This is a genomic window from Exiguobacterium sp. s191, from assembly GCF_018618955.1.
GTDB classification, from domain to species: domain Bacteria; phylum Bacillota; class Bacilli; order Exiguobacteriales; family Exiguobacteriaceae; genus Exiguobacterium_A; species Exiguobacterium_A abrahamii.
Map to the genome: position 1 here is coordinate 1,824,389 of NZ_JACSNC010000001.1, position 57,671 is coordinate 1,882,059.

The window sequence follows — 57,671 nt, forward strand, 5'->3', positions numbered from 1 at the left end:
TAACAGGACGTCTTCCTGATCTGTCACTTCTGGCATCATCGACAATGCAAGCCGTGCTTCAGCATCGTTCAGTTTACCAAGGAGAAGTGCCGTGAAGATCCGTGAGACATCATCTTCTGTCTTCAACGCTTGGATGAGTGCCGAGCGAAACTGCAGGTTGTGGCGGATGTCATACGTATCCGTCTCTTCCTTTAACGCTTGTGCTTCGTCCGACTTCAAGAAAGCGGCTGCTTCTTCAACGTGTCCTGTCTTATAGGCAGAGATTGATAACCAGTGACCAAAGAGTGGGTCTCCCCGGTAACCGCGACGCTCGAGCAACTTCAACTCTTCATAGGCGATATCGTATCGTCCGATGATTGCTAAAGTCGATGCGACCTTATAACGTGTCTCAAGGTGCACGGAACGGACGTGTTCGAGCTGACGGGAGAGACGATGCGCCTCTTCGTCCTGACCCATCTCGTGTAACAAGACGAGCGTGTTACAAAGGGCATGCAAATTCCCCGGATTCCCTTCAAGGACCCGTTCAAGGGAAGCGAATGCCTGATCGTTCTCTCCTAAATAGAACTCGACGATCGCGAGGTTGTTGTAGGCAGGCCAGAACGTCGGGTACTGGGCAATCAGTCCAGTCAGCGTCTCCTGTGCCGCGAACAGCATTCCTTTATCGATCTGGCGTTGTGCCTGACCGTGCAGACGAATCAATTCGTCCTCTTCGTCGTCTTCCATCTCTTGTTCGAGATCAATCAGTTCCACGAGTGCGGCCGATGCCTCCGCGTGTTTGCCGTTTGGTGCTTGCTCTAAATATTCCATCGCATGTTGTCGCGCTTCTTCATAAAGTGAGACGTGTGCGTAGTTATTCGCTAAATAAAAGAGTGCTTCCGTATTTGATGCGTCGAGTGCGCGTACTTGTTTCAAGACATCATTCGCATGATTAATTTCTCCTGTCTCGAATAAGACACGGGCATAACGGAGCAAATAACGGATGTCCGCTGGCTGAAGCGTCGTCGCCTCATCTAAATGATAGACGGCTTCGTCCAGTCGCCCTTCCCGGTGCGCCTTCCGTCCGCGGAAATAAAAAAGTTCCGCTTGGCGCGCTGTTATCGCAAAGGGGTCTGCTTTGTATTTGGTTAATTCCATCATGATTCAAGCCCCCATAAATAGTAAACTGGTTTCGTAGTTGCAGACACAAGAATACCCTATCTCTAGGAGGCATGCAACAGAAAAAAACGCCGGAGTTCATCCCCAGCGTTTCGCATAAATCGATTCCAGTTCTTTGTAATTCTCTAAGCATTTTCGTACAAAAGCATCCGTCTCTGGATTCAGTCCTTCAAGACGTGCCACGTCCTTGTCATATGCCTGCCGTAAGCTCGTCGCATAATCGGGAATCTCTCCGTCATACGCATAAACGACTGCGGGCGAAACCGTGATCTTTTCGTGCTTATGCAAGGCGGTCCGGATATGGAAGAGTGGAACATCGACTTGGTTCGGTTGGTGAAGATCCCCTTGAACGGGATGCTTCTCAACAGCCAACACCTCAACGACGAGACCTTGTGGACGTTCGGCAAATAATCTTCCGAAATACTTTCCTGTCTTATACGTAAAGCGGATGTGCGTCATCTTTTTTCCTTCTTCCTTCTCACAGTTTTGTCACATTTCGTGCCGGCGAAGCGGCTGACTCGAGACGCGTTCGTTCGGTGCAATGTCTCGGTGAACGACTGATCCGGCACCAACGACGGCACCATCTCCGATCGTTACGCCCGGTAGGATCGTCACGTTCGCACCGATCAAAACATTGCTTCCGATGACGACGTCACCTAAACGATACTCCGTCGTCAAATATTCATGACAGAGAATCGTCGTATTGAAGCCGATGATCGTATTGTCACCAATCGTGATACGCTCCGGGAACATCGTGTCTGGCATCACCATCAAGGCAAGCGCCGTCTTCTCCCCGATCTTCATCCGGAGACATGTCCGGTAGAGCGCGTTCTTGAAACGAAGCGACGGAGCGAACCGCCCGATCGTGATGATCGTAAAGCACCACATCACTTTAAAGAACGACACCGTCCGGTACATGTGCCAGAGTGGATTCGTCGTTCCGACCTGAAACCGATCAGTTCGCCGTGCCATTTTGTTCCTCCAGCCAAGCAGCAAGATGATCCATCGAATCAATGATGACATCCGGCTCGAGTGCCTCTAAGTACGCACGTCCTTTGATCGCCCAACCGACCGCGACTGTCTTCAGTCCCGCGTTCTTACCACCGAGAATGTCCGTATCGTTGTCACCGACCATGATCGTTTGGTCTGCTGTTGATCCAAGCAACTGCATCGCTTTTTCGAACGGCTCGACGGCTGGTTTTTCTTCCGTTACGTCGTCGGCTGCGATGACCGCGTCAAAGAGTGACGTCAATCCGAACAACTCGATACCGCGGAGGGCGACACGACGACTCTTCGACGTCACGACCGCCATCTTGTAGCCTGCTTCATGCAGACGACGTAATCCGTCAAGCACACCTGGATACTCGAGCACAAGCGCGTCATGCATCGCGATGTTGTAGCTACGGTAAAAAGCGACCATCTCTTTCCACTGTTCCGCATTCATCGCTGAAAATGATTTTTCTAGCGTCGGACCGATGAACGGAAGCAGTTCCGCTTCCGTGAACGTCCGATCCGGATAATAGTAACTGAGCGTATGCTCGAAGCTTTTTAAGATCAACGGATTCGTGTCGATCAACGTTCCATCTAAATCAAACAGTAGCGTGCGAATCATCGATTACTTCGCCTCCTTTTTCGAACCGTCCAAGTAACGAACGGCGTTGCGGCGAACGACCATCATGATCACACCGAAGATGATCAAACAGATTGAGACGATTTGCGCCGTCCGGAGTCCATCTCCCATCAACAGACTGTCCGTCCGGAGACCTTCGATATAGTAGCGTCCGATTGAATACCACACGAGATAACCGAGGAAGATATACCCACGACGTGGATTGAACTTCATCCGCCAGACGATTAACAGAATGACACCGATGATGTTCCAGATGCTTTCATAGAGGAACGTCGGTAAATAGTATGTTCCATCAATGTACATCTGATTGACGATCCAGTTCGGTAAGTGCAGCGTATCTTGTAAGTACGACCATGTCGTCTCGCCACCGTGTGCTTCTTGGTTGAAGAAGTTACCCCAGCGTCCGACAGCTTGTCCGAACAAGAGCGATGGTGCCAAGATATCAGCGATTTGCCAGAACGAGATCTTTTTCTTACGCGTATAGATGATGACCGTCAAAATCGCCCCGATGATTGCACCGTGGATCGCAATTCCACCTTGGCGGATGTTGATGATTTGGTCAAGATGTTGACTATAGTAGTTCCACTCGAACGCGACGTAGTAAATCCGGGCACAGATGATACTGATCGGAATCGACCAGATGACGACATCGACCGCGTACTCTTCGTTGAAGCCGATCCGCTTCGACTCGAAGATCGCAATCAGGAGACCGACGACCGCACCGAGTGCGATGACGATGCCGTACCAGTAAATCGGTACAGGACCGAGTTCAATCGCCACGCGGTCAAACGTTGGTTGTACAGAGGCTAAAGTTCCCATCAAAGACCACCATTCCCATCTTCAATTGCTTGCGCGAGACGTCCCGCGAATTCTTCTGCTGTGTTGATGCCCATGTTCTTCAGACGATAGTTCATCGCTGCGACTTCGATGATGACAGCAAGGTTTCGTCCGGGACGAACCGGAATCGTCAGGAACGGAATTTCCGTATCGATGATTTGGAGTGTCTCTTGGTCCAGACCGACGCGGTCATAGACTTTCGATTGATCCCAAATCTCGAGGTTACACACGAGGCTGATCTTCTTATGCGAGCGAACCGCACCTGCACCGAACAACGTCATCACATCGATGATCCCGATTCCACGAATCTCAAGCAGATGTTGAATCAACTTCGGTGCTGTCCCAACGAGAATCCCGTCACCAGTTTGACGAATCTCAACTGAGTCATCTGCCACTAGGCGGTGACCTCGCTTAACGAGTTCGAGTGCCGTTTCCGATTTACCAACACCACTTGCCCCTTTGATGAAGACACCGACACCATAGATATCGACGAGGACACCATGCATCGCCGTCGTTGGTGCGAGTTCCGCTTCCAGGAAGTTCGTGATCTGTGACTCGACCGATGTCGTATGCCCTTTTGTCGTCAACAGTGGCACGTTCGTCTCGTCTGCGGCTTGGATGATCGCTTCCGGTACTTCGAATCCACGTGTGATCAAGATACCAGGTGTTTCATCCGTACAGAGGATGTTCGCTCGTTCGCGTTGTTCCTCGTACGTTAAATTATTGAAGAACGTCAATTCTGTTTTTCCGAGAATCTGGAGACGTTCTGCCGGGTAATAGGCATAATAACCGGCAAGCACAAGGCCAGGTCGGCACAAATCAGCCGTCAGAATCGGACGATGTAAGCCCTCTTCTCCCGTGACGATGTGGAGATTGAATTGTTTTACGATTTCAGCTGTTCGCACTTTTGGTTGCACGCTTCGTCAGCCCCTTTCACTTGAAGTATTGTACCATATTTTTATTCGATTCATGGAATTGGATTAGAAGCATGATTTCTTGGGAATGGAATAAAGAGTTAATATTTTGAAGGAGGTTTTGCCGTGATGTCAGGCGGTGGTATCGGATTGATTTTAGTCATTATCTTATTTGCGGTTCTAGCGATTGCTGGTTTCGTCTATCTCATCATCTCACTGATTGATATGTGGAAAGCATATTCGCGTAATCAAGATCAAACTGCTCTCTTATTCTTTATCATCTCAATCATCGGAATCTTCATTAGTGGTTCATTCATCTCCTACGTCCTCGCGATCATCTTCTATTGGAATCGCGCACGCGGAAAGAGTTGGCTCGGAATCGGTCTGATTCTCGTTTCGATCGTTCTTGCAATCATTGGTGTCATTGCCTTACTCTCGTTCGGTTACGATATGAATAATATCGAGAACATGAACTTCGACGAGCCGATGATGGATCAGGATTACAATTATTGATGTAAGCTACACCCATCTTCTTATGAGGATGGGTGTTTTTGTCTATGCAGCTGACGAAGCCCCGCTCGCGTGACTCCCACAGGAAAAAGCGCGGACATCCGCGCTGTCAGAGACAAACGAGACCCGGCTACTCGTTCCTAGAACGACGTAGCCGCGGCTTGTGTCTCGCCTGAGGAAAGCACGCAAAGCGGATGCGATGTCATAAGAAAAGCGCAACCTCTTTTTCAAGAAGTTGCGCTCGTATGCTTATAACGCTCGTGGACTGAGGTGAACACCGTGTGTGACCGAAATCGTACCTGTCTTCGTATCGGCTTCAACCTCGATTTTTGGTGAGCGACCGCGACCTGATACGAAATGTAATTTCCGGTTGACGATCTCTTTTTGATCCCGGATTAATTCCATGTCATCGAGGTTGCAGTTGAGACCACCGAAGTTCGTCTCAAGCTCCCCGTAAACTTCTGCGCCATGCGGCAACATCAAAGCGATGCTTCCGGCAAGCGACGACGCTTTGACCTTCGCGTTTTGCACGGTCTTCAGCTCGCAACGGACGTTTCCGTTCGCTGTTTTCAGTTCTGAACGTTCGAAGACACCTGTCGTGATGATTTGTCCATTGGCTGTCTTCGCCTTCAAGACTTTCAACTCCGACTCTTCGATTTCGATCGAACCGTTCGCTGTCGATACTTTGACATCCTCACTGAACAGATCACGGACGTTGACTCGACCGTTTGCTGTCATCAGTTGAGCGGATGTCGTATCAAGTGACGTCAACGAAATTTCCCCGTTCAGCGTCTGTAAGACGAATGATTCGTAATGACGGCGTGGTACTTTCAGATGGACTGTCGCACGGACACTCTTATCCTTCAAACGGATCGAGAGTGTGTTTGCCGAGACCGCGTGTTGAACAGCGGCTTGAAGTTGCTCAAGCGCCTGTTCTTCCGTCACCTGTTGGCGGCGAAGCGGACGTCCTGTCACCGTCAATTCGCATTCTTCGAGATCACTCGGTTCAACGACCAAGTTCGCATTGAACAGATCGACGTGAACCGTCTCACCGCTGAACGGGAATTGTTTGACGTAGGTGACGTTCGGACCGGACGCCTGATTAAGCGAAAGATCACTGTCCTTGATCCGGCTGACGAGATTATCGAACGCTGACATGACTTTCGTCGTCAGTGAATCGACGGAATACTGGTCGACCCGATCATATTGTTCTGGTTCATCGACGTACTTATGTTCACTTGCAGAAGTAGCACGTTCGTCGATTGATTCGAGTCGCTCGAGTTTATCGAGTGCCTCATCAATCGTTAACTTTCCTTCTTTGACTTGCTCCAATATCAATTGACGCATATCTTGCTTCATGAACCGTTCCCTCCTATTCTTGAACCTCAAACGTGTGTTACATGATACTTTCGTTTAAGTTCCCTTAGTTCCTTCCTACGAATCCTCATCCACAAAAGTTTCACGATTCAATTCGTGCCGCATCACGTTCAAGGACAGGTGCGAGGTATCGTCCTGTGTAGGATGCTTCAACTTCAGCGATCTGTTCCGGTGTCCCGGCAGCAACGATCGTTCCGCCACCGTCGCCCCCTTCTGGTCCAAGATCAATCAAGTAGTCTGCCGTCTTGATGACATCTAAGTTGTGTTCGATGACGAGCACCGTATCACCATTGTCGACAAGACGTTGTAAGACTTTCAACAGACGCGCGATATCGTGGACGTGGAGTCCTGTCGTCGGCTCATCGAGAATATAGATCGTCTTCCCAGTCGAGCGTTTATGCAACTCGGACGCCAGTTTAACACGTTGCGCTTCCCCGCCGGACAGTTCCGTCGCGGGTTGACCGAGACGCATGTACGTCAGACCGACGTCAGCAATCGTCTGCAGTTTCCGCGTGATTTTCGGAATGTTCTCGAAGAAGGCGAGTGCATCTTCAACCGTCATCTCAAGCACGTCGGCAATCGTTTTGCCTTTATATTTTACTTCGAGTGTTTCGCGGTTATAACGTTTACCGTGACAGACTTCACACGGAACATAGACGTCCGGTAAGAAGTGCATCTCAATCTTGATGATCCCGTCGCCACGACACGCTTCACAACGTCCACCCTTGATGTTGAAACTGAAACGTCCTTTTTTGTAACCACGGAGTTTCGCTTCGTTCGTCGAAGCAAAGACGTCCCGAATATCATCGAAGACACCGGTATACGTTGCTGGGTTCGAACGCGGTGTCCGACCGATTGGTGACTGATCGATATCGATGACCTTATCGATTTGATCCAGACCGGTGATCCCTTTATGAGCACCCGGTTTTTCTTTCGCCCGGTTCATCTCGTGCGCAATCGTCTTATAAAGAATTTCATTGATCAACGTCGATTTCCCGGAGCCCGAGACACCAGTGACAGCGACGAACAGACCAAGCGGAATGTCGACATCGACGTTCTTCAAGTTGTTTTCCGATGCTTTGTGGATATGGAGCATCCGACCGTCCGGCTCTTTGCGTGTCGACGGCACAGGAATGAACTTCTTCCCGGACAAGTATTGACCAGTCAACGAGTTCGCATCCTGCATCAACTCTTCCGGTTTCCCGGCTGCCGTAACGAATCCACCGTGATCGCCGGCACCAGGTCCGATATCGATCAAGTAGTCGGCTGCCATCATTGTGTCTTCATCGTGTTCGACGACGATCAACGTGTTGCCGAGATCACGCATCGCCTTCAGCGTATTGATCAGACGATCATTATCACGTTGGTGTAAACCGATCGATGGTTCATCCAGAACGTAGAGAACGCCCGTCAGACGCGAACCGATTTGTGTCGCAAGACGAATCCGTTGCGCTTCCCCACCGGACAATGTCCCCGCTGCGCGTGAGATCGTCAGGTAATCGAGACCGACGTTCTCAAGGAACGACGCCCGTTCGTGAATCTCACGAACAATCATCCGCGAAATCGTCTGATCCTTCTCACTTAATTTCTCCGGCAGTTCGTCGAAGAACATAACCGCTTGTTTGACGGACATCTTCGTCACTTCACCGATATGGTGATCGGATACTTTGACGGCGAGCGATTCCCGTTTCAAGCGGTGTCCTTTACACGTCGGACACGCCTTCTTCGCCATGTAGCCTTCCATCTGTTCCCGGATATAATCAGACGACGTCTCCTTGAAACGACGTTGTAAGTTATTGAGGACCCCTTCGAAGTAGATGTTCGTATTTCGGACCATCCCAAAGTCGTTCTCATACCGGAAGTGGATCTCTTCCTTCGTGTTTCCGTTCAAGATCGTTTCGCGATGTTCTTCTGACAATTGTTCGAACGGTGTATCCATATCGATCTTGAAGTGGTCACAGACCGCTTTGAGTAATTGTGGATAATACTGCGAGCTCGTTGGTTCCCACGCCACGATTGCCCCTTCGTTCAATGACTTATCGGGATGCGGCACGACGAGATCAACATCGACCTCAAGCTTCGTTCCGAGACCATCACATGACGTACAAGCACCAAACGGTGAGTTGAACGAGAACATCCGTGGTTCGAGTTCGCCGATCGAAAAGCCACAGATCGGACAAGCATGATGTTCACTGAACAACAATTCGTTGCCATCCATCGTATCGACGATGACCCGACCGTCCGCGAGGCGAAGTGCAGTCTCGAGTGAATCCGCAAGACGGGCTTCGACATCTGGTCGCACGACGACACGGTCGACGACGACTTCGATCGAGTGTTTCTTGTTTTTCTCAAGCGTGATCTCTTCGGCGAGATCCATCGTCTCTCCGTTGACACGGACGCGGACGAAGCCTTCCTTCTTCAAATCGTCGAGCACCTTGACGTGCGTTCCTTTTCGTCCGGAAACGATTGGCGCGAGGATTTGCAGACGAGTCCGCTCCGGCAACTCCATCACTTGGTCGACCATCTGACTGATCGTCTGGCTCGAAATCTCGATGCCGTGATTCGGACAAATCGGTTTACCAATTCGTGCGTACAATAGACGCAAATAATCATAGATCTCTGTGACCGTTCCGACCGTCGAACGTGGGTTTTTACTCGTCGTCTTCTGGTCGATTGAAATTGCTGGACTCAGTCCTTCGATCGTGTCGACATCCGGTTTATCCATCTGTCCGAGGAACTGACGGGCATAGGCTGATAAACTTTCGACATAACGTCGTTGTCCTTCCGCGTAAATCGTGTCGAAGGCAAGCGACGATTTCCCTGACCCGGACAAGCCCGTCAAGACGACGAGCTGATCGCGGGGAATTTCGACATCGATGTTTTGTAGATTATTGACGCGAGCGCCTTTGATGATAATCTGATTCTTCTTTTCTCCCAACTTAGGCACCTGCTTTCAATTCTAATATGAGGTCGCGGAGCTCAGCAGCTCGTTCGAACTGCATGTCTTTCGCCGCTTGACGCATCTCTTGGTCGAGCTGCTCAAGCAACGTTTCGCGCTCCGGTTTTTTGAGTTTGTTGAACTTCTCGAGTTTTTCGACGGTGTCGTCGCTCTCGATCGTCGTACTGATGACACCACGGACATCCTTTTTGATTGTCTGCGGCGTGATGCCATGTTCTTCGTTGAACGCCATCTGGATCGCGCGACGGCGTTCCGTCTCATCGATCGCCCGTTGCATCGAATCGGTGACTTTATCGGCAAACAAGATGACGTGTCCTTCCGAGTTCCGCGCCGCCCGACCAATCGTTTGAATCAGCGAACGATCCGACCGGAGGAACCCTTCCTTATCGGCATCGAGAATCGTCACGAGTGAGACTTCTGGAATATCGAGTCCTTCTCGTAACAAGTTGATCCCGACGAGGACATCGTATTTCCCGAGTCGTAAGTCACGGATGATTTCAATCCGTTCCAGCGTCTTGATCTCCGAGTGCATATAGTTGACCTTGACACCATTCTCTTTCAAGTAATCGGTCAAGTCTTCTGCCATCTTCTTCGTCAGTGTCGTCACGAGAACACGTTCGTTCTTCGCAACCCGGTCACGGATGTTATCCATCAAGTAATCGATTTGTCCCGTGATCGGATGAATCTCGATCGTCGGATCAACGAGACCGGTCGGACGGATGATTTGCTCGACCATCTCTTTCGAATGTTCGAGTTCATACGGTCCTGGTGTCGCCGAGATATAGATCGCCTGACTGACTTTTTCCTCAAACTCCTCAAACCGTAACGGACGGTTGTCTTTTGCCGACGGAAGACGGAAACCGTGATCGACGAGGACTTGTTTCCGCGCCTGGTCTCCGTTATACATCCCGCGAATTTGCGGCAGTGTGACGTGCGACTCATCGGCAACGAGTAAGAAGTCCTTCGGGAAGTAATCAAGCAACGTATACGGTGTTGCCCCTTCCGGCATCAAGTTCAAGTGACGCGAGTAGTTCTCGATTCCGGAACAATAGCCCATCTCACGCATCATCTCGAGATCGTAGTTCGTCCGTTGTTCGAGCCGTTGCGCTTCAAGCAACTGATTGTCTTCGCGTAGCTTCGCAAGCTGGACCTCTAGTTCCTTCTCGATGTTCGCGATCGCCTTCTGCAGACGGGTATCCCCCGTCACGAAGTGGGACGCCGGGAAGATCGAGATGTGCTCACGGTCCGCGACGATCTCACCTGTCAGCGGATCCATGTCACGGATCCGTTCAATCTCGTCACCGAAGAACTCGACCCGGACACACTGTTCGTCGCGTGACGCCGGGAAGATTTCGACGACGTCTCCGCGGACGCGGAACCGTCCGCGCTGGAAGTCGATGTCGTTACGCTCATACTGGATGTCGATCAGACGACGGAGCATCTCGTTACGCCCCATCTCATTGCCGACACGCAGGGACAAGACGTGGTTGTTGTACTCTTCCGGGTTACCGAGACCATAGATACACGAAACAGACGCGACGATCAAGACGTCCTCCCGCTCGAACAGGGCGGACGTCGCCGAGTGACGTAGTTTATCAATCTCATCGTTGATCGAAGAGTCCTTCTCAATGAACGTATCCGTCGATGGGACATACGCTTCCGGTTGATAATAATCATAAAAACTAACGAAGTATTCGACCGCATTGTTCGGAAAGAATTCCTTGAACTCCGAGTAGAGTTGTCCCGCTAGTGTTTTGTTGTGGGCAAGGACGAGCGTCGGTTTCTTGATTTCCTTGATGACGTTCGAGACCGTGAACGTCTTCCCGGTACCGGTCGCCCCAAGCAACGTCTGATGTCGTTCGCCTTGTTTTAGCCCAGTCACCAATTTTTCGATTGCCGTCGGCTGATCACCGCCTGGCTCAAATGGTGAAACGAGTTCAAAATCCATCGTTTGCTTCCCCCTCATCACGTAAAAAATCTATTTTTATTGTACCACTTTACGAACAAACATTCGATTATGAAGTGCTCCTTTTAGGAAGTTACCCTTTTTTTCGAAAATGCAAAAGTTTCTTTTTGCTTCGAGTATTGATCCTCGATTTTTCTGCCGACAAAAAAATCCCCGTCACGGCTGTTCCGTGACAGGGATGTACTCGTTAATGCAAGGACCGCACTTTAGTGCGACCATGGACCGGCTCGTTGACGAACAGAATACCAAGTTCATGATGATCTTGTTCGTAGAAGGCACGTTGCGCAAACCGGATGTCGCCGTTATGGTTCATGACTTCAAGACGTAGATACGGTTTGTGTTTTTGGATGGCTTCGTAGAACGATGTTTCCGAATCGACCTTCTCACCATTGACTTTATAAATCGCTTCGCCCGGAATCAAGCCCATCTCGGCAGCTGGTTTATCAGGTAGCGTTCCGAGAATGACGGCACCACGCGTTCCATTGAGGAACAATGGGGTCTGTGCCCGGTTCAAGCGTTTGACCCGCTGATGCAATAGGATATGCAGAACGAGCAACAAGACGATCCCGTACAGCCATTCAGCTTGTCCGGTGACGTATGCAAGAACCGTCAATAGAATCGCGACGAGACTCGTAATCAAACGTCCTTGAACGAGTGGACGCATCAATTCTTTCGGCAACTTACCCGTAAAGAGGAAGCTGAAGCCGATCGGTAACCAAAGCACGATCGGAACGAGCTCTGGGAAGCTGTAACGTGGCCACCAGGCTTCAAGCACGTCACCCGGAACAAAGACGAGCAAGGGCAATAGCCAAAGTTTATTCGCTGACAGCCCACCGATGAAGCGACCACGCTTCGAGACGACGAGTGACGGTGACAGGCGTCGCTGCCCGCGCCACCAGACGAGGAGACATTCCGCGACGAGCGTTAACGTCGCAAGCAATAAAATCATTTTCGGCTCAACCGCTCGAACCGGATCAAGACGTGAATCCATTAGGAACCAGCCGGCAAGTCCAAGCAAGACAATCGGCCAAAGCGGTACGTTTAAGCGAACGATCCCGACCAACAGCAGGACGCTTGAGAGCCCGAGTAACAACAGAGCGTATTGCGGCGTCAGCGTCAATCCGAGCCAACCACTGACGACGGATAAAACGAGACCGACTAGAAGACCAGGTAAAAGTGTTTCGAGGACATCGCTTCGTTTTCCATGTGTCCGGGAGCGGAACAGTCCGCGTTCCCGTTTGACACGCCTGATGCCGATGACCCAACTGACAAGGAGTGCTAACCACAAGGTCGGACTGGCGATGAGACTAATCGCGGTCCAACCAATTTCATCGAGTAATTCCACGCGCATTCAGACCTCTTTCCATTCCTTATTATTGAGCAGCGACCTCGAGTGCTTTTTTCCGCTGGACGTCATTTTTGTCGTCCTCGAGTTTCTTCAGGAGACGCGTCTCCATCTCACCCGCTGTCTGCTGATCGATTTTTCCAGTGACGTCGAGTTTCGCATCCTTTTGCAAAGCTTCGACGGCTTGTTTCATCGTGTCACCAAAATACCCATCCTGTCCTTTTGGCTCGTAACCGATTGCTTCGAGGACTAAGTGAGCGTTTTCGACCGATTTACCGTAATCGCCGACTTCAAGCGACTTTTTGTCAGTCAGGATCTTCGTGACGTTGAAGTACGCTGGTTGCTTGACTTCAATCGTTGGCTTGACCCCTTTTTTATGGATCCAGTTGCCGTCCGGCGTCAGCCATTTGTTCGTCGTCAACTTCAAATCACTACCGTCCTTTAAATCATATGCACTTTGGACGATTCCTTTACCAAACGATTTCGTACCAACGACCTCAGCCCCAGCCCCTTCCTTCAGACCAGCTGCCAGAATCTCAGATGCAGACGCGGATCCGCCATCTTCGAGCACGACGATGTTATAAGGTTTCTTCTCGTCTGCCTTTCCGAATTCCTGCTGCCGCTCCCCTTTATTGTTCTCGACTTGATAAATCGGAACGTCCTTCGGAATGAACGGCGCAATCATGCTTGAGACAGCCGTCAAAAGACCACCCGGATTCCCGCGGACATCGATGACAAGTCCATCGATGTTCTGACTCTCGAGTTTCGCGAGCCCTTTCTCGAACTCTTTAGCCGTCGGTTCTGAGAACTGCGTCACTTGCAAGATACCAATTTTCTTCCCGTTGACGTCTTCCGTCGACGTATAGACCGTTTCGATTGGAATCGTATCCCGTTTAATCGTGATGTCCATCGCATCTTGACCGCTGCGTTGAATCGTCAGGACGACGTTCGTCCCTTTTTCACCACGGATTTTCTTGACCGCTTGATCCGTTTTTTGTCCTTTTGTCGACTTACCGTCGATTTCTAAGATGACGTCACCCGGTTTGATCCCGGCTTTTTCAGCCGGTGACCCTTTGATTGGTGAGACGATGACGATCGACTCACCTTTTTGTTCAAGCGTCGCACCAATCCCTTCAAACGAAGACGATAGATTCGTATTGAACGATGCCGTCTCCGACTCGTCCATATAGACCGAGTACGGATCGTCAAGCACTTCCGCCATACCGGATAGCGCACCGTCCAGCAGTTCCTTATCTGTTACGTCCTCTAGATAGTTCTGTTCGATCATTTGACGGACCTGATCAACTTTTTTCCAATCACCCGTCGCATTCGCAGACGACGATGACGTCGAGACAGAATCCGTTCCGCCAGCCGCTAACATTCCGACGGCGCCTGCCCCTAAACCAAGCCCGAAGGTACTGACCGCGATGACTGCTGTTGTAGATTTTTTCACGCTTGATTCCCCACTTCCGTTAAAAAACGCAGTATTTTTTTCAGTATAGCAAAAAAAGATAGGTTACCCTATCTTTTCGGTATTCTATGGGATGTCAAAAGATGTACGGTGCCGGGTCGACTGCATTCGGTTGTCCGACCGCCCACTCTCCCTTATGCAATTCGAAATGTAGATGCGGTCCTGTCGACCAGCCGGTTGAGCCAAGCGTCCCGACCGTCTGACCGGGCATGACCGTTTGCCCCGCCGACACACTGATTGAGTCAAGATGCGCATAGACGGTCGTATAGACCTGTCTGTCGATCAAATGCGTCACCATGACGACATTTCCGTAACCGGTCGCACTACCGGCACGGAGGACGATCCCTCCAGCTGCCGCATGGATCGGCGTCCCTTTCGCGTTGACGAGATCGATGCCCGTATGCAACTCCGGTTTCCCTGTCAATGGATTATTACGCGGACCAAATGGTGACGACACATAACCTTTGACTGGTAAGTGGAACGGGCGACTGACGTCGACATCAACACTCGTATCCGGTGTTGCACTTGGCGTCTCAGTCTCAGGAACCGACGTCTCTGTTTTTGGTGTCTCTGCTTTCGGTACTTCTCCTTGTTTCTGTTGCTGCGCCGCTGCCTCTCGTGCAGCTTCAGCAGCTTCTGCGGCTTCCGCTTGACGCTTGGCTTCTGCTGCCCGTGCCGCTTCTTCGGCTTTACGTTTCGCTTCTTCTTTTGCTTTCCGTTCTGCTTCTTGCAGAGCAATCAATTCGTTTTGAATCAGACGACGCTGATCCGCGAGGATTTCCGCCTCTTCGGCTTTCGAGAACTGCTCTTGTTGCAGTTCCTTGACCTTTGTGTTCAACTGGACGACGAGCTTTCGTTTCAAATCAGACTCCGCGATGATCCGCGTCTGAAGCACGAGTAACTTCCGTTGTTCCTGTTTCATGCTCTCCAGTAATAACGCTTGTTCCGAGCGTTGTTCGTTCAGCTGCTTGACGTTCGCCTTATAGGCTTGCAAGACATTATCATCTTGCTTGATGATCTCACTGACCGTACTGAAACGCGAAATCAAATCACCAAAATCCTTTGCGTCGAGCAGGACTTCGATGTATTTGACGTCTCCTTTTTGCTGGACGGCACGCAATCGGCTTCCGAGCAACTCTTCTTGCTGATGCAGTTCCTTCAACGTCTCGGAAATCGCTTCTTCCGTCAGACGCAATTGTTCCTTAGATGCAGCAACAGCCGCTTGTTGATCGGCTATTTTAAGCGCTAAATCATCCAAACGGCTGTTGACTTCATCCAGTTGCGCACGGGCTTCCTTGCGCTCCTGTTTCGTCAAGATCAACTTCTCTGATGTCTGATTCTGTGATCGTTCCGTCTCTTTTAGACGACTTTCGACCTCCTGTTGTTCCTTCAGCAAATCTTCTTTCGACGCGGCATCAACGGACACACTAGTTCCAATCAAAGCTAAGCTCAGGACGGCAGAATAGAATCGGACTTTCATGAGAAGCATCTCTCCTCTATTTTATTTTTGAGTGAATCCCTTAAATCTTCAAGAAACGACCGAGTGATGTCGTTGATCCCCATACACCGATGAATGCACCGAGTCCAAGCAGGATCAAGACGACTTGTGCCGACAGTTCACCTGGCGGAATCAGCGAGAAGATTCCCGCATTCACGGTAGCAAGTTGCGGTTGGATCGCGTTGTATGAGACTTCGTAACCGAAGTAGACGACGACGATCGGGATGATGGCACCTAATATGCCCATCAATAATCCTTCGACGAAGAACGGTGCACGGATGAATCCGTTTTTCGCTCCGACGAGGCGCATGATCTCGATTTCCCGGCGACGGGAGAAGATCGTGACTTTGATTGTGTTCGAAATGAGGAACATTGCCATGAATGTCAAGCCGACGATCAGGATGATTCCACCGATCCGAACTCCTTCAAGGAAGTTAAACATCTTTTTAACATAGTCCTTACCATATTCGACACTATCTACATTTTCCATTTTTTTGATGGAATTTGCAAGTGTTTCTGTCTCTTTTGGTGAGGTAGCTTTGACGATATATCGGTCGTGAAGTGGATTATCCTTTTCAACCGACTGATAAGCTTGTGAGCCTTCGCCAAGTTGCTCCTTGAAGCGGTCCAGTTCTTCTTCTTTCGAACTATAACGAACAGAGTTGACACCCGGCATCTGCTTGAGGGAGTCACCCACTGCATCAATCTTCGACTGGTCTGCTTCTCGTTCGACGAACACTTGGATTTCAACGTCTTTTTCGACGTTATCGGAAATCTTGTTGACGTTGAACATGAGCATTGCGAATATTCCTACGAGAAGTAAAGTGACGGTAACAGCACTGACAGAAGCGAATGTCATCCAGCCGTTCCGGACGAGACCTTTTGCCCCTTCCCGTAAATGACGGAATCCATTAAACTTCATAGCCGTACATTCCTTTCTCTTCGTCTCGGACAATTTTTCCTCCGTCGATCGCTAAGACACGATGACGCATCTTGTTAACGATGTCTCGGTTGTGTGTCGCCATTACGACCGTTGTCCCACGGCGATAAATTTCTTCGAATACTTCCATGATCTCCCATGCTGTATCCGGGTCCAGGTTCCCAGTCGGCTCATCGGCGATGACGAGTGACGGACGATTGACGATGGCTCTCGCGATCGAGATCCGTTGTTGTTCGCCCCCAGATAATTCATCCGGATAGTTGCGCTCTTTATGCTTGAGCTTCACGAGATCGAGGACCTCGAGAACTTTCTTCCGGATTTGTGATTTGTCTTCTCCTACGACTTCTAGCGCGAAGGCGACATTTTCATAAACCGTCAATGACGGGAGTAGTTTGAAATCTTGGAAGATGACGCCGATTTGGCGACGAAGTTCGGGGATTTGACGGTTCTTCAGCTTACCGACTTCGATTCCTTTAAACAAAAATGAACCGCTCGTTGGTTTCTCTTCGCGGTACATCATTTTCATGAATGTTGATTTACCCGCACCCGACGGACCGACGATATAGACGAATTCGCCTTGATTGATCGTCAAATCGACCTCACGGAGTGCCGTGACGCCGTTCGGATAAATCTTACTGATTCGTTGCATCTTGATCACGTACTTCACATCCTTACTTATTTACTGATGCTGAATGGATAGGTCTAAAAACCTACCGACCACCATTATAACAGGGACGAAATTGAACGCACATTACAATCAAATGTCATTTCAGGCGATTATACCACAAAAAAGAGGCACGAATGACGAACACATGTCGTGTGTGTCATCTCGTACCCCATCATATCCCATAATTATTTTTTGTCAGCGAGCCAGTCGGCAACAGCGACGATTTCTTCATCTTCTTTGAGGATTCCAGCAGGCATTTGCCCTTTCCCGTTTTTGATGATCTCTTGGATCTCTTCTGAAGAGTATTTCGATCCGACCTTCGTCAGGTTCGGTCCGACATTCCCTTCAAGGTTGTTTCCGTGACACGATGCACAGTTGTTCGCGAAGATTTTTTCCGCATCGACGGCTGTTTCCGTCTTCGACGAATCATCGTTCATCGTCGATTCTTCCTTCGTGCTTGACGAATCGCTAGAGCTTGAATCGTCACTACCGCCACACGCTGCGAGAGCAAGCGTCGTCCCTAACCCTAACGCAAGTAACAAGTTTTTCAGCTTCATCCGGATATCCCCCTCTGTAAGTATCTACATAAACACTTCTGACCTAGTTAGAGTATAACCGTTATCCGGAAGAGTTAAGCCTGATTTCACAAAAACTTCACGAGTTCAGAACAATTACGGCACATTCCGGTATCGTTTGTCGTCCGTAAAACCAAGTCCAAGTACTTCATGGGCTTCACTGACGACGAGGAAAGCTGAGGGATCAATGTGTTTGACAATTTCTTTAAGCGTCGTGATCTCCCCTTGGCGAACGACGACCATCAACATCGGTTTCCGTGTCCGTGTGAACGCACCTGCTGCCTCGATCTCCGTCGCCCCGCGATCGAGCGTCTCGAAGATTTCCTTCACTAACGCTTCCCGCTGATCGGAGATGATATAGGCAAGCTTGTCGTTCGTGATCCCGAGCTGAACGACGTCAATCATCTTGATCGTGATGAATAAGGCGACGAGCGCATACAGTCCAATCTCTAGCGAGAAGATCGTCGCTGCACTGATGACGATCGTTCCGTCGAGCATGGCGATACAGAGATGGAGCGGCAACTTCGTGAAGCGATGCAGGATTTGTGCGATCAAATCCATTCCCCCAGTCGACGCCCGTCCTCGGAAGATCAGACCGAGTCCGATCCCGACACCGGCACCACCGAAGATCGCGGCAAGCATCGGGTTCATCGTCGCAGCAGGGACGTCGAATCGCTCATAAACAAGGATGACGACTGGTAAGAAGATTGACCCGACGAGTGATTTGACGCCAAAGCCCATCCCGAGGATCATCCACCCGATCGCCAGCAAGACGACGTTCGCGACAAGCTGAAACAACCCTGGCGAGATCCCGAACAGATCGTTCAAGACGATCGATAAGCCACTGACTCCTCCTGAGGCGAGTTGATTCGGTGCTAAAAACAAACTAAAGGCACTTGCGACGAACAAGGACCCGATTAACAAATACGCATAATCGCGCACGACTTCCTGACGTGTCGATGTCATGACATTCCATTTCCCCTTATCGATTGATTCTCGTGTTTCATTTTAGCGGAAAAGTCAGACAACGACTAGAGAGGCGGAACAACTCACAGTGTTCCCTTTATACCGCACTAAAGGGCGGACTGTAGCGGACGATGCCGCTAATACCACGCAACCCATTCCGTTCGAGTGCAAGGACGAGAAAGACTTCTGGCGGAACGGGGAACGGTGGCTCAATGCCATAGTCGATCGCCCGCTCGAAACCGAACTGCGGATAGTAGCTGTCGTGACCGAGTACGACAATGTGTGATTCACCAGCATTCCGCGCATCCTCAATCACTTGACGGATCAATTCAGAGCCAATCCCTTTTCGTTGCCAGACCGGCAGGACGCCGACTGGTGCTAAGGCAAGTGACGGGATGTCATCGATATGGATCCGGCTTAAGAGAACATGACCGACGATTTCCCCTTTGTCGGTCACGGCGACGCGACCGAAGACCGGTTGCGCCGCTTCGTCCTCGCGTAACGCATCAACGAGATTCGCTTCGTTCGGTTGTTCGAACGCTGCTTCATGGACAAGCCGGATTCCCGCTGCATCCTTAAAGCCTTCTTTCCGAATAATCATCAGCTGTTGCTCCCTTCGAGTGGTTTCGTTGCGAAAAGCGTGAACTCGGACGGGATGTTCTCACCGTTCCAGCCACGATGCTCGTCGAATCGGTCTAATGTGAATCGCGTCGCGATGACGCCGTTTAAGATCTCGCTCAGCGTAAAGTAACGGACGGAGACGTCCGGAAAATCGGTTTGTTCCGCGTCCGTAAAGTGTGGCTTGTACGCCAGGTCACCCGCTTGCAACGCTTGATCGAAATAACGCGGTCGATACGTCAAGTCCGCATCGATCCAACGTCCGACTGGATGAAAATCGCTAAGGATCAACTGTCCACCAGGCCGCAAGATCGTAAACAGAATCTGCAGAAAACGCTCGAGATCCGCAAAATAATGCAAAATCCCGCCTTCTAAGTAGAGGAGATCAAACGTATCACGATATCGTTCAAAATCGATCGCATAAAGATCGCCGACGACATATTGAATTGATGTCTCAGCATGGTGCGCCAGTTCAAGCGCATACTTGGCATTCTCCTCTGAGATATCAAACACCGTGACGTCCGCCCCGAGTAACGCTAACGGCACCGCCTTGCGTCCGTTCGAACCACAGATGTTCGCGATCGTCTTCCCGGCGACGTCTTCGAAATGACGACGATGTTTCTTCAAACATGCGGCGGGATCTTGTTTGATGATCGCAGCATATTCCGCCGGTGTTCCGTCGCGTTTCTCCCAAAATTCATACGCCCGGTACTCCCACGCTTGTTTGTTGATCCGACTTTGCTCCTGCATGACTGTTCCCCCTTTGACGGTCAAAAAACCAGTCGAACATCGTCCGACTGGTTGGTTGTCTTACATATTCATCAGACGGAGGTACGCATCGATGAAGCCCATGATGTCACCATCCATTGCTCCTTGCGTATTCCCGACTTCATAGTTCGTCCGGTGATCCTTGACCATGCTGTATGGGTGGAAGACGTACGAACGGATTTGGCTACCCCATGCGATATCCGATTTTTCACCACGGATTTCGTCGAGTTTCTTTTGTTGCTCTTCGATTTCGCGTTGGTAGAGTTTCGCTTTCAACATTTTCATTGCTGCTTCGCGGTTTTTGATCTGCGACCGTTCTTGTTGACAAGAGACGACGACGCCTGTCGGAACGTGTGTGATTCGGACAGCCGAGTCCGTCGTATTGATGTGCTGACCACCGGCACCAGAGGCACGGTACGTATCGATCCGTAAATCTTCCGTACGGACTTCGATGTCGATGTCATCGTTGAATTCCGGCATGACGTCACACGAGACGAACGATGTATGACGGCGACCTGACGAGTCAAACGGTGAGATCCGGACTAAACGATGGATCCCTTTTTCGGCTTTTAAGTATCCATAGGCATTGTGCCCTTGAATACGGAGCGTGACCGATTTAACACCTGCTTCATCACCCGGTTGGTAGTCCATCGTTTCGACTTTCCAGCCTTGCTTGTCGCAGAAACGTTGGTACATCCGCAACAGCATCGATGCCCAGTCTTGCGACTCGGTACCACCCGCACCTGGGTGTAACTCGAGGATTGCGTTGTTTGCGTCATACTCGCCGTTCAAGAGGATTTGTAGTTCGAAGTCTTCGAATTTCTTCTTGAGGTCGCCAAGTTCTGACTCGAGCTCTTCTTGAAGATCCGCATCCGGCTCTTCCTTGATCAATTCGTACGTCAAAGCGACGTTCTCGTGACCTGCTTCGAGTTCTTTGTATTTGTCGACCATCGCTTTTAAGCCGTTCGACTCATCGATGACTTTTTGTGCCGATTCCTGGTTGTTCCAGAAGTCTGGGTACGTCATCTCGTTTTCAAGTTCTTCGATCCGGGCAATCTTCGACTCGAGGTCGAGTGATGCCTTATATTCGTCGAGTTTCTTTTCCATCCACTCGGCGGTGTTGCGAATTTCTGCTAATTCCATGTGTTCCACCTTCTCTTTCCGTGAAAAGAGGCAGGAATCTCCTGCCTCTCTTTCAGTCGATTCATCACTTACGCCTGACGGCCGTGACAGTTCTTATATTTCTTACCGGATCCACACCAGCACGGATCGTTGCGTCCGATTTGATCGTTTGGATTTTTCCGGACCGGCTTTTTCTTGACCGCTTTATCTTCCTTACCCGAAACGGCGACTTCGTCTTGGACGACTTTTTCGCGTTTGAGGTTCGGATCGAGATCCGCCCGAAGGACGAATTGTGTCACTTCTTCAGCGATCGCAGCGTTCATCGCATCAAACATCATCGAACCTTCCGATTGGTATTCACGGAGCGGGTCGTTTTGACCGTATGCCCGGAGGTGAATCCCTTCACGGAGTTGATCCATTTGATCGATATGGTTCATCCAGTGTTGGTCGACCGCACGAAGAACGATGACTTTTTCGAACTCATCGAATGCTTCGGCTGGTACTTCTGACCGTTTGTGCTCGTAGTGTGCGAATGTCCGCTCTTTGAGCAACTCGATGATTTCTTCGCGTTCTTTTCCGAAGAGGTCGCTTTCCGTGACCTTCTCTTCGATTGCGAGCGTCTGGTTCGCCCATTCTGCGAGCGCACCGATGCTCCACTCTTCCGGTACGAACTCGACCGGCGTGTACTGATGGACGCCTGCTTCGATCGTCTGCTCGATCATCGGACGGACGATATCTGACACGGAACCCGCATCGAGAATCGCTGCCCGGTCCGCATACATGACTTTCCGTTGGTCCGCCATGACGTTATCGTAGCCGAGGACTTGTTTCCGCGCATCGAAGTTGTTGCCTTCGACGCGTTTTTGAGCCGATTCAACGGCACGAGACACCATCCGGCTCTCGATTGGTTGCGAATCATCCATTCCGAGACGATCCATCATCGATTGCAGCGAATCAGAACCGAAACGACGCATCAACTCATCTTCAAGTGACAGATAGAATTGCGATGCCCCTGGATCTCCTTGACGACCGGCACGACCACGGAGCTGGTTATCGATCCGGCGCGATTCATGACGCTCTGTTCCGAGGATGTAGAGACCACCTTTTTCCAATACACCTTGACCAAGCTTGATGTCGGTACCACGACCAGCCATGTTCGTTGCGATCGTGACCGAGTTCGCTTGACCGGCGTTCTCGATGATTTCCGCTTCACGTGCGTGGTTCTTCGCGTTCAAGACTTCGTGACGGATGCCACGTTTCTTGAGGATGTTGCTGAGTAACTCCGACGTCTCAACGGCAACCGTACCGACGAGGACAGGCTGTCCTTCGCGGTGGGCACGTTCGATTTCGTCTGCGACGGCAGCGAACTTCCCGTTCATCGTCTTGAAGATCAAGTCCGGCATATCGTTTCGGACGACTGGTTTGTTCGTCGGAACCGGTACGACGTGCATGTTGTAGATGTTACGGAATTCTTCTTCCTCCGTCTTCGCTGTACCCGTCATCCCGGCAAGCTTCGTATACATCCGGAAGAAGTTTTGGTACGTGATCGTCGCAAGCGTCATCGATTCGCGTTGAATCTCGACGCCTTCCTTCGCTTCGATTGCTTGGTGCAGACCTTCCGAGTAACGACGCCCTTCCATGACACGACCTGTGAACTGGTCGATGATCATGACTTCGTCTTCACGAACCATATAGTCGACGTCGCGATGCATGACGGCGTTTGCCCGCAGTGCGAGGCTCAAATGATGGTTGAGTGAGACGTGCTCAAGACCGAACAGGTTATCGATGCCGAAGTATTTCTCAGCCCGGTCGATCCCTTGCTCCGTCAACAGAACACTCTTGGTTTTGATGTCGACTGTGTAGTCTTCATCTGCTTTCATGATTTTCGCGAATGTATCCGCTTGCGAATAGAGCGCTGTCGATTTCTCGGCAGACCCTGAGATGATGAGTGGTGTCCGTGCTTCATCGACGAGGATCGAGTCGACTTCATCGACGACAGCGTAATGGAGCGGTCGTTGGACACGGTCTTCTTTATAAAGGACCATGTTGTCACGCAAGTAGTCGAAACCGAACTCGTTGTTCGTTCCGTACGTGATGTCACAGCTGTAGGCTGCTTGTTTTTCCTGACGCGACATGCTTGAGAGGTTCAAGCCGACCGATAGACCAAGGGCCGCATAAAGAGGTTCCATGATGTCACGGTCACGTTTTGCGAGATATTCGTTGACGGTAACGACGTGAACGCCGTTGCCAGCGAGGGCATTCAAATAAACAGGGAGTGTCGCGACGAGTGTCTTACCTTCCCCGGTCTTCATTTCGGCGATATCCCCGTTGTGCAGGACATATCCACCGATCAACTGAACGCGGTAGTGGCGCATGCCGAGAACGCGTGTCGAAACTTCGCGACAGACGGCGAAAGCTTCCGGTAAAATATCATCTAAGTCTTCTCCGTTAGCGAGACGCTCACGGAATTCGACGACTTTCCCTTCGAGTTCTTGATCCGATAACGCACCGATTTGTGTCTCGAATGATTCCACAGCGTCTGCTGCTTTTTCGGCTTTCTTCAGGACACGTTTCGTTGGTGCAAATAATTCTTTTAGAAAATTAGCCATGCCTTACAGTCCCCTTACTTCGAACGATTCTTTGAACGAACAGAATTCCGAGATTTTTCCTTTATTCAGTGTACCGAATACGACGTCAAATTTCAACAAGCGGACCAAGCAGTGGTCTCGGTCTTTTGTCATAGAGCAAACGTACCTTGTGTAAAAATAGTTTTCCATCATATCAAAAAGGGACTCGCCCGTAAGAGCGAGTCCCTGTTGCATTCATTATTCTGGTTCAATCAAACCGTAACGACCATCCTTACGACGGTAGACGACGTTCGTGTTACCCGTTTCTGCGTCTGAGAAGACGAAGAATGCGTGTCCGAGCATGTCCATCTGAAGAATCGCTTCTTCCGTGTCCATTGGTTTGAGTGTGAAACGCTTCGTCCGAACGAGTTCGAGTTCTGCCTCGTCCTCTTCATAGACTGGCGCTTCCGCTTCCGGTCCTTCGAGCGTTTTGAAGTACTCTCCGATGCCGCCTTCTTTAGCGCGTCCTCTCCGGTTCAACTTTGTTTTGTGTTTCCGGATTTGACGTTCGAGCTTATCGACGACGAGGTCGATTGCTGCATACATATCGCCATTGATATCCTCTGCACGGAGCAAGAGGTTTGGCATTGGAATCGTCACTTCGACTTTTTGTTTCTCATTGTTGACTTTGAGATTGACATAAGCCGTTTGCGCTTCCGTAGGAGTTGTAAAATAACGAGTTAACTTTTCAAGCTTTTTCTCGACGTAATCCTTGAGAGCATCTGTGACGTCCAAGTTTTCACCGCGAATGTTGTAGATCATGTAAACTCCTCCTTAAGTAACCGGTTGAACCTATGAATTCGAGATGCTTCAGTCGTTTCCTTCTGAATATTCGAAATTCTTTGGTTCGTTTTTATTATAGCACGATAAGTGAAGGAAGACCATGAAAACGATGACATTCTCATGAATGTTCACTTCGGTTCTTAGCGTACGATAATATTGAAGCATGTTGATGTTAACGTATATACCCGTTTTATTCGAACTCAAAACAAAAACCGCTTTTAGGCGAATAGCCTAAAAACGGTGGCGGCTGCTATTGGATTAGATCTTTGAAACGTTCGCAGCTTGTGGACCACGATCGCCTTCAACGATTTCAAATTCCACTTCTTCGCCTTCTTCAAGTGATTTGTAACCATCGACTTGAATCGCTGAGAAGTGTACGAATACGTCTTTCGCGTCAGACGTCTCGATGAAACCATAACCCTTTTCAGCATTAAACCATTTTACTTTACCTTGTTCCATTCGAATTCACGTTCCCTTCGCAAACCAGAGTTCGAGAGCAAGCTCTCTACGGCTTAGTCTATCAAAAGAAGGAATTATTGACAATTAAAAATTCTGATTAATTTGAATTCATTCCGAAAAATGAATAATATTCCCTACTTATTGGTCTATATTTTAAAAAATTACGTTGTCATTACAGTTGTATTATTGTATTATATCGTTAGTAATTACCTATTTTATCCATTGTCCTATCTTAAGGAGGATGTAGTCGAATGCGACCATTCCATAATGACGAAAAGTATCGAATCACGAAACGGACGGTGGCGATTCTCCCGTGCTACGACATGATGAAGCAATCCATCATCGTACTCGAGGATGGCTCAACCATCATGACACCGCTTCGGCCGTATCAACTACTGCAGCTTTCCTGCAGGCAATACAACAGTTCCATTGAGGAACGCATCGTGACAGCAAAACGTGTCGCATCTGTAAAAGGAAAAGTCCCAGTCGTCATTGAACCGACACTTGGCCTCGTGTTTTTCCCAACGAAATCACCGAAACGTGATGATTGCGAGTGGTACGCTTGGAGCCACATGTCCGAAGTCATCGAGGAAGACGGACAGACGAAGCTCAAGACTCGTAATGGCATGATCCTTCCTGTAAACGCCTCTCCTTACATCGTCCGCAACCAAATGAAAGCAACTGGCGAGCTGATGGCTCGTTATCAACAATTGAACGCGATGACATTAGAGGAACGCTTTAATGCAATCAAATCTTAAGCAGTGACCGTAAAAAAATCAGGGTTGGGCGATGAATTCGCTCAATCCTTTTTGGTTTCTGCCGATATATAATGAGATGATAGTTTTAAAAAACAAGGAGGCTTCTCGATGAACATCCAATTGAACCCGGCACGTCCGGCGCAATCCCCTGGTCAGACGCCGCTTTCGGAGACGAAGACCTATAAGGGAACGGTCCTTGAGCAGACCGGACCACATACGGCTCTTGTCCAGGTCGGTCGGGATAAGATCGAGATGACCTTCACGGGCGACGTCCCGACAGGTGATTTCCAGTTCAAGGTCAAAGGACAGACCGCAGAAGGTTACTTGATCGAACAACTGACACCGGCGACACCGGATACGGAAACTCCACCTGTACTGTCCGTTCCCTCAAATGTTGATCCTGCTTTGCTAGAAGGCGTGCCGGCTGAACTAAAGCAAGCCGTTGCGAAGTTACTCGCAAGCGGTCAACTGCCGCAGACACCGGAAATCGTCGCCCAGCTCGTGACGGCATTGCAAGGCACGTACAAGGACTTAGCACTCGAACTCGTATCGCGACCAGACACGAAACTGCCCATTGACGCTGACGTCTTGATCGCGAGTCTTCTGGCGACGACGGAAGATTATCCGGACGTCCTCCCGGAGCGTGACGCCTTAAAGGAGCAGCCGACGTTCGAAAAAGCCGTCGCGCTTGACGTCGCTCGCGTCACACTACCGACGCAACGCGAGATCGAGACAGCGTCTCCCTTGCATATCCGGCAATACATTGAACACCTTCCAGCGGAGAAACGCCCGGCACTCGTCGCTACGCTCGAACGAGGCGATGTCGAAACCGTTCGTAAACAACTGACGCCCTACTTCCCGCAAGCGCCGCTTGAGCCGAAGACGAGCGTCCGCGAGCAACTGATCGGTCTGACGGCACGGGCAAGTCAACCGGAAGCTCAAGCAGCGCAAACGACACCGGTCCGCTCTGCCTTGACGCTCGTCCGCGAAGTGACGCCACGGCTTGCTGAGATTACGAACGATTTCAAGAGTCAACAGCGAACGATCGTCTCACAACTCCGGCAAATCGAACCGCTCGTTGAGACACGTCCTGTCCAGATGGTCGCCGTCATCGAGAGTACGGCGCAACGCTTAAAACAAATCTTCCAGCAAACGGATGCTTTACTGCATACCTCGATGAAGGATGAAAAACAGCTGATTCATTTCTTATCGAAACTCGAGCGGGGTGCGGAACTGGCGCTACTCGGACGTGGAACAGAGGCAAAAGCCGTCTTACAGGAAGTCCGAGTCGCCTTTGAAGCCTTCCGCTATGCGCCAGCGAACGTCCGTCCGACTTACTTACCGGAGATGCAGGGACTGCCACCGCAAGCACCAACGCTACCAGCGCAAGTAGCAACAAAAGCCGTTCCATATGAGCCGCAACAGAACAGCCCACGTCTTTTACAAGAGACCGTCCAAAAGACACTCCAGCTCCAGACGGCAGAACTGAAACTGAGTACACCGCCAGCGAATCCGGAAGCCGCCAAACTGCAGACATTCCTTGCAGCACAACAGCAAGTCAATAAACCGGACAGCCAGCAACAGTTGAACCAGATTCTGCTCGCCTTACCGGTCCAACTCGTCGAAGCGACGGCGGGACTCCACGTTCACTTGCAAAATAAACGCCCGGACGAAGTGATCGACTGGGAAAACAATACGTTGTATGTCCAGCTTAATACGCCGCGCCTCGGTGAAATCGGTGTCCGCGTTGAGACCGTCAACCGAAAGATGCAGATCACGATTGAAAATGATTTTCCGGTTCTTGAACAACTGGCGACCCCATTCCTCGACCGAACGACGGACGCCTTGCAAGCGACTGGTTACCAGGACGTCCGGATCCAGTTCCGTCCGTTCACGCGCGATCAAGTGACGGAGACCGTCAAGCAAGACGAGACGCCACGTGGCTACGACTACCGTATCTAAAAAGGAGAGACCGTTATGTATCAGAAAATCGATTTAACCGGACGCAAGACCGCTGCCGTCCTCCGCTACGATGAAGCATCCGGTCAAGCACCGGTCGTCGTCGCTCGGGCCAGCGGACAAGCTGCCGATCGAATCCTGCAAGAAGCACGAGCAAACGGTGTCGCGATCGAACACGATACGTCACTGCTCGGTCACTTACTTGATCTTGATCTCGGAACAGCGATTCCCCCGCAACTATACGACGTGATGGCAGAACTGCTCTTATTGATCGAAGAACTCGACAATGCGAAAGGACGACAAACATGACAGAACAAGAACTTTACGCGATGACCCCCCAACAGCTGACGGAAGTCATGTTGACGGGACTCGTCCTTCAATATGACCAGGCTCTTCTCGCGCGTGACGCGAACCGCTTTGACGAGGTCAACGCACGCTTACAAAAAGCTTATCAGTTACTCGGCAAATTGCAGGCAGGACTGCACGACGACGGTGGCATCATCACCGCACAACTCGATGCCCTCTACCACTACCTCGCCGAGCAGACCTTACAGGTCTATAAGACACCAAAGGTCCTCGACGAACTACTCGAACTGGCAGAAGACTTACGCGTCACTTGGCAAGCGGCACAAACCGTCGATCGACCACTCGTGCGCGCCGCACATCATCAACGATACGAAGGGATGGAATACGAATGAGAATCACGAATAACGTCCAAGCCTTAAAGGCTTATCGCAATCTCAGCATCAACCAGACGAACGTCAAGACAACGATGGATAAACTGTCAAGCGGTCAGAAGATCAACCGAGGTGCGGATGATGCCGCCGGTCTCGCGATCTCGGAGAAGATGCGTAATCGCTTGAAGGCACTTGATAAAGCAGAACAGAACGTCCTTGACGGTGTCTCGATGATTCAAACGGCTGAAGGTGGTTTGAGTGAGACACACAACCTGTTGCAACGGATGCGCGAACTCGCCGTCCAAGCGGGCAACGGCACGCTCGCAACGGAAGACCGGACAGCAATTCAAGAAGAGATCAACCAGCTGACGAACGAAGTCTCGCGGATTGCGAAGACGACCCAGTTCAACGGGAAAGAATTGTTGAGCGGCAAGTTCAACGATTCCGACAGTGCCCTGTTCATCCAAACGAATGCGGGAGCAAACGAAGGCATCTCGATCACGATTAACGACATGCAAGCCCTTGCGATTGGCGTCAGTTCAACGACACAAGCCGATTCCTCGATTCGTCCGCTTGATTTCCCTAGCGGTAGTGCACCTGAGTATGCCCTTAGCGTCATGACGGCAACGGACGCAAATGACGCGATCAGCCATTATACGAAAGCAATCGATACGATCTCCCAGCAACGGGCACAGCTCGGGGCGATCCAGAATCGATTTGAAGCGACGTCATCCGTCCTCAGTGTCAGCGTCGAAAACTTGACGGCATCGGAATCACGGATTCGCGATACTGATATGGCGCGTGAGATGATGGAATATGCGAAATACAACATCCTTAACCAATCGGGGATGGCGATGATCGCTCAAGCGAACGCCCTACCGCAAGGCGTCTTACAATTACTCAACTAAGGAGGCAGACCCGATGGATATCCGCCGCATCCAAGAAACGCAACGACTCCAGTCCTTAAAAGGTGGTCCCCGTGAAGTCGAAGCGTCGACGACCTTCTCTGCCTTGATGCAGGAGAAACGGGACCATAAAGGCTACGAGCGTTTGCAACAAAAGCTCGCCCTCGTCGAAGAACACGGCCAATTGCTCGCTGAGAGTCAGACGATCGAGCATCTCGAAAGCTATAAAGAAAAGATCAAGGACTTCTTAAAAGACGCCCTCGACCAATCGCAACAACTCGAAGAGAAGCGCGGCTTCAACCGCCGTGGTCGGACGAAAATCTATAAAGTCGTCGAACAAGTCGATGCGAAGCTCCTTCAGTTGACGGATACCGTCATCTCTGGCGAATCGCGCCGGCTCGATATCCTCGACCAAATCGGCGAGATCAAAGGGATGCTCGTCAACGTCTTCGTTTAATTCAAATTAGAGGAGTTCCTCCACATGCCAGACCTATATCTAAAAAAATGTACCTGCCCCTTCTGCCTGAAGACGACAGAAACGAAACGAGTCCTGTCGCGACATATCCGTGTCGCTTCGACGGACTTTGATGGTTTCATCCGTCATCAAGGCGTCAACGTCTATCTCTATGAACCGGTTCAGTGTAGTCATTGTCGGTTCTTCTTCCACGAATCGTTCGGAAAGTTATCACCAGACGTTCGGACGACCTTACAAGATCACATCCTGCCGACGCTTCCTGTCTTACCATTTGCCGGGACGGAACGGACGATCGAGCAGGCGACCCAGCTCTATAAGCTTTGTCTTTATACGGCTCAAGTGACAGAGCAAAAACCAGCAATCCAAGCGATGCTCGGAGTTCGTCTATCCTGGTTGCATCGTTTGACCGGTCAATCAGCGGAAGAACAACTCTGGGCCAACCGAGCAATCGAGAAGTATGTCTCGCTTTACGAAAATTACACATCCGTTAAGGAAAGTGGTATTCCAGAAGATGTTCTATGGCTTCGGATTGCTGATTTATATGCTGTGACAAAAGACAAAGAACATGCCCGTTTATGGTACAGCCGTTTGTTCCAAAGTCAAACGGCGACCGACAAAGTTAAAAAAGACGCACGAACCCACTGGGAATGGGTGCAAGAGCAGGATTGATCCTTGTTCGTCAATAGACGCAACAAGGATTTTTTTCACCACTCGTCGAAAGGAGCCAACACACCGCTTCAGGAAAGGAGGTCCGCGATGCGTCCGACGTTACCGCTTCTTTATTTACTCATCACCTATGGGCTGATGTTGCTCGTTAGCAGAACACCATTCGTTCCAATAATTGCCGTTCTTGCGACGCTACTTGCTGTGACGTTCGTCGCTGTTAAAGCCAGACGTTGGTTCTTTCCGAAACACCCGGAACGTTCGGTCGGCATCGCGATTCTCTTGTTCGCAAGTGGTCTCTGGATCAACTTTATCCTGACTTTCTTCCCGCACCCACCGGAAGTTGACTCTGCTGCCAACTTGACGTTGACTGCCTTTCTGATTCTGACCGCCATCGCCTTTGCCCGATTGATCGACTGGTCTTCGATTCGTCATGCACGGCTACTCTATATTGATGGTGTGCTCTTGTTCGGAATGGTTTTCGTTTTTGGTTATACGGTCATCCTGCGACACTTACCAACGTTCGCTCGCTCCGACATCGAGTTCGTTGCCATGCTCGGCTACGCGATTAGTTTCATTGCGCAGTTGTTCTTCTTTCTGATCTTATATGCGACAGGGCTTCGTGGACCAGCACACAGACGACTGATTCGGGCGGTGATGTTATTCATCTTGGCGAACTTCGGTTATTACACATTCTTCATTCGCGATCAATTAACGTTTGCCGCTTGCTTCTTTCCGCTCTATGCAGTCAGTTTGTTTGAGCTAGCTATCTACTTTAAAGATGTTCCACCGAAACAGCCGGCACGCGATCGGCTCGGTCGACCGTATTTGCCGTACATCAGTCTGCTCGTTCTATTGACGGGCATCACGTTCCTCCCGATGGCGCAGGATGTCTACTTCCCGACCCTGATCATCTTATTCTCGTTGTTTACGTTCCGGCAGTTTTTCTCAGAACGTCTCAATCGTCAGTTACTAACGGAACTCGAGACGTTCGAAGTCGATTTGACACACCGGATCGACCGCCATACAATGCAACTCGAACTCCGGAAGGAAGAGTATCGCCGTCTGTTCCTCGCCCACCCACAACCGATCATTCGTTTCGACGGCAATGGGCATGAGAAAGCGATGAATCCGGCAGCAGAACGTTACTTCCCGCACGGGTATGTTCCTGATGCCTTAGTGGATCAGTTGATTGCGGCGTTCCTAAAGCTTGAGACTGGTGAAAAACAACTCTTGATGCGCCCCGTCGACGGACGGACGTTCGAAGTGACGTTGATTCCGATTCCGGGTGAAGCAGATCTTTACGTCATTCTGTCCGATTTGACGGAAGCCTTATCGCAAGAAAAATGGCTCCAGGAACTCGGCTATCACGACGCCTTGACAGCACTTCCGAATCGCCGTTACTTCGAGGATCACCTTGGACCGCAGCTCGCAACCTTAACCGAAGGATCACTTCTGTTCATCGACCTCGATGGCTTTAAGCAAATCAATGACCGTTACGGCCACGACGCCGGAGACTACGTCTTGCAGGAGACAGCACGTCGGTTGCAGCTTGATTTAACGCAGGATGATGTAGCGGCACGCCTCGGTGGCGATGAATTCATCGTTTTCCTTGCTCGCAGTCGCGCGGAGACGATCACCTACGCTGAGAATGTCCTCCTTCGCTTGAACGATCCCTTCTTCTTTGACGCGACAGCGATGCAGGTCACGCCGTCAATCGGCATCGCCCGTTATCCAGACGATGGTCGGACGACGAGTCTACTCTTGATTCGCGCCGACGAAGCGATGTACACCGTCAAACAGGAAGAGAAGAACGCTTACCGCTTTAAATGACCGGCAAAATGCCCCGTCCAAACAAATGGACAGGGCATTTTTTCGTGAGCTTACGACTCACGACGATATTTTTCTTCTTCATAGGCATCCGGTGCATCGGAGACAGGGCGTTCGAACTCTTCCCATGATTCCGATTCAACGTCCGGTTCAATAAACTGATCGTACGAGCCATCCGATTGGAAATACGGCTGCGGTACGGGACGCTTTTTATCTTCCCGCTTGGTCACGAAAGATCCCTCCCTCACACAAGAAAGTTACTGACGAGAATCAAAATACGGTGAAAAACTATGATCGACTTCTTCGTACGGATCCACGTACGATTTACGACTCGTTTGCGTCTGACGCAACTGACTGATTTGTACCCCTAATTTAGCCGTTTCTGCTGATAATTTCAAGTCGATTTTTCGACTATCAGCGACGAGTTCTTCGATGACGGCTTGGTTGGCTCCAGCGAGCAGATTCGAGTGTGCCGCGATAAACGCTTCCCGTTCCTTCAGCAGACCTTGAATCTTCTCGATCCATTCGTCATACGTCTCTTCATTCGGCGTTTGATCAAGCAGTTCAATTAGTCGTTTTGTCTTCAGGCGAAGCGGATCGAGCGGACTCATCGTTGCCGTGCGAGTTTCATCGCTTCTTTCCACGTCTCGCGGAATTCTTCCGCAAAACCAATCACTTCTTCAATTGCAACCAAATCATTTTTTACGTTGGCATCAATCAGCCGTGTTTGCATGTAGTCATACAGACTGTTCAAATCCTTTGATAAGGCGATCGATTGATTCAACGTCAATTGCAATTCGGTAATGATTGCCTGTGCTTTTTGGATATTCGTATTTTTTTGTTCGATCATCTTCTGTTCGATCGCTCGTTTTGCGAGCATTGAGAATTTGATCAAGCCTTCGTATAACATCAACGTTAAATCTTGAGGTAACGCCGTCGTTACCGAGTTCGTCTGATACGTCGCATAAGGGTTCATCGCGTTTCCTCCTTTTTATTGTCCTTGTCCGAGATAACCGGCAAGCGTCGCAGATTGACTGTTCGCTTGATTCATTGCTTGTTCCATCGCCGCGAATCGGCGATAGTAACTGTCTTCTTTTCGTTTCAACTTGTCTTCCCACGACAGCATACTCTTATCGAGATCAGCGAGTGATTTTCCGAGCCGATATGTCGTTGAAACTGCACCGTCTCGTCCAGCGACACCTGAAATCTTATCACGGAGTGTAGTCGCAAACCCTTGAATCTGGCGGACAAAACCGTCAATTCCATTTTGACTTGGTATCGGATTACCTTGCGCATCTTTTGGTGGCTCAGGAGCATCTACTGTAAATAATTTAAAAACACCTTCCGGCTGTTCTTCAAGCATTTTCTTAAGTTTTGTTTCATCAATCATCAGTTTTCCACCGTCACGGAAATCACTCGTTGAAGTAATTCCGATTTGTGACATGTACTGGAGTTGGATCGTATCCGTACCTGACGTATACGAGTAACCCGTATCGATTTTCGATGAAATCGCACTCCGAAACTGACTCAAGCCATCCTGTAAGTAGCTATCATTCTTAAGCACACCACTGATTGCTTTTTCTTCCCACTTCTTGACTTCGTCCTCACTCAATTCTTTGCGCTGGGCATCCGTCAATGGCTGGAAATCACGATACTTCTCTTCACGAACCTTTTTGTTCATCTTATCGATGACGTCATTGTATTTATCAACGAAGTTCTTGATCGAATCAAAGTTTTTTTGCGTATCGAGCGTCGTATTGATTGTCGTCGCTGTCGTCGAGACGTTGTTTAATGTGATTGTCAGACCGTTTTGCGTAAACGTATTCGTTGTCTGCTCTAATTGTTGTCCACCAATCGTGTACTTGGCGTTTTGTCCTTCACGACCAAATGTTGCGTCCTGTGAATTAACCTTCAAAGTATTATTCGAAGCATCAACGATGGAGAGATCGGCACCCAAGGGATTCAAGTTACCAGTACTCGCTTTCGTTAAGACAAGTTTGCCTGTTAAATCATTGAAAACTGCGTTCATCCCGAGACTGGTTTTACCGTTAATCGCCGCCGTCAAATCCGATATCTTCTGTGTTGCGTCAAACTTCAATGTCTCTGTTACCGCTACACCAGCTGCATCAAAGGTATTGATTCGCACATTGATTTTCCCGTCCGCGTCCTTTGTAAACATTCCACTCTCTTCAAGAGTTGCATCACTCTTCTTTCCGCTTGCAGCGACTAACGTCACCGAAGCAGCACTAGCGAGTTGACTAATACTATCAATCGTCACACTACCGGCTGGTGCGCTCGGACTTGCTGTCACAGTTAACGCAGTCGGATTCGAGCTCGTAACTGTCTTCGATTGATAGTTTTTTGACAAAAGCATATCGCTTGCGGCTGTCCGAAAATCAAGCAATGCCCGGTTCATCTCTCTGTAAGCATCACGTTGCCATGTCAATGTCTGTTTCTTTTGCGATAAACGATCAACCGGCGCTCGCTCCGCCTGCATCAATTGTTTAATCATTGTTTCCGTATCAATCCCACTCGCAAGACCACTTAGTCGAATTCCTGCCATCCAATCAGTCCTTTCTGTTAAATTCGTTTATCGATCAATTGATTAAATTCCATGAATGCCGCAAAAAAATCGAGTTCCTTTTTACTTGGAATTTCTTGCACGACGTTATTATTCGTATCGACGACTTGAATATAATATTCATTTAACTGTTCATGCTTGACGAACTTCAAACCTGTTCGTTGAAGTTCAAGTTTTATGTTCGCCTGTTCCATTGCGGTTTCAAGCTTCGTAATATGTTGTGGTGTCGGTAGGACAACGACTCCTTCTTCTGCTAGTGCTTCCTGATTCGCTTCCACAAACACATTCCGTGTCGCTTCGTACGGTAGGACGTTCGAAGGCAGATGAAGGCGAATTTCCGTATTGATGGAATTCATAGTCGGTCACTCCTTTTTGTTCTCTATGTAGTATATCGACCAATTCATCTGATTTGTTAGAGTTCTAAGAGAACAAAACAAAAAAGGTCACGGAACATGCCCGTGACCTGATCAATCGGTATGTGCCAATTACGATTAACGGAGTAATTGGAGAACGCCTTGCGGCTGTTGGTTCGCTTGAGCCAACATTGCTTGTGCAGCTTGCGCAAGAATCGAGTTCTTTGTTTGGTTCATCATTTCTTTCGCCATGTCAACGTCACGAACACGTGATTCAGCCGCTGTTAGGTTTTCAGAAGATGTTTTGAGGTTGTTGATTGTGTGGTCGAGACGGTTTTGATAAGCACCTAATTTCGAACGTTCTTTCGAAACTTCAGTGATTGCGCTCTCGATGTTTGTTACAGAAGCTTTAGCTGTAGCATGTGTAGAAACATCAACACGACCAGCCGTAGCAAGGTTTAAGACACCATCCGTTTTCATGTTACGAATGTTAAGACTTAAGTTTTGATCTTCGTTAGCTCCGATTTGGAAAGTAACTGATCCAGCATCAACTACAACGTTACCTACAGCATCATCAGCTGTGTAACCTGCATTTGTTTTAATCGAGATGCCGAATTCAGAGAAGTTCAAATCTTGAGCTCCATTGGCATTGCTGATTGTTTGAGTTTTAGTACCGAAAGTCATAGTTAACTCACCAGCAGTACCACTAGTGATTGTATAAGTACCTGCTACTGCTCCGTTAGTTGAAGCACCAGCTACACCTGTAACAGCAAGTACTGTAGTAGTAGCAGCATCTTGATCAACAGTTCCACCAAGACCACCGTTTAATAATGTTTGTTTGTTGAATTCTGTTGTATCGCCGATGCGATCGATTTCACTCTTCAAAGCAGTGAGTTCTTCTTGGATAGCATCGCGGTCTTGAGCAACGTTAGTGTCGTTGGCACCTTGAACTGCAAGTTCACGCATCCGTTGAAGAATATCGTGTGTTTCATTCAATGCACCTTCAGCTGTTTGAATCATTGAAATACCATCTTGTGCATTTCGTGAAGCTTGATCAAGTCCACGAACTTGAGCACGCATTTTTTCAGAGATTGCGAGACCAGCTGCATCGTCACCCGCTTTGTTGATACGAAGACCTGAAGCAAGTTTCTCCATTGACTTGCTTTGTGCTGCAGAAGCTGCAGACAACTTGTTGTGCGTGTTAAGAGCTGTAATGTTGTGATTGATAATCATTGTAATTTCCCTCCATAGGATAAGTTTTTTGTCTCTTTGAAGATCCGTCTTCTCCGAGATGTGTCCCCTGGCCGGCCCAAGGGTGACACGGTAGAATTAGTCGATGACTGCTTCCACCTTATATATCGTCGTCCACTCGAAATGTTTAACAACTTTCTTCAAAAAAATACAAAAAAATCGCACATCTGGTTTGGATGTACGATTTCCCTATAGTTTAGAGACGTGTCGCTCCAGTCTCTTCCTGTAATTGTTCTGCTACTGCTACAAGCTCTTCCATTGCTCCATTGACTTCACCAAGCGATGCCGCTTGATGACTAGACGCTTGTAAAACTTGCTCAGCGTGCTTCGATGCTTCCTCAACCATTGCAAGGATGTTCGCAGTCGTTAAGCCAACTTGATCGATTTCTTGATCCGATTTGACGACGAGTTGATCAACCGATTTAACGCGTGAGTAAACATTTTCTGTAGAATGATGAATCTCTTCGAAAGACGATCCTGCTTGTTCTACGAGTCCGACACCTGTAGCTACTTCACTCTGAACATCCGTCATCGCGTTCGCTGTATCGTTGACGAGACGTTTGACGCCAGAAATCAAATCGGTGATTTCTTTTGCTGAGGTCGCTGTTTGTTCAGCGAGTTTTTTAACTTCTGCTGCGACGACCGCAAAGCCGCGTCCCGCTTCGCCTGCGCGTGCCGCTTCAATCGATGCATTCAAACTGAGCAAGTTCGTCTGCGCTGAAATATCACTGATGACATCCGTGATTCGTGAAATCTCTCCTGTCATATCCGTCAAGCGACCATTCAGCGTCGCTGATTGCTCCATCTTCTTCGAAATCATGTGCATCGCTTCGACAGAATCTGTTGCGAGTGTCTTCCCGTTTTGGGCTTCCGTCTGCATGACTGTCGCTGATTTCAATGCTTCGTTCATCTCTTTTGCAACTTCATCCATCGTCCGTTTGACCGCACCGAGGGCGTCCATCGACAAGTAGGCTTGATCGACGTTTTCGTTCATCTTCGCTGATAGCTCTGCCATCGCTGAACGAATACTTTCACCCGACGCATTGCCTTCCTGGACTGCTGCTGCGATCTCTTGCGCTGACGCTGTCAGCTTATCGCTCGAGCTTCCCATCTGTGTCGCTTGTTTGCGAATATGTAGAACCATGACTTCGAGTTCATGCATCAATTGGTCGACTTCATCCCCGCGCTTTGCTTCTTCGAAATCGACGTTGAAGTTGCCGTTTGCGACTTCGCGTGCCGTCTCTGTCGCCTTTTCGATTGCTTTGATCGGTTGACGTAGGATTAATTGCGTCAACGACGTCCCAATCAACGATAACAGTAAGCCAATCCCTGCTCCAATCCAAATCGCGTTCGTATCCGCGACATCAAGTCCACGGTGGAGATAAAGCACAAGCTGGGCTGAGATACCACTCGTGATGACTGAGATGGCTAACACCCAAAAGAATAACCGTACCTTCAAGTTGCTTCGTAATTTACGCATAACCGAAACTTCCTTTCCTGTATCTTCTTTCACCGTCCTCTCTATCGGTTTCTTTTGTAACCGTTTTAAGTGAGTTGACCCGATTTTCAAAAAAATGATTTCCAGTGTTATGACAAAAGTCCACAAAAAGAGAGTGATGGATCAAATCATCCATCACTCTCTTTTTCTTATTTCCGCTCAATCTCAACATATTTATATGAGATATCCGTTCCGACATTGTGTCGGGCAAGATTCTTCACTTCCGTGTTTTGCAAGAAGGCATTCTTCCGTTGGTAGACAGGTGAGATCGCTTGATCGTCGAGCAACAAGCTTTCTGCTTTACTGAGTAAGGCAAGACGCTTGTCTTGATCGAGTTCACTTTCAGCCTGTTTCAAGAGACGGTCATACTGTTTGTTCGAGTAATCCATCATGTTGAACGGGTTACCGGTCGTGAACAAGTTCAGGTATGTCGTTGCATCCTGATAGTCTGGTGCCCAGCTCGCAAGTGACAGATCGTAATCCCCTCGTCCTTCACGGGCGAGACGTTCTTTCTTCGGAAGTGACAACAATTTAACGTCGACGTTCTGCTTCTTCAACGCGCCTTGGATATACTCCCCGATTTTTTTCGAGACGTCGTCATCTTCGATCAACATCGTCAACTCAAGATTTTGCTTCGCCAGCACTTTGTTTGCCGCTGCTACATCATATGATGATTCGATTTGACGCGCACTATCGTATTTCGGATCAAGTTCTTGCGGTACGATGTAATCCGCTGGCAGTGATCCGTTTCCGAGTAACGTTTCCGTCATCGCTTTTTTATCATATGCCGCATCGATCGCTTGACGTGTTTCTTTATCTTTCAAAGCATCCGTTTTTTCGTTCATCCGGATGAAGAACATCCGCGAATCGCTGAACGTGTTGTACTCTTTTTGATCCTTGTACGTCACGACATTCTCAGAGTTGAGTGGCGCGACATCAAGTTCACCGGACTCGAACAAGTTGATCGCAAGCATTGGGTCCTTAATGATTTTCACGTCGACTTCGTCAATTTTGACGTTCTTCCGGTCTGCGTACTCAGCGTTCTTTGCGAGCGTATAACCTTGTTCCGCTTGATATTTCTTGAATGTGAACGGTCCGTTGTAGACGTTCGTCTTTGGATCCGTTCCGAACTGGTCACCTTCTGCTTTGACGATATCTTCACGGACTGGCATATATGTGCCGAACGTCGTCATGCTGAGGAAGTATGGTGTCGGACGTTTCAGTTCGATTCGAAGTGTCTCGTCGTCGACCGCTGTCGTTTTTTCGACTGGCTCGAGCAAGTAAGCGAACGGTGAGTTTGTTTTGATGACACGTTCGAACGCATAACGGAAGTTCTCTGCTGTGACGGGCTTTCCATCAGACCATTTCGCATTCGGATCAAGCTTGAACGTATAGACTTTTCCGTCTTCAGACACGCTATGTGATTTCGCTGCTGCCGGAACAAGTTCGTTGTTCGCGTCGAAGCGATAGAGTCCTTCGTAGATTTGGTTGAAGATGTTTGATGTGATAGCGTCTGCCGGATCAACCGACAGGAGGTCGTAACTCTCCATCGTGTGCAGGACCTTCTTGTCCGCTTGTTTGTCTTCTGCTGGTTCTGTCGTTGCACATCCTGCTAATAGGACTGCCGTACTCGCCGCTGCGATCAATGTCTTTTTCATGTGTAGTGCCTCCTGAGAAATATGATGAGCGTTGGATGATTCGGCATACCTTGACGTACAACAAAAGGCGCCCTCTACGCATAGCTAACAGCTAATGCATAGAGGACGCCTGTATCCGCGCGGTGCCACCTCTGATTGAGACGAAAAATCGTCTCCACTTGTCGTTGGTCCAACAACCAACTAGCCCGGTAACGGGGGCAACCGTCCTGTCTACTCAAAAGTTCAACAGGCTCTCAGCGGTCCATTCTCGTTCAGCTTACCGTGTCAGGCTCTCACCATTCCTGACTCGCTTGGTCGGCAGTGTTGACGATACTTACTCCGCGTCGTCGATGTAATTGATATGGCTTAACTTGTTGTTTACTTTACACGGCTTGTTTTTCACTGTCAACGAAAAAAACTCAGAACGGATGATCTTCTTGTTTTTCTTGCTCCCGACGGACCGGACGTGGTCGAATCGGTTCGACGTGTTTGACATGTGTTCGTGTAACGATTCGGTTACTGAACGCTGCGTCAAGTAAGATCGTGATCGCTGCTGCCATGTGTAAGAACATCCCAACGACCGGAATGACACCAACCGTTGATGCGACGATCCCAACGATGTTCCCTTTTGAGACGTTCCCGGCACGTGCCGTCAATACGACGACGACGATGTGAAACGCGAGCATCAACCACAGGGCGTTGTAACCTGAGAAAATGACGATTGAACCACCTAAGAGCGGAATCCCGAGCACCGCTTCCATTCCACCTGATACCCACTTCAACGTCCGCAATGAATCCTGTCGACTCTCCATGACGTCGCCTCCTCTTTTTTTCCATATGTCTAGTATACGACGGATTGCAGAAAAGGTTCCAACGTTTTTGTTTAGTTTCTGTAATAGTAATCATAAAAAAAAGCAATCGACGAATGTACTCAAGTCTTGCTCCCTTTCCTCAGGCGAGACACAAGCCGCGACTCTTTCGCTTCAAGCAAAAAGCCGGGTCTTGTTTGTCTCTGACAGCGCAACTGCGCTTTTTCCTGTAGGAGTGGAGCACCTTGAGTGTCCAGCATGCACTGGAATATCCGTCAATCGCTCATTATTTTAAACCGCCAACACGTGGAACTGATACCCACGATGGACAACGAATCCTGCCTCTTTGTAGAGATCAAGTGCCCGGTCATTGTCCGTCTCGACGTCGAGTTCGAGTTGTGTCCGACCTGTCCGGAACAACGCTTGAACCATCAATTTCAGCATCTTCTTCCCGTAACCATTACCTTGCGCTTCTGGACGAACCGCAAACGCATGAATGCTCGCTTGTGTATCGGAAGCGAGGTAAGCACGGATGACGCCGACCGGTTTGCCGTTTGCGACACCGATGAACGTAATCCGGTCGTCAGATTCAATCGCTTGATAGATCGACTCTGCTTCTTCGTCCGTATTCCCGAACGATTTACCAAGCGTCTCGACGATGAACGGACGGTCGTCTGCTGTCGCTTCGCGTAATTCGAAATCCGGATCGGCTTTTAAGAACAACTGCGCCTTCTTCAAAATCATGTTGTACTCGGTCATCCGGTACTCAGCACCTAACCCTTCGAGGACAGCTTGACCTGACTCACTTGCATCGTCAATGACGAACGTAAATGCTTCGACGCCTGCTTCTGTTGCCCGCGCACGTGCCGCTTCAACGAGTGCTGTGAAGATGCCTTGTTTTCGGTAATCCGGATCAACGAAGACATTCAATTCCCACTCCGTCGGTAAGTACGCGAATGCTTGTAAATATCCAATCAATTGCTCGCCATCATAGATTGCGAAATCGTTCTCGCCGACCCAATCGGCTGCGACCTTTAATTCAATGCCATCATGATCGTTGACACATTTTTCGAGTTGTAATACATCTGTTGTTTGTTTGACGTCTGTGACGTTCCATTCCATATTCATTCACCTCATTTTCAACTATACCGAACGAACAAAAGAAGCACTAGCAAAAGCTAGTGCTCATTGCAGTTTAAATGTCTTCATCATCTGCGGGACGTCCTTGACGATCAAGTTCTCGATCGCTTTTTTACCGACAGCACCTTTGACGGCTTCCGTCGGTAAGACGTAGTAGTACGTTTTGCTACCTTTCGTCCCGAGATATGTACCATATCCGATTTCACGGTCGAACTGTTTTTTCGAGAGCTTCTTCGGCTCGTAGTTCAAATTGACGAGCAACTGATCCGCGCCTTTGACTTTATAATAAAAGGCGAACGTACCACTTCGCGTGACAACACCGTATTTCGATTTGACCGTCTTGTTTTTGACAAGTTCGACTTTATCTTGTTGGATCGCCTTTTTTAACGCGTCCGTCGTCTTGACTGTATAGCCGAACGATTCGTTCGCGACGACCCCTTTACTATATGTCACGTTACTTGCAGCAAAACCCGTCACCGGAGTCAGACATGCTCCGAGTAAGACTCCTGTCATTGCGATTCGTTTCATGCTGACTCCCCCTTAAAATGATCGATAGTTATGGATTCCCTTTTGTGAAATAGGTAAACTCTATTCTCGAAAAAGATTTGACGGAATTGTCTAAATTTCTTACGATAGGGATAACGAAACGAAATGGGGTTAAAGCGATGACTGAACAAGAACAATTAACGCAAGAACAGCTCGATAACTTGCTCAAGAATGCGTTTGCAATGCAGGTTCCGATCCTCGAGAAGTTCATGAAGGATACACACGATCGTTACGCACTCGCAACGACGTCGTTCAAGCGTGACATGGAAGCGATGAAAGAGACGGAATGGCATCAGTTCTTCGCTAGTAAACTGTTACCGCACTTCTTCCTCGAGCACCTCGGATTCGGTGCATCGTTCCGCTTCAACGGACACGACAAGGAAGTCGATCTTCCGGAAAACGTCGTACCGGTCCGCAATGATGCCGATGAGCAAATCGATAAAGTCGTCCTTGGGGTCAAAAAGGCGATGCAAGACGAGCACATCAAGAACCACGATCTCGTCGCGAACTTCTATAAAGAAACACTCGAACTCGCTTGCCAGATGGGCAGCCGTGTCGGGATGAGCGATGAGTTCTATACACTCGTCAAACCAAGTCTCGTTCATGCGAACGACGGTCAATAATCGTTACATTAATTCAAGAGAGGTCAGTTCCGGAATGGTTTCCGAAAACTGACCTCTCTTTTTGTATGCCTGATAGAATCCGTTTAAAACCGAACGTAGAACACCGCTCCCCCACCACTCCGGTCACGGACACCATATGTGAACTGATGACTATCGAGAATCATCCGACTGATCGCAAGACCGAGTCCATGCCCGGCACTGCCTTCTTGTTTGACGTAGACGTCCCAGATTGTCGCTCGGTCTTCTGCCTGAACTCCCGCTCCTTCATCCTCAACTGTCAATTCGTCATGCGTTAAGCGAAACGTGACCGTCCCGCCGACGGGTGAAGCAAAGCGGGCGTTCATCAAAAAGTTGATCAAGACGCGTTCGAACATGCGTGGATCAAGTGACTGCCTAACCGGTTGCAGCTCCGTCGTCAGTGTCAGTCCTGCCTGTGTGAACGTCCCGCGCAGGCGTTCAACTGTCGCAAGCACGAGTTCATCGAGTGCCACATCCGTTCTTTCAAGCGGCATTCGTCCACCGGCAAGCTTCGAATAAAGCAACGTCTCATCAATCAGATGATCGAGTCGATCCGTCTCCTCGATGATGCTCGTCGTCACGTCGGGCAGTTCAGCAACGGGAATGACACCTGCCGCGAGTGCCTCGGTCTCGTTTCGAATGATCGCGAGCGGCGTCCGCAAGTCATGAGTGATGCCGGCAATGAACGTTTTCTGTAGATGATCCTTCTGTTTGAGTTGCGTTTGCATCTCGTCGACCGCGTCAATCAACTCACCGACTTCGTCCTTCGGTCGTGCCGGTAAGACAACGTCTGCCTCGCCAGCACCAATCTTCTGGGCAACGGAACGGAGCGTCACGATCGGTCGTGTCAGGTGCCGTCCCATATAGTAAGCGAGTAAGGATGCGAGCAACAGGGTCACGAGTAACGCGAGTCCAATCGCGAGATAAACACCACTCAGGGCACTACTCGCCAGTGGTGCTTGTCGGACCGTCGTGATGCGCGTTCCATCAACCGTCAACTGATACGTCAGCAACCGTTCGTCTTGCACTTCGATGACGTCTTCTTTCTTTAAATCGTCGAGAAGTGGTAACCGCCCCGCCGGTCCGCGAGCGCCAATCCGTTGCGTCAATCCGTCGGTCGTCAAAAACCCTTGAATATCACGCGGTATCGGCGTGTCGGCTTCAAGCGCTTGTTTAATGATGTTCGCTTCCCGGGCGAGTTGATCGTACCGTTCGCCTTCTGCGAATCGATTGACGAGAAACGCCGTCAAGACGAAACTGAGGATCCCCATCACGAGCAGCGGACCGACGACAGCGTATAAGAACTTACGCATCAAAGGACGCCGTTTCATTCAATCGCCTCCAATCGATAGCCGACCCGGTGCACCGTCTTCAATTGTTGTTTAATGACAGGTAACTTATCCCGTAATTGTTTGACATGTGTATCAACGGTCCGGGTATCGCCACCAAACGCGTACCCCCAGACGTCATCAAGAATCTGATCCCGGCTCAGTGCCTCATCGAGATGTTCGATGAAGTAAAGCAACAGTTCGAACTCCATCTTTGCGAGACTGATCGCCCGTTCACCTGTCTTGACTTGGCGTCCCTTCTCATCGATCGTCAAGTCACCGAACGCATGGCGTGCGACCGGACGGACTTTTAGTGCCCGTTCAAGTCGGATCGTCAACTCCTTCAGGACGACTGGTTTGACGAGATAGTCATCGGCACCGAGTTCAAGTCCGAAGACACGGTCATCGGCTTCCCCACGCGACGTCATCATGAAGACGACCGGTGGCTGAACTTGTGATTTGATACTTGGCACGAGTGACCAACCGTCACCATCTGGTAAGCGGACGTCGATCAAAACGGCATCAAACGCTGTCGTCAGGCACTGTTTCGCCTCTGCTAACGAACCAGCAATCGTCACGTCATACGCATGATGACGAAGGAAACGCGCCGTCACCTGCGCTAATTTTTGTTCATCTTCAATCAATAGTACGTTCATGGTCATCCCTCCACTCTTAGTGTAGCGCCTTTTTGCCTTCATTTGCCTTTCTTCGCAGTTTCTTTGCAACTTCCTCACAACTTCTCTTTCGTGACCCTCTACCATAAAAGGTGAAAGGAGTGATCATCCCATGACATTCAAAAAACAATGGATCACTGCATTGACAATTAGCGCATTAACAGTCGGAGGCGCATCAGCATACGCTGCGACGAACGACGACTCGAACACGACAAAACAAGCGAAACACGGGCACCACTTCGAAGGTATGAAAAAGCACGACATGACGCTACTCTTGAAAAAATTGAACCTGACACAAGCCGAGGCAGATGCTGCCCGGGAGAAAGGGCAATCAATCGCCGATCTCGCAAAAGCAAAAGGAATCTCGTTCGCTGATTACAAAAAAGCAGAACTCGCAGCAGCGAAGGAGCAGCTCGCAAGTCTCGTTAAATCAGGCGACTTAACACAATCACAAGCAGACGACATGTTGAAGCGCCAAACGGAACGGTTCAGTGGCGTCAAGAGCTATGATGAACTCAAAGACAAGATGCCGATGGGTCGCAACGGTGGACCAGGTTTCTTCAATGAATCATTGATCGCTGACGTCCTGAAGGCACTCGGGCTGAGCCAGTCGAAGTTCGACGCAGCGAATCAATCGCTTGCTGCTTATGCGAAGGCACAGTCGATCAAGTTCGCCGACTATAAAAAAGCATTGCTTGCGGCGCAGACGAGCGAACTCAATCAACTCGTCAAAGACGGGAAGATGACGAAAAAACAAGCAACGGAAATCAAGTCTCGTCTGACAGAGGAATATAAGGATGCGAAGAGCTACGATGATCTTCCGGATCGCGGCGAACACGGTAAGCGTGGCGCGCATGGACCGGGTGGCGTCTTTGGTGACTCAACATCCGCAATTTTAAAAGCACTTGGACTCGATGAAGCGAAATTTAAAGCTGCAGAGCAATCCTTGCCTGAGTTTGCAGAAGCAAACAAGATCGCTTATGCCGATTTCGAGAAAGCCGTCTTGACAGCACAAACTGCTGCGATTGATCAACAAGTCAAAGATGGCAAGCTGACAGACAAACAAGCGAAGCAGATTAAGGAACACATCCAGTCTCGAGCGGATGAAGTCTCAAGCTACGCTGACCTCAAGAAAGGTCCTGCACGCGATGGTCATGGCCGCGGACACGGACCTGGTCCGGACGGTGACATGCCGGGAGCACCAGACCAAGGAACGGATACCGATCCAAATGCCAGTGATACATCCGTCGATTTAGCGATTTAAGGAGGAGACCGAAGCTCTTTCATAAGAGTTTCGGCTTTTTTTGTGTTCGATTTAGGACAGATGTCTTTTAATCATGATTTTTAGATACTGGTTCACTTTTTTGAAAAATAAGTCTATTCCTTGAACGAAGGTTGCAATTTCCATTTCCTACACCCGATACTAGTAAAGAGAACGCTAGTATTGTAAGGAGGTGACGTGGATGGCTTTTCATGAAGCGATGAATCGGATTCGTCAATCCGACACAGCCCCACTCTATATCGGTGGACTGGAAGTGTCCCGTCCGGAAACGGCGGAAGCCTTCTTTCAGCAACAGACAGATGCAATCTTTTTATTCGATGCCTCTGGAACGATCATCTATTTCAATGAACAATTACCAGATATGCTCGGCTATTCCGCTGAGACGCTCTATGAGCATTTCGCCGTGTTCAATCCGCCTGATCAGATTGAAGCGGTGACTGCCTTTTTCACGCGCGCCTTAAACGGTGAGACCGTTCATTATACGGCACAAGGACTTCATGCTGACCAACACCGGGTCACATTGAAGATTACTAACATGCCGGTTGAACAAGACGGACAAGTCATCGGTGTCTACGGAGTCGCGCGCGATATCACACGCGAGAAACAACTCGAACAAGATGTCTCGTCGATTCGCTCTCAACTCGAACTGACGGAACAGATCCCGGAACTCGTCGTCTTTCACTTCGATGTTCAAAAGCAAACGATTGAATTCTCCCCTGCCTTACTGCATTTTTTAGGTCTTTCAGAAGTCGACGCGACGACGCTTGACCAAGAACAGTTATTTAGTCGGATTCATCCACGTGACTTCGATCCGCTCCGGTTCGAGATGGAACGTTTGATTGCGGGTGAAAAGGAACGTTTTGAAATGGAAGTCTCCCTGCTGACCGCTGACGATACCTATCAGCTGTTGCGCTTGAAAGCCTTCCATCGTCCGCATCATCCAGATCATCTATCGGTCGTCCTCTATGATTTATCGGAAGTCGACGAGGCGCGACGTCAACTCGTCACGGAACGGGCACAGGCACGTGAAATCTATGAAGCCGTTAATGCCGCGATCTCACAAATCGACTTGTTCTCGGGACGAATCCTGTTTCACTCACAAGGGTTCCTGAACATCTTTGAAGAATTGCCGCAGGATTTAATTCTTAGTCGTGAGTGGTTGTTTGAACGGTTGGACGTCCGTGATCACGCGGCGATGAAACAGTTCATTAGACGGTTGGTCGACGGGCAGGCGGGCACGATCCAGTACCGCCTTCACTTCCCGGATGGTCGCTTCAAATGGATCGAGGACCAACAGATCCCGGTCTTCCAACTGGATGGAACGATTGCTTACACGAATAGCATCATGCATGACATCACGCTTCAAAAAGCCTACGAGGAACAATTACGGCAGCTTGCTTTGCGTGACGCCGTGACACATCTGCCGAACCGGCAAGCGCTCATCGAGACGATCGGTTCGTGGCAAACGAAGAGCCTATCGTTCTTCGTCCTCACCGTCTCCTTCAACCGAATCTCTGAGATCAACAATGCCTTCGGACACGGCTCTGGTGATCAGTGGCTACAAGGAACGGCTGCCTTATTACAACAAACGAAACCAGACGAGACGTTTCTCGGGCATCTTGGTGGCGATGAGTACGCCATACTCGTACCGACGAGCTATAAACAGGACGTGACGACATGTGCTGAGGCACTACTCGGTTTATCAGAAACACCAATCTCAATCGAACCATATGCCTTGTTCGCGCGGATCTCGGTCGGGGTCAGCCGGTATCCGGAAGACAGTACGGACGCCGTCGAATTATTGAAGCATTCCTATACCGCTTTACGTCGATCGCGTCGTGAAAACCACAGTACGATGCACCACTACGCGTCGAATCTTGATATCGATTATTACCGACGCTATCGGCTCGAGCAAGACTTGCATTATGCGATTGAGCGCAATCAACTGTTCCTCGAATATCAGCCAAAGGTCGATAGCTGGACAGGAAAGATTGTCGGTCTCGAGGCATTGATTCGCTGGCAACACCCGGAATGGGGACGGATTCCACCGAACGACTTCATTCCGCTAGCAGAGGAAAGTGCCTTACATGTCGCAATCGGCGACTGGGTCGTCGAGACAGCGTGTCGTTCGATGCAGCACTGGAAAACGACAGGCGCAGAGCTCGTTCCGATTTCCGTCAATGTCTCACCAAAGCGATTCTTGATTCCCGGCTTCGAACATCATATCGAGCGGATGCTGTCGACGTATCAGCTCGCACCTGAATTACTCGAACTTGAAATCACAGAAGCCGCCTTGATCATGGATGACCCGATGACGAGCCGGACGCTTGAATACGTCAGTCGAATCGGTGTTCGGATCGCACTCGACGACTTCGGGAAAGGCTATTCTTCGATGGTCTATCTGCAACGGTATCCAATCAACGTCATCAAGATTGACCGACAATTCGCGACCCACATCACGGATGACGCCAAAGCTCAAGCGATCGTCAAAAGCATTCTCTATATGGCAGGTGAGTTCAATCTAACAGTCGTCGCAGAAGGCATCGAGACGCTTCGTCAGCTCGATACGTTCCGGACGCTCAATTGTCCGAGTATCCAAGGTTACCTGTTTAGTCACCCAGTGCCAGCGGACGTCATGGAATCGTTCCTCCTGCGCGAGATCTTGTATCCGATCGAAGCCTGTTCCTTATCGAGCGATACGGTTCCTCGCTTCTCTGTCTCAGGAAAGGTTCGTATGTTGACACATCACACCCAGTCGTTTGAACTGCCCTTCTCCGATATCGAAGCCCATCGGACGAGCACGCGTGCACTCTACTTTTCGACAAAGACGTCGTTGCCGTTGTCAGATGCGACGTTTGAGATTCGATTGAGTGAAGGATTACAACTCGTCACTTGTACAGTGACGATCACCGGACAGCAAGATGAACAATATATCGGCGAATATACGAATCCGACAGAAGCGGAACAGATCATGCGTTTCTTCCAATCGTTACGCTATCGCCCTTGACCTCTCCACGAAGACGTTCACACACGTCTTCGTGCTTTTTTGTTATAGTAATCGTAAAGCGTTTTACTTCAGAAGGGAGGAATGGCATGCAGTCACCACTACCTACGAAACATCACCGCCGCTCTACGAAAGGTCAGCTTTTTCGAAGATTCCTGATGCTGACGATCGGTGCCATCATCTTCGCGCTTGGACTGAAAGGATTCCTTGTTCCAAATAACATCATCGATGGCGGGATCGTCGGAATCTCGATCATCGGCTCAAAAGTGACCGATACGACGCTCGCCTTATGGCTGTTCTTCTTGAACATTCCATTCATCTTTTTTGGCTACAAACAAATCGGAAAAACGTTCGCCCTGTCGACGTTATACGCAATCTTCGTCATGGCGATCGCAACGAAACTCCTCGAACACATCGGTCCGCTGACAAGCGTGGATTTGCTCGCGACCGTCTTCGGTGGCTTGATTCTTGGAATCGGCGTTGGCATCGTCATTCGCTCGAGTGGATCACTCGACGGAACCGAGATTCTTGCCGTCTCCTTCAGTCGCTCGACGCCGTTTTCAGTCGGTGAGATCGTGATGTTCTTCAACGTCTTCATCCTTGGCGCCGCTGGATTCGTCTTCGGTTGGGACCGGGCGATGTACTCTTTGATCACCTATTTCGTTGCCTTCAAGACGATTGATGTCGTCATCGATGGACTCGATCAGTCGAAAAGTGTCTGGATTATTTCGGAGAATTATGAAGAGATCGGTCTTGCAATCATGGATCGACTTGGACGCAGCATGACGTATTTAAACGGAGAAGGTGCCTTCACCGGCGACGGTAAAAAAGTCATCTTTTGCGTCATCAGTCGCCTCGAGGAATCAAAACTCAAAGACATCGTCCGTGACTTCGACGAGCAAGCTTTCATTGCGATCGGCAACATCCATGATGTCCATGGCGGTCGCTTCAAGAAAAAAGATATCCATTAACCGAACGAAAGGAAGGAACACGGGTGTGGAAAAAACATCGTAAGAAAATCATCGGTGGCGTGATTGTCATCGTGACGCTTGCTGTCATCGTCGTCATCGGAATTTCCGCTTATGTCGGGTCATCGTTGACGCAACCGGAACGTGAAGCCTTGACGACGACACCAAAGAAAGTGGAAGGACTCGACTATGAAGACGTCACCTTCCGCTCCTATAAAGACCGGACACGTTTGTCTGGCTGGTGGATGCCAAGTGAGGATGCAAAACTGACGGTCGTCTTCGCTCACGGTTACGGCAAGAACCGGGAACAAGAAGATGTTCCGATCTTCCCGTTATTCAAGAAGTTCCACGACGCGGGCTATAACGTCTTGACGTTTGATTTCCGGGGATCCGGTGAATCGGACGGAAAACGCGTCACGGTCGGTGCAAAGGAACAAGATGATTTGCTGACGGCCGTTCGCTACGCGAAGTCGCGGTCTTCAAAACCAGTCGTCCTCTACGGCATCTCGATGGGCGCTGCAACATCACTCGTGACCGCTCCAAAGGCGGACGTCGTCGGTGTCATCGCCGACAGTCCGTTTAGTGATCTCGAGAACTATCTCGCAACGAACCTGCCTGTCTGGAGCGGGTTACCGAACTTCCCGTTCACCCCGATCATTCTGGAGATCACGCCACCTCTGACGGGTCTTAATCCAGAACGGGTGAAGCCGATTGAAGCGGTTCGACGGATTGAGTATCCGATCCTGTTGATCCACGGGAAGGACGACGATGCGATTCCGGTCACGGAAAGCATGAAGATTCAAAAGGCGGCACCGCGCTCCGAGCTCTACGTGACGGAAAACGGTGGGCACGTCCAGTCGTATGCGCACGACCGGAAAGCGTATGAAGAGAAAGTCATGACGTACTTGTCAGATCTGCACTGATGAAAGGAGATTGACATGCAACAGTTATCGTTGTTCCTGACCTTTTTCGTCGCACTGACAGTTATGACAATCGGACTGCTCGTCTCCCGCCGTGCCGGCTATCGTTTACCGTACGGACGAACGATCGCCTTGATTTGGACGGGCTCTGCCCTGATCGGACTGACCCTTTACTTATTACGTTAAACGAACAGCCGCTCGCTTCCTTGACGGAAACGAGCGGCTGTTGTTTGTGCTTATCGTTTTAGTACGGCAGCGCCGACAATCTTCAAGACTTCCGGACGACTGAGTTTTTCTTTCCCTTTTGCAAGGGCATCCAGCGTTCCATGTGCGAGTGCAAGTGGAATGTGACAGAATTCATAAATCGTCGTCTCCTTCGGAATGGACGCAAGGTAGGCATCGGCTTCTGCGAGATTCTCACGCGCATAAGCAAACATCGTATCCGTCGTCCAACCAGGTGGGAAGTAACCGACACCACGCTCCGCATCCTCCTGTTGGTTACGCAGGATGTTGACGGCTTGTAAACCACGACCAAATCCGATCGCTTGCTGTTTATCAGTGACGATACCAGCCTTCCAGTACCAAATGTCGGATAACATGACACCGACGAGTCCGGCGACATAATACGTATACTCGTCAAGATCCGCTTCCGTCTCGACCGTCCAGTCACGCTCTGCCCAGACCGCCATCCCTTCTGCCATCTCCGCCGTCGAATCGAGGACCTTCGGACGAATCGCGGCCGGACAATAGGCGATCCACTCCGGTAGACGGAGTGTTACTTCCGGTAGATGCGCCGTGTAGGGCGCAATCAACTCGAGATAGGTCGTAGCGGAGAACGTGCCCCGCATCAATAACGCTGTCTCGCGAAGCAACATCGTCTTGACGTCCGTCGCCAAGTCCTCATGGTCTTCAATCTCATCGATGGCACGCATGCATAGATAAGCAGCACCGACCGCTTCCTGTAAGTCTTGCGATAGTCGACTAATCGGGATATAGAAGGTGCGACTCGTCGCTTTTAATACACGGTTCGCGTCTTTTTTCAGCTGCTTCGTCTCATTCATTCCTGACAACTCCCTCTTTGGCTCAAAAGGTTTCTTTTCTCTTCATTACTATACACGATTCAACGCGTTTCAGCATTTGTTTCATGATAAGAAAGACTCCCTTTGCAGCACATTCGGGCAAAGGGAGTCTTTTCGTCCTCGTTTGAAGTGCCTCGTTCGTTAAAAAGATACGTTCCGATGACATTCAAATGGAATCATTTTTCCTGTTGTTTCAAGAGTTGTCCAATCAATCCAGTACTACGGGACGCTTCCGTGTTCTCTTCTTGGATCGACAAGTAGACTTCCTTCCGGTGGATATCGACTTGCCGTGGCGCCTTGATACCAATCTTGATTTGATCGCCTTCAATCGCAAGAATCGTCAGTTCGATGTCGTCACCGATTTGAATCGCTTCTCCCGTCTTTCGTTTCAGTACGAGCATCAGCGACCACCTACTTCCGTCAGACTACCGATCAGATGACGATTCGCGTATGTATCGTCTAGGATGATTTGTTTCGCGAGCCGTTGTTTCGTCTCCATGACGAAAGGTGCTCGTAAGTTCGTCGTCGACGTCGTGAACGGATCCCGTAATGTGACCGTCGTATAGACAGCGACTTGCGCCGTATCCTCGATTCCGAGTTGCTCTTTTGCTGCCTCCGGTAACTCGAAGACATATTCCGGATCAATCCAGAACGGGTTCGTCACGACGAAGGCACACTCCGGCTGATCAATCGATTGAAACGACCAGAACGGGACCCCTTCTCCGAACGGGAGCAAGATGAAGCGTTTTGCTTCCGGAAAACCTGGTAATTCGGACGCGAAGGTGATGATTTCCGTCTCGTCAATCGTAATGGTTCCAAAAAAATCCGTTTCGATCTGCATGTCGTTATCCTTCCCCATCGAATATGCCGCCAACCGGCCACATATTCAGTTGATTTTGTTCTTGTAGATAAATGTCGACCTGACCTTCTTTCACAGTCAGTTCCGGTCGATGCGTTTCGACATCGATTTTCGGACGATTCGCGGTATAACTTAATCGTACCTCAGCCGGTGTATAGGTCGTCTTGACTCGATCGAGGCTCCGCGGAATGAATCCGAGAGTCGTCACTTCAGCAGGTGGTGTATCATTGGCTTTCGCAATCCGCGCGACAGTTCCACCGCCCTGCTCGATCCGCATCAGTTGATCGCCTTCAGAGGCTCGTTTCGCGACAGCTTCCTGCCCTTTTTGTCGTCCATAAGTAGCATACTGCCGAACGGATTCGAGCGCAGGAACGCGCCCCATCTCGATCCAGGCTTGCGTCGAATCGATCTCAAGGCGTGCCGCGACGGTTTCAATCGATAGTTCCCCACGTGGTTGTTCGATCGACAGGGAGGCAGGTGTCTGCTTCTGCTCGATTTGCGGACGCGTGATGTTCATCCCGATTCGTGCCGCCGTCTGACGTATTTCAAGATGCGGAAGATTCATCTGCCTTCACCCCTTATCGTAGGAAATCGAGTAATGTTGGCTGAATGATTCGTGCCCCGGCGCTGAGTGCTGCGCGGTGTAACGTCTCGTATGACTTCAGCTCCATGATGACTTTTTCTGCCTCGATGTCTTCGTTATCCGACATGACCGTCTTCGCGATGATTTCTTGGTCCTCGAGCCGTGATGTGTTCAAATCCATCCGGTTGACCCGTGCTCCGAGATCTGCACGTGTCTCGACCGTTCCATTGACCATCTCATCGATATCTTTCAACATCCCGGATAAGGTAGCCCCGTTGTTATCAGCGTTCGTACCGAGTGCATCATAGACTTTTTTCAACGTTTGGAACGTTTCCGGTCCAAAGACGCTGAGTGGTGAAATGTTAACTTGGACTTCGATACCAGAAGAAACTTCATATTTGATGGATTCCGTCTCCTTACCTGTCGGATCACCATCCGTGAAGACGCCTTCGATCGGTCCCGCTGTACTTGCTAAATAATCACGCAATCCGTCCATCGAGACGAATGCCGTATCCGTCTTCGTTCCGTTGAAGATGCCTTTTTCATTGTATTTCGTATTCGCGAGCGTCCCAATGTGTTCAATCAATTGACCGACTTCGCTCTGGATCGCTTTACGTTGTGTTGCATCATACGTATCCGTCGCCGCTTGTGTCGTCAACTCACGAATCCGACTCATCGCTGATGTGACTTCGTTAAGGGCAGAATCCGTCAAGTCCATCCAGCCCGTTGCTTCGCTGGCATTTTTCTTGAACTGTTCGACTTCTCGTACTTCCGTCCGGTAACGCACGCCTTGCATCGCAACGACTGGATCCTCAGACGGACGTTGAATCTTCTTCCCGCTGATCAATTGTTCCTGAAGCGTGCTCAAGCGCTGATAGCTTGAGGATAAATGCCCGATATTCGTTTTCGTCAACATCGTTTGTGTTACTCTCATCTATTCATCACCGTCCTACGAGTCCCATACCGTTGATGATTTTATCAAGCATTTCATCGACGGTCGTAATATTTCGTGCTGCTGCATTATAAGCGTGTTGATACTGAATCATCATCGTCATCTCTTCATCGATTGAAACGGCAGACATCGACATGCGGCGCTGATCCGCACTTTCCATCAGGACAGCAGCACTCTTACCCAGGCGTCCGACCTGATCGGTCGAGACCGCCATGTCGCCGATGACGTTTTGATAGAACGAGCCGATCGTCGTCGTCGTGTTCGACTCCGTGAATTCGATGCTCGCCGTCTTCATCTTCGCCAGTTTCAATGCCCCTTGACTATCCCCGATGTTACCGTCCGTCGACGTCGCGATGTTATCAAGACTCGCCTTGATGTCCGAACCAACGGAGATCGTTGCTGCCGTGATGTCACCGCTTGTTGATGCGAAGAAGGCGTTTGATCCCGCTGTACCATCTTTCTTCAAGTTCGTCGCATGCGCAGCGTTAAAGGCATTTGCGAATGTCTGTGCCATCTCATTGAGTTGGCTTTCCATCTTGACGTATTCCCCGACGGCTTTTCCGTCTCGCTCTTGTCCGTACATCTCGATTAGTCCTGATAAACGTCCTGTCGAGAAGCCACCGAGCTGATCAAACGTATACGTCTGTGTCTCAGACTTAAAGCCGGTGTACAATCCCTGTTCGTTCGTCGTGAACGTCAGTGTGCCCGCTTTCGGTAAATCGGAGTCGACAGCAAGCAGCTTGTCCCCGTTCGGAAACTTGATGTTGACGTCAATGCGCCCTTCCGCATTACGCAACGCATTCCCCATTTGTCCTGTTTCGATCGCCTGAGCATCTACTGTCACTTTTTCGAAATCGACATATTGAGCAAGCTCATCGAAGTAACGATCTCGCTCATCGTAGAGTGCGTTTGGTAAAGCACCAAGCGGCTCGACAACGTGGATTTCCGTATTGATGTTATGGATTTTTTGTAAGAGGTCGTTGACTTTTTTCGTCGAGACCTCAATTTCACTTTTTAAGTCTGTCTTGACTTGATTGATCGCTTTTGCCATGTAATTGAAGGTCTGCGTGAGAGTCTCCGCCTTTTGTCGGACGACACTGCGTGCACCTGAATCTTGCGGATTCGTCGACAAGGTCTGGAGTGATTCCCAGAATCCATCGAATGCTTTTGCAAGACCGGTGTCAGACGGTTCGTTGATGATATCTTCCATCCGCCCGAATGCCGCTTGTTTCGTACCGTAATAAGAGACCTTCGTCACTTCATCCCGGTACTGCTTATCGAGCATGACGTCCCGAATTCGCTCGAGCATTTCTCCGCGGACCCCAGTTCCGACTTGTCCATTTCGTCCAGATCCAAGTGAAATCGAAAGTTGTTCCGTCGTTCCCATGACGAGACGCTGACGAGAGAATCCTTCCGTTCCGGCGTTCGCAATGTTATTTCCAGTTGATTGCAGAGCCCACTGGTTCGTCGTTAATGCCCGACGTCCTGTCTCAAGCCCCATGAAAGTCGATCCCATCCGTATTCCTCCTTACGCGTTTCGATTGAAGTGTGTCTGGTTCAGTGCAGACTGTCCGTATGTGAAGTCGTCCGCTTCTGGAATCAAGAGTTGGAGATGCCAATCCAAATAATACAGGGATTGCTCCAGCAACTCCGCGTTTAGTGTGTTGAGCTGTCGCAATTGACCGATCGTCTGCAACAACGTTCGGAGTGAGTCGACATCTTCCGGATGCGTCGCGATCCATTCCGTCATCGTCACGCTCCCCATCAGTGCGAGCCGTTCTTGTTCTAATCCTTCGATTCGTTTGATATGTACGGGTTCTTCTTTGACGATTTCAGACAAACGACGCATGTCATTTGCAATCAAGACTTGCTTCTTTTCTTCTGCGAGCGCAAGTAAATGAGCATGCGCCTCGTTGAGCTGATTGATGAGTTGCATTCGGTTTCTCCTTCCGAATTGAAAAGGTTCCATTTCATATAAAAAACGACCCGCGCATCCGTGCCCCGAGTCGCCTCCATTGTCTACGATGTCCCGCTTACAGGTTCAAGAAACGTTCCGCGATTTTTTTCGCATCTGGTTTATAGGTTCCATCCTGGATCGCCTGTTTGAGGGATTCAATCTTTTCAGTCCGTGACGACTGTGTCTCGTTGAAACGCGCACGCGCTTCTGTAGAGATACTGACTTCGTCCGGACGATTCGTACGTTGGTTTTTTGTTCCTTCTACTGATTGAGTTCTTTCGTACGTTTTGGGCATGTTCACCCATTTCGTAGAATCAATTCGCATGTGAACACCTGCTTTCTAGACTACAAGATTCTTAGTTCAAGTCCGATACGTCCTTGGTTTCGAAGAGTCAGAAGAGTCAAGCATCGCCTGGGCGAGGTCACGTCGTAAACGATCACGACATGTGGCACAAATCGTGCCTTCACGGGAGGGCTTCCCGCAACTCTCACACATGATTTCCATCTGGGAAATCTCGGAGATCAATAAGCGCCCTTCCTTGATGTAACGGAAGACGGTATCTCGACTAACACCCGTTCCGATCTCGACATCTTTAGGTGAAGTTCGGATTTTTCGTCGTTCTCGCAGAAATTCGCGTACCTTCTCAAAATCCGTATGATCCTTTCGTATGCAATCAATACACAGTTCTGAAGATTGACGCACGACTAACTTCCCGCAAGATTTACAATTGATGACATCCATTTCCTTCACCTCACATAGAGTATCGGCAGGAATGTTACTTTCTTAAACACTTCGAAATAAAGTTACAGCAGAAATTTCTTTCGCTCCCGCTTCCTTGAGTCGAAACATCGCTTGGCGAAGCGTCGCACCTGTCGTATAGACATCATCGACAAGTACGATGTTCTTCCCCTTGACGTCACTCGTTACGCAAAACGGATTGCTACGCGCAAGTCGCGCTTGTCGTCCTGCCTTACTTTGTTCTGGACCATCGAGACGACTTAAACACGGAGAGATCTTTCCGCGCATCCGACGCGCGATCAGCTCTGCTTGATTGAAACGACGGTCTGAGAGACGTTCCGTGCTTAACGGAATCGGCACAAGAACTGCTTGCTTGATTTTTACCTTCTTCAAGTCATCGGTAAACATCTCAAGCA

At 49.7% G+C, this 57,671-nt stretch carries 59 protein-coding genes and 1 other annotated feature (2 of these 60 running past the window's edge); of the genes, 15 read left to right on the top strand and 44 right to left on the bottom strand.

Annotation, left to right across the window (positions count from 1 at the left end; genetic code table 11):
• From KNQ09_RS09685 to hprK, 6 genes are all read right to left on the bottom strand, one after another.
• Positions 1–1,137, bottom strand: the 5' portion of a protein-coding gene (locus KNQ09_RS09685) for a tetratricopeptide repeat protein (RefSeq protein WP_035396300.1). Its footprint begins 348 nt before the window's first position; 1,137 of the gene's 1,485 nt are visible here — the first part of the coding sequence; it begins with the start codon at positions 1,135–1,137; the stop codon falls past the left edge of the window.
• A 96-nt stretch (positions 1,138–1,233) separates the two neighbouring features.
• The gene (gene kapB, locus KNQ09_RS09690) at positions 1,234–1,614 is read right to left on the bottom strand and encodes a sporulation phosphorelay system protein KapB (RefSeq protein WP_023469227.1); all 381 of its coding nucleotides are present in this window, start codon (positions 1,612–1,614) and stop codon (positions 1,234–1,236) included.
• Positions 1,615–1,644: 30 nt separating this feature from the next.
• Positions 1,645–2,127 (bottom strand): acyltransferase, encoded by a 483-nt coding sequence (locus KNQ09_RS09695; protein ID WP_035396297.1) that lies wholly within the window; start codon positions 2,125–2,127, stop codon positions 1,645–1,647.
• On the bottom strand, positions 2,111–2,767 hold the full coding sequence (gene ppaX, locus KNQ09_RS09700; RefSeq protein ID WP_064299420.1) for a pyrophosphatase PpaX: 657 nt from the start codon (positions 2,765–2,767) through the stop codon (positions 2,111–2,113). The genes KNQ09_RS09695 and ppaX overlap by 17 nt, the downstream gene beginning before the upstream one ends.
• A 3-nt stretch (positions 2,768–2,770) precedes the next feature.
• A complete protein-coding gene (gene lgt / locus KNQ09_RS09705) occupies positions 2,771–3,604 on the bottom strand; it encodes a prolipoprotein diacylglyceryl transferase (RefSeq protein ID WP_029342487.1) in 834 nt (277 codons plus the stop codon).
• Positions 3,604–4,539 (bottom strand): HPr(Ser) kinase/phosphatase, encoded by a 936-nt coding sequence (hprK, locus tag KNQ09_RS09710; protein ID WP_214858228.1) that lies wholly within the window; start codon positions 4,537–4,539, stop codon positions 3,604–3,606. The genes lgt and hprK overlap by 1 nt, the downstream gene beginning before the upstream one ends.
• Before the next feature lie 126 nt (positions 4,540–4,665).
• Between hprK and KNQ09_RS09715 the strand changes: the two genes are divergently transcribed.
• A complete protein-coding gene (locus KNQ09_RS09715; protein ID WP_195864528.1) occupies positions 4,666–5,049 on the top strand; it encodes a hypothetical protein in 384 nt (127 codons plus the stop codon).
• Positions 5,050–5,295: 246 nt separating this feature from the next.
• Here KNQ09_RS09715 and KNQ09_RS09720 read toward each other — a convergent pair whose 3' ends face one another.
• The 16 genes from KNQ09_RS09720 to KNQ09_RS09795 all read right to left on the bottom strand — a co-directional run bounded on the left by KNQ09_RS09720 (position 5,296) and on the right by KNQ09_RS09795 (position 25,187).
• On the bottom strand, positions 5,296–6,405 hold the full coding sequence (locus KNQ09_RS09720) for a DUF4097 family beta strand repeat-containing protein (protein ID WP_214858229.1): 1,110 nt from the start codon (positions 6,403–6,405) through the stop codon (positions 5,296–5,298).
• 100 nt (positions 6,406–6,505) lie between these two features.
• Complete coding sequence (uvrA, locus tag KNQ09_RS09725) at positions 6,506–9,361, bottom strand: excinuclease ABC subunit UvrA (protein WP_214858230.1); 2,856 nt, start codon at positions 9,359–9,361, stop codon at positions 6,506–6,508.
• A 1-nt stretch (position 9,362) separates the two neighbouring features.
• Positions 9,363–11,330, bottom strand: coding sequence for an excinuclease ABC subunit UvrB (gene uvrB, locus KNQ09_RS09730; protein WP_023469235.1), 1,968 nt, complete (start codon positions 11,328–11,330; stop codon positions 9,363–9,365).
• A 205-nt stretch (positions 11,331–11,535) separates the two neighbouring features.
• Positions 11,536–12,699: a PDZ domain-containing protein gene (locus KNQ09_RS09735; protein ID WP_214858231.1), complete on the bottom strand. Its 1,164-nt coding sequence runs from the start codon at positions 12,697–12,699 to the stop codon at positions 11,536–11,538.
• Positions 12,700–12,721: 22 nt separating this feature from the next.
• Positions 12,722–14,146, bottom strand: coding sequence for a S41 family peptidase (locus KNQ09_RS09740; protein ID WP_214858233.1), 1,425 nt, complete (start codon positions 14,144–14,146; stop codon positions 12,722–12,724).
• Positions 14,147–14,240: 94 nt separating this feature from the next.
• Positions 14,241–15,644 (bottom strand): M23 family metallopeptidase, encoded by a 1,404-nt coding sequence (locus KNQ09_RS09745; RefSeq protein WP_214858235.1) that lies wholly within the window; start codon positions 15,642–15,644, stop codon positions 14,241–14,243.
• A gap of 40 nt (positions 15,645–15,684) precedes the next feature.
• Positions 15,685–16,584: a permease-like cell division protein FtsX gene (ftsX, locus tag KNQ09_RS09750; protein WP_058704575.1), complete on the bottom strand. Its 900-nt coding sequence runs from the start codon at positions 16,582–16,584 to the stop codon at positions 15,685–15,687.
• Positions 16,574–17,260 carry a cell division ATP-binding protein FtsE gene (gene ftsE / locus KNQ09_RS09755; RefSeq protein ID WP_029342495.1) on the bottom strand — a complete coding sequence of 229 codons (687 nt, stop codon included), beginning with the start codon at positions 17,258–17,260 and terminating at the stop codon, positions 16,574–16,576. The genes ftsX and ftsE overlap by 11 nt, the downstream gene beginning before the upstream one ends.
• A gap of 194 nt (positions 17,261–17,454) precedes the next feature.
• A complete protein-coding gene (gene cccB / locus KNQ09_RS09760) occupies positions 17,455–17,826 on the bottom strand; it encodes a cytochrome c551 (RefSeq protein WP_023469241.1) in 372 nt (123 codons plus the stop codon).
• A gap of 114 nt (positions 17,827–17,940) precedes the next feature.
• Complete coding sequence (locus tag KNQ09_RS09765) at positions 17,941–18,810, bottom strand: YitT family protein (protein WP_214858237.1); 870 nt, start codon at positions 18,808–18,810, stop codon at positions 17,941–17,943.
• A 97-nt stretch (positions 18,811–18,907) separates the two neighbouring features.
• Positions 18,908–19,411, bottom strand: a complete 504-nt coding sequence (locus tag KNQ09_RS09770; RefSeq protein WP_214858238.1) for a GNAT family N-acetyltransferase — start codon at positions 19,409–19,411, stop codon at positions 18,908–18,910.
• Positions 19,411–20,178 (bottom strand): class I SAM-dependent methyltransferase, encoded by a 768-nt coding sequence (locus KNQ09_RS09775; RefSeq protein WP_214858239.1) that lies wholly within the window; start codon positions 20,176–20,178, stop codon positions 19,411–19,413. Before KNQ09_RS09775 ends, KNQ09_RS09770 begins: the two co-directional genes overlap by 1 nt.
• Before the next feature lie 60 nt (positions 20,179–20,238).
• A complete protein-coding gene (gene prfB / locus KNQ09_RS09780) occupies positions 20,239–21,339 on the bottom strand; it encodes a peptide chain release factor 2 (protein WP_023469245.1) in 1,101 nt (366 codons plus the stop codon).
• A gap of 68 nt (positions 21,340–21,407) precedes the next feature.
• Positions 21,408–23,927 (bottom strand): preprotein translocase subunit SecA, encoded by a 2,520-nt coding sequence (gene secA / locus KNQ09_RS09785; RefSeq protein ID WP_214858240.1) that lies wholly within the window; start codon positions 23,925–23,927, stop codon positions 21,408–21,410.
• 216 nt (positions 23,928–24,143) lie between these two features.
• Positions 24,144–24,707, bottom strand: coding sequence for a ribosome hibernation-promoting factor, HPF/YfiA family (gene hpf / locus KNQ09_RS09790; RefSeq protein WP_023469247.1), 564 nt, complete (start codon positions 24,705–24,707; stop codon positions 24,144–24,146).
• A gap of 279 nt (positions 24,708–24,986) precedes the next feature.
• Positions 24,987–25,187 (bottom strand): cold shock domain-containing protein, encoded by a 201-nt coding sequence (locus KNQ09_RS09795; protein ID WP_023469248.1) that lies wholly within the window; start codon positions 25,185–25,187, stop codon positions 24,987–24,989.
• Positions 25,188–25,438: 251 nt separating this feature from the next.
• On the opposite strand from KNQ09_RS09795, the gene KNQ09_RS09800 reads away from it, so the two are divergent.
• The 8 genes from KNQ09_RS09800 to KNQ09_RS09835 all read left to right on the top strand — a co-directional run bounded on the left by KNQ09_RS09800 (position 25,439) and on the right by KNQ09_RS09835 (position 32,457).
• Positions 25,439–25,945 (top strand): competence protein ComK, encoded by a 507-nt coding sequence (locus KNQ09_RS09800; protein WP_029342501.1) that lies wholly within the window; start codon positions 25,439–25,441, stop codon positions 25,943–25,945.
• 108 nt (positions 25,946–26,053) lie between these two features.
• Positions 26,054–27,907 (top strand): hypothetical protein, encoded by a 1,854-nt coding sequence (locus KNQ09_RS09805; RefSeq protein WP_064299408.1) that lies wholly within the window; start codon positions 26,054–26,056, stop codon positions 27,905–27,907.
• 15 nt (positions 27,908–27,922) lie between these two features.
• The gene (locus KNQ09_RS09810) at positions 27,923–28,213 is read left to right on the top strand and encodes an EscU/YscU/HrcU family type III secretion system export apparatus switch protein (RefSeq protein ID WP_029342503.1); all 291 of its coding nucleotides are present in this window, start codon (positions 27,923–27,925) and stop codon (positions 28,211–28,213) included.
• Positions 28,210–28,602 carry a flagellar export chaperone FliS gene (locus KNQ09_RS09815; protein WP_064299407.1) on the top strand — a complete coding sequence of 131 codons (393 nt, stop codon included), beginning with the start codon at positions 28,210–28,212 and terminating at the stop codon, positions 28,600–28,602. Before KNQ09_RS09810 ends, KNQ09_RS09815 begins: the two co-directional genes overlap by 4 nt.
• Positions 28,599–29,489 carry a flagellin N-terminal helical domain-containing protein gene (locus KNQ09_RS09820; protein WP_064299406.1) on the top strand — a complete coding sequence of 297 codons (891 nt, stop codon included), beginning with the start codon at positions 28,599–28,601 and terminating at the stop codon, positions 29,487–29,489. Before KNQ09_RS09815 ends, KNQ09_RS09820 begins: the two co-directional genes overlap by 4 nt.
• Positions 29,490–29,502: 13 nt before the next feature.
• The gene (locus KNQ09_RS09825) at positions 29,503–29,943 is read left to right on the top strand and encodes a YaaR family protein (protein WP_029342506.1); all 441 of its coding nucleotides are present in this window, start codon (positions 29,503–29,505) and stop codon (positions 29,941–29,943) included.
• A 24-nt stretch (positions 29,944–29,967) separates the two neighbouring features.
• Positions 29,968–30,630, top strand: a complete 663-nt coding sequence (locus KNQ09_RS09830; protein WP_214858241.1) for a DUF2225 domain-containing protein — start codon at positions 29,968–29,970, stop codon at positions 30,628–30,630.
• Positions 30,631–30,717: 87 nt separating this feature from the next.
• Positions 30,718–32,457: a sensor domain-containing diguanylate cyclase gene (locus KNQ09_RS09835; RefSeq protein WP_214858242.1), complete on the top strand. Its 1,740-nt coding sequence runs from the start codon at positions 30,718–30,720 to the stop codon at positions 32,455–32,457.
• A 50-nt stretch (positions 32,458–32,507) separates the two neighbouring features.
• Here KNQ09_RS09835 and KNQ09_RS09840 read toward each other — a convergent pair whose 3' ends face one another.
• The 11 genes from KNQ09_RS09840 to KNQ09_RS09890 form a co-directional block, all read right to left on the bottom strand.
• On the bottom strand, positions 32,508–32,684 hold the full coding sequence (locus KNQ09_RS09840; RefSeq protein WP_169738097.1) for a hypothetical protein: 177 nt from the start codon (positions 32,682–32,684) through the stop codon (positions 32,508–32,510).
• A gap of 27 nt (positions 32,685–32,711) precedes the next feature.
• The gene (locus KNQ09_RS09845) at positions 32,712–33,065 is read right to left on the bottom strand and encodes a hypothetical protein (protein WP_064299403.1); all 354 of its coding nucleotides are present in this window, start codon (positions 33,063–33,065) and stop codon (positions 32,712–32,714) included.
• Positions 33,062–33,430 carry a flagellar export chaperone FliS gene (gene fliS, locus KNQ09_RS09850; RefSeq protein WP_050678720.1) on the bottom strand — a complete coding sequence of 123 codons (369 nt, stop codon included), beginning with the start codon at positions 33,428–33,430 and terminating at the stop codon, positions 33,062–33,064. Before fliS ends, KNQ09_RS09845 begins: the two co-directional genes overlap by 4 nt.
• A gap of 15 nt (positions 33,431–33,445) precedes the next feature.
• On the bottom strand, positions 33,446–35,017 hold the full coding sequence (gene fliD / locus KNQ09_RS09855; RefSeq protein WP_064299402.1) for a flagellar filament capping protein FliD: 1,572 nt from the start codon (positions 35,015–35,017) through the stop codon (positions 33,446–33,448).
• A 17-nt stretch (positions 35,018–35,034) separates the two neighbouring features.
• Positions 35,035–35,391 (bottom strand): flagellar protein FlaG, encoded by a 357-nt coding sequence (locus tag KNQ09_RS09860; RefSeq protein WP_029342512.1) that lies wholly within the window; start codon positions 35,389–35,391, stop codon positions 35,035–35,037.
• Positions 35,392–35,526: 135 nt separating this feature from the next.
• Entirely contained in the window at positions 35,527–36,621 is a 1,095-nt protein-coding gene (locus tag KNQ09_RS09865; protein WP_050678722.1) for a flagellin N-terminal helical domain-containing protein, read from the bottom strand.
• Between the two features lie 214 nt (positions 36,622–36,835).
• A complete protein-coding gene (locus KNQ09_RS09870) occupies positions 36,836–38,119 on the bottom strand; it encodes a methyl-accepting chemotaxis protein (protein WP_050678723.1) in 1,284 nt (427 codons plus the stop codon).
• A 167-nt stretch (positions 38,120–38,286) separates the two neighbouring features.
• Positions 38,287–39,795: a peptide ABC transporter substrate-binding protein gene (locus KNQ09_RS09875; protein WP_214858244.1), complete on the bottom strand. Its 1,509-nt coding sequence runs from the start codon at positions 39,793–39,795 to the stop codon at positions 38,287–38,289.
• A 98-nt stretch (positions 39,796–39,893) separates the two neighbouring features.
• Positions 39,894–40,131 (bottom strand) — a binding site (T-box leader).
• A 62-nt stretch (positions 40,132–40,193) separates the two neighbouring features.
• Positions 40,194–40,586: a hypothetical protein gene (locus KNQ09_RS09880; protein ID WP_214858246.1), complete on the bottom strand. Its 393-nt coding sequence runs from the start codon at positions 40,584–40,586 to the stop codon at positions 40,194–40,196.
• A gap of 288 nt (positions 40,587–40,874) precedes the next feature.
• Complete coding sequence (locus KNQ09_RS09885; protein WP_035410073.1) at positions 40,875–41,705, bottom strand: GNAT family N-acetyltransferase; 831 nt, start codon at positions 41,703–41,705, stop codon at positions 40,875–40,877.
• A 63-nt stretch (positions 41,706–41,768) separates the two neighbouring features.
• Complete coding sequence (locus KNQ09_RS09890; RefSeq protein WP_064299397.1) at positions 41,769–42,251, bottom strand: hypothetical protein; 483 nt, start codon at positions 42,249–42,251, stop codon at positions 41,769–41,771.
• A 137-nt stretch (positions 42,252–42,388) separates the two neighbouring features.
• Between KNQ09_RS09890 and KNQ09_RS09895 the strand changes: the two genes are divergently transcribed.
• Positions 42,389–42,892, top strand: coding sequence for a hypothetical protein (locus KNQ09_RS09895; RefSeq protein ID WP_050678728.1), 504 nt, complete (start codon positions 42,389–42,391; stop codon positions 42,890–42,892).
• Positions 42,893–42,975: 83 nt separating this feature from the next.
• Here the strand turns inward: KNQ09_RS09895 and KNQ09_RS09900 are convergent, their stop codons facing one another.
• Positions 42,976–44,241, bottom strand: a complete 1,266-nt coding sequence (locus tag KNQ09_RS09900) for a HAMP domain-containing sensor histidine kinase (RefSeq protein WP_214858247.1) — start codon at positions 44,239–44,241, stop codon at positions 42,976–42,978.
• Positions 44,238–44,894 (bottom strand): response regulator transcription factor, encoded by a 657-nt coding sequence (locus tag KNQ09_RS09905; RefSeq protein ID WP_064299395.1) that lies wholly within the window; start codon positions 44,892–44,894, stop codon positions 44,238–44,240. Before KNQ09_RS09905 ends, KNQ09_RS09900 begins: the two co-directional genes overlap by 4 nt.
• Positions 44,895–45,024: 130 nt before the next feature.
• Between KNQ09_RS09905 and KNQ09_RS09910 the strand changes: the two genes are divergently transcribed.
• The 5 genes from KNQ09_RS09910 to KNQ09_RS09930 all read left to right on the top strand — a co-directional run bounded on the left by KNQ09_RS09910 (position 45,025) and on the right by KNQ09_RS09930 (position 51,272).
• A complete protein-coding gene (locus tag KNQ09_RS09910) occupies positions 45,025–46,176 on the top strand; it encodes a hypothetical protein (RefSeq protein WP_214858248.1) in 1,152 nt (383 codons plus the stop codon).
• A 199-nt stretch (positions 46,177–46,375) separates the two neighbouring features.
• Complete coding sequence (locus tag KNQ09_RS09915) at positions 46,376–49,201, top strand: sensor domain-containing protein (RefSeq protein WP_214858249.1); 2,826 nt, start codon at positions 46,376–46,378, stop codon at positions 49,199–49,201.
• 86 nt (positions 49,202–49,287) lie between these two features.
• A complete protein-coding gene (locus KNQ09_RS09920) occupies positions 49,288–50,169 on the top strand; it encodes a YitT family protein (RefSeq protein WP_029342524.1) in 882 nt (293 codons plus the stop codon).
• Positions 50,170–50,192: 23 nt separating this feature from the next.
• Complete coding sequence (locus KNQ09_RS09925; RefSeq protein ID WP_214858250.1) at positions 50,193–51,089, top strand: alpha/beta hydrolase; 897 nt, start codon at positions 50,193–50,195, stop codon at positions 51,087–51,089.
• Positions 51,090–51,104: 15 nt separating this feature from the next.
• Positions 51,105–51,272 carry a hypothetical protein gene (locus KNQ09_RS09930; protein ID WP_156772520.1) on the top strand — a complete coding sequence of 56 codons (168 nt, stop codon included), beginning with the start codon at positions 51,105–51,107 and terminating at the stop codon, positions 51,270–51,272.
• A 50-nt stretch (positions 51,273–51,322) separates the two neighbouring features.
• On the opposite strand, the gene KNQ09_RS09935 is transcribed toward KNQ09_RS09930, so the two are convergent.
• The 9 genes from KNQ09_RS09935 to KNQ09_RS17450 form a co-directional block, all read right to left on the bottom strand.
• The gene (locus KNQ09_RS09935) at positions 51,323–52,147 is read right to left on the bottom strand and encodes a squalene/phytoene synthase family protein (protein ID WP_029342526.1); all 825 of its coding nucleotides are present in this window, start codon (positions 52,145–52,147) and stop codon (positions 51,323–51,325) included.
• 194 nt (positions 52,148–52,341) lie between these two features.
• Positions 52,342–52,566, bottom strand: a complete 225-nt coding sequence (gene csrA, locus KNQ09_RS09940) for a carbon storage regulator CsrA (RefSeq protein WP_029342527.1) — start codon at positions 52,564–52,566, stop codon at positions 52,342–52,344.
• Positions 52,566–53,006: a flagellar assembly protein FliW gene (gene fliW, locus KNQ09_RS09945; RefSeq protein WP_058705009.1), complete on the bottom strand. Its 441-nt coding sequence runs from the start codon at positions 53,004–53,006 to the stop codon at positions 52,566–52,568. The genes csrA and fliW overlap by 1 nt, the downstream gene beginning before the upstream one ends.
• Positions 53,007–53,010: 4 nt before the next feature.
• Positions 53,011–53,589 carry a DUF6470 family protein gene (locus KNQ09_RS09950; RefSeq protein WP_047393197.1) on the bottom strand — a complete coding sequence of 193 codons (579 nt, stop codon included), beginning with the start codon at positions 53,587–53,589 and terminating at the stop codon, positions 53,011–53,013.
• 13 nt (positions 53,590–53,602) lie between these two features.
• Positions 53,603–54,541, bottom strand: coding sequence for a flagellar hook-associated protein FlgL (gene flgL, locus KNQ09_RS09955; RefSeq protein WP_214858251.1), 939 nt, complete (start codon positions 54,539–54,541; stop codon positions 53,603–53,605).
• Between the two features lie 7 nt (positions 54,542–54,548).
• On the bottom strand, positions 54,549–56,075 hold the full coding sequence (flgK, locus tag KNQ09_RS09960; RefSeq protein ID WP_214858252.1) for a flagellar hook-associated protein FlgK: 1,527 nt from the start codon (positions 56,073–56,075) through the stop codon (positions 54,549–54,551).
• A gap of 12 nt (positions 56,076–56,087) precedes the next feature.
• On the bottom strand, positions 56,088–56,495 hold the full coding sequence (locus KNQ09_RS09965) for a flagellar protein FlgN (RefSeq protein ID WP_050678734.1): 408 nt from the start codon (positions 56,493–56,495) through the stop codon (positions 56,088–56,090).
• Positions 56,496–56,592: 97 nt separating this feature from the next.
• Positions 56,593–56,841 carry a flagellar biosynthesis anti-sigma factor FlgM gene (flgM, locus tag KNQ09_RS09970; protein WP_047393186.1) on the bottom strand — a complete coding sequence of 83 codons (249 nt, stop codon included), beginning with the start codon at positions 56,839–56,841 and terminating at the stop codon, positions 56,593–56,595.
• Positions 56,842–57,300: 459 nt separating this feature from the next.
• Positions 57,301–57,671 carry the 3' portion of a ComF family protein gene (locus KNQ09_RS17450; protein ID WP_251138120.1) on the bottom strand. The gene runs 34 nt beyond the window's last position, so only the last 371 of its 405 coding nucleotides appear in the window; its start codon lies off the right edge, out of view; its stop codon occupies positions 57,301–57,303.

Bases quoted from the DNA above. Each gene is read 5' to 3' on its own strand.
- kapB (WP_023469227.1), bottom strand. From the start codon at position 1,614: ATGACGCACATCCGCTTTACGTATAAGACAGGAAAGTATTTCGGAAGA.
- KNQ09_RS09695 (WP_035396297.1), bottom strand. From the start codon at position 2,127: ATGGCACGGCGAACTGATCGGTTTCAGGTCGGAACGACGAATCCACTC.
- ppaX (WP_064299420.1), bottom strand. From the start codon at position 2,767: ATGATTCGCACGCTACTGTTTGATTTAGATGGAACGTTGATCGACACG.
- lgt (WP_029342487.1), bottom strand. From the start codon at position 3,604: ATGGGAACTTTAGCCTCTGTACAACCAACGTTTGACCGCGTGGCGATT.
- KNQ09_RS09715 (WP_195864528.1), top strand. From the start codon at position 4,666: ATGTCAGGCGGTGGTATCGGATTGATTTTAGTCATTATCTTATTTGCG.
- KNQ09_RS09720 (WP_214858229.1), bottom strand. From the start codon at position 6,405: ATGAAGCAAGATATGCGTCAATTGATATTGGAGCAAGTCAAAGAAGGA.
- uvrB (WP_023469235.1), bottom strand. From the start codon at position 11,330: ATGGATTTTGAACTCGTTTCACCATTTGAGCCAGGCGGTGATCAGCCG.
- KNQ09_RS09735 (WP_214858231.1), bottom strand. From the start codon at position 12,699: ATGCGCGTGGAATTACTCGATGAAATTGGTTGGACCGCGATTAGTCTC.
- KNQ09_RS09745 (WP_214858235.1), bottom strand. From the start codon at position 15,644: ATGAAAGTCCGATTCTATTCTGCCGTCCTGAGCTTAGCTTTGATTGGA.
- ftsX (WP_058704575.1), bottom strand. From the start codon at position 16,584: ATGAAGTTTAATGGATTCCGTCATTTACGGGAAGGGGCAAAAGGTCTC.
- cccB (WP_023469241.1), bottom strand. From the start codon at position 17,826: ATGAAGCTGAAAAACTTGTTACTTGCGTTAGGGTTAGGGACGACGCTT.
- KNQ09_RS09765 (WP_214858237.1), bottom strand. From the start codon at position 18,810: ATGACATCGACACGTCAGGAAGTCGTGCGCGATTATGCGTATTTGTTA.
- KNQ09_RS09770 (WP_214858238.1), bottom strand. From the start codon at position 19,411: ATGATTATTCGGAAAGAAGGCTTTAAGGATGCAGCGGGAATCCGGCTT.
- KNQ09_RS09775 (WP_214858239.1), bottom strand. From the start codon at position 20,178: ATGCAGGAGCAAAGTCGGATCAACAAACAAGCGTGGGAGTACCGGGCG.
- prfB (WP_023469245.1), bottom strand. From the start codon at position 21,339: ATGGAATTAGCAGAAATTCGCAACACCGCCGAGTGGATGGAAAAGAAA.
- secA (WP_214858240.1), bottom strand. From the start codon at position 23,927: ATGGCTAATTTTCTAAAAGAATTATTTGCACCAACGAAACGTGTCCTG.
- hpf (WP_023469247.1), bottom strand. From the start codon at position 24,707: ATGATCTACAACATTCGCGGTGAAAACTTGGACGTCACAGATGCTCTC.
- KNQ09_RS09795 (WP_023469248.1), bottom strand. From the start codon at position 25,187: ATGGAACAAGGTAAAGTAAAATGGTTTAATGCTGAAAAGGGTTATGGT.
- KNQ09_RS09800 (WP_029342501.1), top strand. From the start codon at position 25,439: ATGCGACCATTCCATAATGACGAAAAGTATCGAATCACGAAACGGACG.
- KNQ09_RS09805 (WP_064299408.1), top strand. From the start codon at position 26,054: ATGAACATCCAATTGAACCCGGCACGTCCGGCGCAATCCCCTGGTCAG.
- KNQ09_RS09810 (WP_029342503.1), top strand. From the start codon at position 27,923: ATGTATCAGAAAATCGATTTAACCGGACGCAAGACCGCTGCCGTCCTC.
- KNQ09_RS09815 (WP_064299407.1), top strand. From the start codon at position 28,210: ATGACAGAACAAGAACTTTACGCGATGACCCCCCAACAGCTGACGGAA.
- KNQ09_RS09820 (WP_064299406.1), top strand. From the start codon at position 28,599: ATGAGAATCACGAATAACGTCCAAGCCTTAAAGGCTTATCGCAATCTC.
- KNQ09_RS09825 (WP_029342506.1), top strand. From the start codon at position 29,503: ATGGATATCCGCCGCATCCAAGAAACGCAACGACTCCAGTCCTTAAAA.
- KNQ09_RS09830 (WP_214858241.1), top strand. From the start codon at position 29,968: ATGCCAGACCTATATCTAAAAAAATGTACCTGCCCCTTCTGCCTGAAG.
- KNQ09_RS09835 (WP_214858242.1), top strand. From the start codon at position 30,718: ATGCGTCCGACGTTACCGCTTCTTTATTTACTCATCACCTATGGGCTG.
- KNQ09_RS09845 (WP_064299403.1), bottom strand. From the start codon at position 33,065: ATGAGTCCGCTCGATCCGCTTCGCCTGAAGACAAAACGACTAATTGAA.
- fliS (WP_050678720.1), bottom strand. From the start codon at position 33,430: ATGAACCCTTATGCGACGTATCAGACGAACTCGGTAACGACGGCGTTA.
- fliD (WP_064299402.1), bottom strand. From the start codon at position 35,017: ATGGCAGGAATTCGACTAAGTGGTCTTGCGAGTGGGATTGATACGGAA.
- KNQ09_RS09860 (WP_029342512.1), bottom strand. From the start codon at position 35,391: ATGAATTCCATCAATACGGAAATTCGCCTTCATCTGCCTTCGAACGTC.
- KNQ09_RS09865 (WP_050678722.1), bottom strand. From the start codon at position 36,621: ATGATTATCAATCACAACATTACAGCTCTTAACACGCACAACAAGTTG.
- KNQ09_RS09870 (WP_050678723.1), bottom strand. From the start codon at position 38,119: ATGCGTAAATTACGAAGCAACTTGAAGGTACGGTTATTCTTTTGGGTG.
- KNQ09_RS09875 (WP_214858244.1), bottom strand. From the start codon at position 39,795: ATGAAAAAGACATTGATCGCAGCGGCGAGTACGGCAGTCCTATTAGCA.
- KNQ09_RS09880 (WP_214858246.1), bottom strand. From the start codon at position 40,586: ATGGAGAGTCGACAGGATTCATTGCGGACGTTGAAGTGGGTATCAGGT.
- KNQ09_RS09885 (WP_035410073.1), bottom strand. From the start codon at position 41,705: ATGGAATGGAACGTCACAGACGTCAAACAAACAACAGATGTATTACAA.
- KNQ09_RS09890 (WP_064299397.1), bottom strand. From the start codon at position 42,251: ATGAAACGAATCGCAATGACAGGAGTCTTACTCGGAGCATGTCTGACT.
- KNQ09_RS09895 (WP_050678728.1), top strand. From the start codon at position 42,389: ATGACTGAACAAGAACAATTAACGCAAGAACAGCTCGATAACTTGCTC.
- KNQ09_RS09900 (WP_214858247.1), bottom strand. From the start codon at position 44,241: ATGAAACGGCGTCCTTTGATGCGTAAGTTCTTATACGCTGTCGTCGGT.
- KNQ09_RS09905 (WP_064299395.1), bottom strand. From the start codon at position 44,894: ATGAACGTACTATTGATTGAAGATGAACAAAAATTAGCGCAGGTGACG.
- KNQ09_RS09910 (WP_214858248.1), top strand. From the start codon at position 45,025: ATGACATTCAAAAAACAATGGATCACTGCATTGACAATTAGCGCATTA.
- KNQ09_RS09915 (WP_214858249.1), top strand. From the start codon at position 46,376: ATGGCTTTTCATGAAGCGATGAATCGGATTCGTCAATCCGACACAGCC.
- KNQ09_RS09920 (WP_029342524.1), top strand. From the start codon at position 49,288: ATGCAGTCACCACTACCTACGAAACATCACCGCCGCTCTACGAAAGGT.
- KNQ09_RS09930 (WP_156772520.1), top strand. From the start codon at position 51,105: ATGCAACAGTTATCGTTGTTCCTGACCTTTTTCGTCGCACTGACAGTT.
- KNQ09_RS09935 (WP_029342526.1), bottom strand. From the start codon at position 52,147: ATGAATGAGACGAAGCAGCTGAAAAAAGACGCGAACCGTGTATTAAAA.
- csrA (WP_029342527.1), bottom strand. From the start codon at position 52,566: ATGCTCGTACTGAAACGAAAGACGGGAGAAGCGATTCAAATCGGTGAC.
- fliW (WP_058705009.1), bottom strand. From the start codon at position 53,006: ATGCAGATCGAAACGGATTTTTTTGGAACCATTACGATTGACGAGACG.
- KNQ09_RS09950 (WP_047393197.1), bottom strand. From the start codon at position 53,589: ATGAATCTTCCGCATCTTGAAATACGTCAGACGGCGGCACGAATCGGG.
- flgL (WP_214858251.1), bottom strand. From the start codon at position 54,541: ATGAGAGTAACACAAACGATGTTGACGAAAACGAATATCGGGCATTTA.
- flgK (WP_214858252.1), bottom strand. From the start codon at position 56,075: ATGGGATCGACTTTCATGGGGCTTGAGACAGGACGTCGGGCATTAACG.
- KNQ09_RS09965 (WP_050678734.1), bottom strand. From the start codon at position 56,495: ATGCAACTCATCAATCAGCTCAACGAGGCGCATGCTCATTTACTTGCG.
- flgM (WP_047393186.1), bottom strand. From the start codon at position 56,841: ATGCGAATTGATTCTACGAAATGGGTGAACATGCCCAAAACGTACGAA.